This window comes from Mesorhizobium subarcticum, assembly GCF_055456085.1.
Genome location: NZ_JBVBEG010000002.1, coordinates 115343 through 172389, shown reverse-complemented (window position 1 = coordinate 172389; position 57047 = coordinate 115343). Strand labels below are relative to the sequence as shown.

General features: G+C 60.3%; 50 protein-coding genes and 9 pseudogenes (1 of these 59 cut by a window edge). 21 read left to right on the top strand and 38 right to left on the bottom strand.

The window, feature by feature from the left end; genetic code table 11:
* Window positions 1-958, top strand: partial view of a hypothetical protein gene (locus ACZYHG_RS32695; RefSeq protein WP_464615198.1) — the 3' portion only. Its footprint begins 1040 nt before the window's first position; the window shows 958 of its 1998 coding nt (coding positions 1041-1998); its start codon lies beyond the left edge, outside the window; its stop codon occupies window positions 956-958.
* 262 nt (window positions 959-1220) lie between these two features.
* A complete protein-coding gene (locus ACZYHG_RS32690) occupies window positions 1221-4754 on the top strand; it encodes an indolepyruvate ferredoxin oxidoreductase family protein (RefSeq protein WP_464615197.1) in 3534 nt (1177 codons plus the stop codon).
* 92 nt (window positions 4755-4846) lie between these two features.
* Here ACZYHG_RS32690 and ACZYHG_RS32685 read toward each other — a convergent pair.
* The 5 genes and pseudogenes from ACZYHG_RS32685 to istA form a co-directional block, all read right to left on the bottom strand.
* A pseudogene (locus ACZYHG_RS32685) lies at window positions 4847-5202 on the bottom strand (IS66 family transposase); the annotation flags it as partial.
* Window positions 5203-5359: 157 nt separating this feature from the next.
* Entirely contained in the window at window positions 5360-5704 is a 345-nt protein-coding gene (locus tag ACZYHG_RS32680; RefSeq protein WP_258580592.1) for a hypothetical protein, read from the bottom strand.
* Window positions 5701-5847 (bottom strand): annotated as a pseudogene (locus tag ACZYHG_RS32675) (IS5/IS1182 family transposase); the annotation flags it as partial. The gene ACZYHG_RS32680 and the pseudogene ACZYHG_RS32675, both read right to left, overlap by 4 nt.
* A 149-nt stretch (window positions 5848-5996) precedes the next feature.
* Window positions 5997-6752, bottom strand: coding sequence for an IS21-like element helper ATPase IstB (gene istB, locus ACZYHG_RS32670; protein WP_464610223.1), 756 nt, complete (start codon window positions 6750-6752; stop codon window positions 5997-5999).
* A 12-nt stretch (window positions 6753-6764) separates the two neighbouring features.
* Window positions 6765-8276: an IS21 family transposase gene (gene istA, locus ACZYHG_RS32665; protein WP_464610222.1), complete on the bottom strand. Its 1512-nt coding sequence runs from the start codon at window positions 8274-8276 to the stop codon at window positions 6765-6767.
* Between istA and ACZYHG_RS32660 the strand changes: the two genes are divergently transcribed.
* The gene (locus tag ACZYHG_RS32660) at window positions 8275-8436 is read left to right on the top strand and encodes a hypothetical protein (protein WP_464613859.1); all 162 of its coding nucleotides are present in this window, start codon (window positions 8275-8277) and stop codon (window positions 8434-8436) included. The genes istA and ACZYHG_RS32660 overlap by 2 nt on opposite strands.
* 36 nt (window positions 8437-8472) lie before the next feature.
* Here ACZYHG_RS32660 and ACZYHG_RS32655 read toward each other — a convergent pair.
* Together ACZYHG_RS32655 and ACZYHG_RS32650 are read right to left on the bottom strand one after the other, a co-directional pair.
* A pseudogene (locus ACZYHG_RS32655) lies at window positions 8473-9435 on the bottom strand (IS5 family transposase); the annotation flags it as partial.
* Window positions 9436-9540: 105 nt separating this feature from the next.
* The gene (locus tag ACZYHG_RS32650) at window positions 9541-9819 is read right to left on the bottom strand and encodes a LexA family protein (RefSeq protein ID WP_258581105.1); all 279 of its coding nucleotides are present in this window, start codon (window positions 9817-9819) and stop codon (window positions 9541-9543) included.
* 43 nt (window positions 9820-9862) lie between these two features.
* On the opposite strand from ACZYHG_RS32650, the gene ACZYHG_RS32645 reads away from it, so the two are divergent.
* The gene (locus ACZYHG_RS32645) at window positions 9863-10987 is read left to right on the top strand and encodes an IS630 family transposase (RefSeq protein ID WP_258580779.1); all 1125 of its coding nucleotides are present in this window, start codon (window positions 9863-9865) and stop codon (window positions 10985-10987) included.
* Window positions 10988-11286: 299 nt separating this feature from the next.
* On the opposite strand, the gene ACZYHG_RS32640 is transcribed toward ACZYHG_RS32645, so the two are convergent.
* From ACZYHG_RS32640 to ACZYHG_RS32590, 11 genes are all read right to left on the bottom strand, one after another.
* Window positions 11287-12324: an EscU/YscU/HrcU family type III secretion system export apparatus switch protein gene (locus ACZYHG_RS32640; RefSeq protein WP_464615196.1), complete on the bottom strand. Its 1038-nt coding sequence runs from the start codon at window positions 12322-12324 to the stop codon at window positions 11287-11289.
* Window positions 12321-13139: a type III secretion system export apparatus subunit SctT gene (gene sctT / locus ACZYHG_RS32635; RefSeq protein ID WP_464615195.1), complete on the bottom strand. Its 819-nt coding sequence runs from the start codon at window positions 13137-13139 to the stop codon at window positions 12321-12323. The genes ACZYHG_RS32640 and sctT overlap by 4 nt, the downstream gene beginning before the upstream one ends.
* 8 nt (window positions 13140-13147) lie before the next feature.
* On the bottom strand, window positions 13148-13396 hold the full coding sequence (locus ACZYHG_RS32630) for an EscS/YscS/HrcS family type III secretion system export apparatus protein (protein WP_183465589.1): 249 nt from the start codon (window positions 13394-13396) through the stop codon (window positions 13148-13150).
* 29 nt (window positions 13397-13425) lie between these two features.
* Complete coding sequence (sctR, locus tag ACZYHG_RS32625; RefSeq protein ID WP_464615194.1) at window positions 13426-14091, bottom strand: type III secretion system export apparatus subunit SctR; 666 nt, start codon at window positions 14089-14091, stop codon at window positions 13426-13428.
* Window positions 14084-14917 carry a type III secretion system cytoplasmic ring protein SctQ gene (gene sctQ, locus ACZYHG_RS32620; RefSeq protein WP_464615193.1) on the bottom strand — a complete coding sequence of 278 codons (834 nt, stop codon included), beginning with the start codon at window positions 14915-14917 and terminating at the stop codon, window positions 14084-14086. Before sctQ ends, sctR begins: the two co-directional genes overlap by 8 nt.
* Window positions 14918-15186: 269 nt before the next feature.
* Window positions 15187-15723: a hypothetical protein gene (locus tag ACZYHG_RS32615; RefSeq protein WP_258599962.1), complete on the bottom strand. Its 537-nt coding sequence runs from the start codon at window positions 15721-15723 to the stop codon at window positions 15187-15189.
* Window positions 15699-17057, bottom strand: coding sequence for a type III secretion system ATPase SctN (sctN, locus tag ACZYHG_RS32610; protein WP_464615192.1), 1359 nt, complete (start codon window positions 17055-17057; stop codon window positions 15699-15701). The genes ACZYHG_RS32615 and sctN overlap by 25 nt, the downstream gene beginning before the upstream one ends.
* On the bottom strand, window positions 17054-17677 hold the full coding sequence (sctL, locus tag ACZYHG_RS32605) for a type III secretion system stator protein SctL (RefSeq protein WP_464615191.1): 624 nt from the start codon (window positions 17675-17677) through the stop codon (window positions 17054-17056). Before sctL ends, sctN begins: the two co-directional genes overlap by 4 nt.
* A complete protein-coding gene (locus tag ACZYHG_RS32600; RefSeq protein ID WP_464615190.1) occupies window positions 17674-18306 on the bottom strand; it encodes a nodulation protein NolU in 633 nt (210 codons plus the stop codon). The genes sctL and ACZYHG_RS32600 overlap by 4 nt, the downstream gene beginning before the upstream one ends.
* A 12-nt stretch (window positions 18307-18318) precedes the next feature.
* Window positions 18319-19185 (bottom strand): type III secretion system inner membrane ring lipoprotein SctJ, encoded by an 867-nt coding sequence (gene sctJ / locus ACZYHG_RS32595; protein ID WP_258581024.1) that lies wholly within the window; start codon window positions 19183-19185, stop codon window positions 18319-18321.
* A 9-nt stretch (window positions 19186-19194) separates the two neighbouring features.
* Window positions 19195-19689, bottom strand: coding sequence for a nodulation protein NolB (locus ACZYHG_RS32590; protein ID WP_258581023.1), 495 nt, complete (start codon window positions 19687-19689; stop codon window positions 19195-19197).
* Between the two features lie 185 nt (window positions 19690-19874).
* Between ACZYHG_RS32590 and ACZYHG_RS32585 the strand changes: the two genes are divergently transcribed.
* From ACZYHG_RS32585 to ACZYHG_RS32575, 3 genes are all read left to right on the top strand, one after another.
* Entirely contained in the window at window positions 19875-20579 is a 705-nt protein-coding gene (locus tag ACZYHG_RS32585) for a secretin N-terminal domain-containing protein (protein WP_464615189.1), read from the top strand.
* Between the two features lie 292 nt (window positions 20580-20871).
* Complete coding sequence (locus tag ACZYHG_RS32580) at window positions 20872-22710, top strand: HrpF/NolX family T3SS translocon protein (RefSeq protein WP_464615188.1); 1839 nt, start codon at window positions 20872-20874, stop codon at window positions 22708-22710.
* Between the two features lie 149 nt (window positions 22711-22859).
* The gene (locus tag ACZYHG_RS32575; protein WP_258581020.1) at window positions 22860-23219 is read left to right on the top strand and encodes a hypothetical protein; all 360 of its coding nucleotides are present in this window, start codon (window positions 22860-22862) and stop codon (window positions 23217-23219) included.
* A 346-nt stretch (window positions 23220-23565) separates the two neighbouring features.
* On the opposite strand, the gene ACZYHG_RS32570 is transcribed toward ACZYHG_RS32575, so the two are convergent.
* Genes ACZYHG_RS32570 through ACZYHG_RS32560 form a run of 3 tightly spaced genes read right to left on the bottom strand, consistent with a single transcriptional unit; the run spans window position 23566 to window position 26320 of the window.
* A complete protein-coding gene (locus ACZYHG_RS32570) occupies window positions 23566-24129 on the bottom strand; it encodes a CpaD family pilus assembly lipoprotein (RefSeq protein WP_464615187.1) in 564 nt (187 codons plus the stop codon).
* Between the two features lie 10 nt (window positions 24130-24139).
* The gene (locus tag ACZYHG_RS32565; protein ID WP_416361697.1) at window positions 24140-25603 is read right to left on the bottom strand and encodes a type II and III secretion system protein family protein; all 1464 of its coding nucleotides are present in this window, start codon (window positions 25601-25603) and stop codon (window positions 24140-24142) included.
* Between the two features lie 27 nt (window positions 25604-25630).
* Complete coding sequence (locus tag ACZYHG_RS32560) at window positions 25631-26320, bottom strand: response regulator (protein WP_183455245.1); 690 nt, start codon at window positions 26318-26320, stop codon at window positions 25631-25633.
* A gap of 635 nt (window positions 26321-26955) precedes the next feature.
* On the opposite strand from ACZYHG_RS32560, the pseudogene ACZYHG_RS32555 reads away from it, so the two are divergent.
* A pseudogene (locus ACZYHG_RS32555) lies at window positions 26956-27192 on the top strand (coproporphyrinogen III oxidase); the annotation flags it as partial.
* A 72-nt stretch (window positions 27193-27264) separates the two neighbouring features.
* On the opposite strand, the gene ACZYHG_RS32550 reads toward ACZYHG_RS32555, so the two are convergent.
* Both ACZYHG_RS32550 and ACZYHG_RS32545 read right to left on the bottom strand, forming a co-directional pair.
* The gene (locus ACZYHG_RS32550) at window positions 27265-28893 is read right to left on the bottom strand and encodes an IS1634 family transposase (RefSeq protein ID WP_464615186.1); all 1629 of its coding nucleotides are present in this window, start codon (window positions 28891-28893) and stop codon (window positions 27265-27267) included.
* 746 nt (window positions 28894-29639) lie between these two features.
* A complete protein-coding gene (locus tag ACZYHG_RS32545) occupies window positions 29640-30794 on the bottom strand; it encodes a porin (RefSeq protein ID WP_464615185.1) in 1155 nt (384 codons plus the stop codon).
* Between the two features lie 1223 nt (window positions 30795-32017).
* Here ACZYHG_RS32545 and ACZYHG_RS32540 point away from each other — a divergent pair.
* Both ACZYHG_RS32540 and hemN read left to right on the top strand, forming a co-directional pair.
* Window positions 32018-32964, top strand: a protein-coding gene (locus ACZYHG_RS32540) for an IS630 family transposase (protein ID WP_464615184.1) whose coding sequence is annotated in 2 segments (ribosomal slippage) — window positions 32018-32366 and window positions 32366-32964 — 948 coding nt in all. Because the reading frame shifts where the segments join, the coding sequence is not laid out codon by codon here.
* 183 nt (window positions 32965-33147) lie between these two features.
* Window positions 33148-34476 (top strand): oxygen-independent coproporphyrinogen III oxidase, encoded by a 1329-nt coding sequence (gene hemN, locus ACZYHG_RS32535; protein ID WP_464615183.1) that lies wholly within the window; start codon window positions 33148-33150, stop codon window positions 34474-34476.
* Between the two features lie 600 nt (window positions 34477-35076).
* On the opposite strand, the pseudogene ACZYHG_RS32530 reads toward hemN, so the two are convergent.
* Window positions 35077-35330, bottom strand: a pseudogene (locus ACZYHG_RS32530) (MFS transporter); the annotation flags it as partial.
* On the opposite strand from ACZYHG_RS32530, the gene ACZYHG_RS32525 reads away from it, so the two are divergent.
* Entirely contained in the window at window positions 35221-35517 is a 297-nt protein-coding gene (locus tag ACZYHG_RS32525; RefSeq protein ID WP_464615344.1) for a hypothetical protein, read from the top strand. The pseudogene ACZYHG_RS32530 and the gene ACZYHG_RS32525 overlap by 110 nt on opposite strands.
* A gap of 109 nt (window positions 35518-35626) precedes the next feature.
* Here ACZYHG_RS32525 and ACZYHG_RS32520 read toward each other — a convergent pair whose 3' ends face one another.
* The 9 genes from ACZYHG_RS32520 to ACZYHG_RS32480 all read right to left on the bottom strand — a co-directional run bounded on the left by ACZYHG_RS32520 (window position 35627) and on the right by ACZYHG_RS32480 (window position 45272).
* Complete coding sequence (locus tag ACZYHG_RS32520) at window positions 35627-36610, bottom strand: beta-ketoacyl-ACP synthase III (protein WP_464615182.1); 984 nt, start codon at window positions 36608-36610, stop codon at window positions 35627-35629.
* The gene (locus tag ACZYHG_RS32515; protein ID WP_464615181.1) at window positions 36607-37872 is read right to left on the bottom strand and encodes an adenosylmethionine--8-amino-7-oxononanoate transaminase; all 1266 of its coding nucleotides are present in this window, start codon (window positions 37870-37872) and stop codon (window positions 36607-36609) included. The genes ACZYHG_RS32520 and ACZYHG_RS32515 overlap by 4 nt, the downstream gene beginning before the upstream one ends.
* Window positions 37872-38507 carry a dethiobiotin synthase gene (bioD, locus tag ACZYHG_RS32510; protein ID WP_464615180.1) on the bottom strand — a complete coding sequence of 212 codons (636 nt, stop codon included), beginning with the start codon at window positions 38505-38507 and terminating at the stop codon, window positions 37872-37874. Before bioD ends, ACZYHG_RS32515 begins: the two co-directional genes overlap by 1 nt.
* A gap of 10 nt (window positions 38508-38517) precedes the next feature.
* On the bottom strand, window positions 38518-39657 hold the full coding sequence (locus tag ACZYHG_RS32505) for an 8-amino-7-oxononanoate synthase (protein WP_464615179.1): 1140 nt from the start codon (window positions 39655-39657) through the stop codon (window positions 38518-38520).
* The gene (bioB, locus tag ACZYHG_RS32500) at window positions 39654-40664 is read right to left on the bottom strand and encodes a biotin synthase BioB (protein ID WP_464615178.1); all 1011 of its coding nucleotides are present in this window, start codon (window positions 40662-40664) and stop codon (window positions 39654-39656) included. The genes ACZYHG_RS32505 and bioB overlap by 4 nt, the downstream gene beginning before the upstream one ends.
* Window positions 40665-40853: 189 nt before the next feature.
* Window positions 40854-41735, bottom strand: a complete 882-nt coding sequence (gene nadC, locus ACZYHG_RS32495; RefSeq protein ID WP_183465605.1) for a carboxylating nicotinate-nucleotide diphosphorylase — start codon at window positions 41733-41735, stop codon at window positions 40854-40856.
* A gap of 1 nt (window position 41736) precedes the next feature.
* On the bottom strand, window positions 41737-43278 hold the full coding sequence (locus tag ACZYHG_RS32490) for an L-aspartate oxidase (protein ID WP_464615177.1): 1542 nt from the start codon (window positions 43276-43278) through the stop codon (window positions 41737-41739).
* Entirely contained in the window at window positions 43275-44249 is a 975-nt protein-coding gene (nadA, locus tag ACZYHG_RS32485) for a quinolinate synthase NadA (protein WP_183455238.1), read from the bottom strand. Before nadA ends, ACZYHG_RS32490 begins: the two co-directional genes overlap by 4 nt.
* Window positions 44250-44312: 63 nt before the next feature.
* Window positions 44313-45272, bottom strand: coding sequence for an NUDIX hydrolase (locus ACZYHG_RS32480; RefSeq protein WP_464615176.1), 960 nt, complete (start codon window positions 45270-45272; stop codon window positions 44313-44315).
* A 187-nt stretch (window positions 45273-45459) separates the two neighbouring features.
* Between ACZYHG_RS32480 and ACZYHG_RS32475 the strand changes: the two are divergent.
* The 5 genes and pseudogenes from ACZYHG_RS32475 to ACZYHG_RS32455 form a co-directional block, all read left to right on the top strand.
* Window positions 45460-45909: pseudogene (locus ACZYHG_RS32475) on the top strand (pantoate--beta-alanine ligase); the annotation flags it as partial.
* 181 nt (window positions 45910-46090) lie between these two features.
* Window positions 46091-46411: an autoinducer binding domain-containing protein gene (locus ACZYHG_RS32470; RefSeq protein ID WP_464615175.1), complete on the top strand. Its 321-nt coding sequence runs from the start codon at window positions 46091-46093 to the stop codon at window positions 46409-46411.
* A gap of 163 nt (window positions 46412-46574) precedes the next feature.
* Entirely contained in the window at window positions 46575-46724 is a 150-nt protein-coding gene (locus tag ACZYHG_RS32465) for a LuxR C-terminal-related transcriptional regulator (protein WP_464615174.1), read from the top strand.
* 484 nt (window positions 46725-47208) lie between these two features.
* Window positions 47209-49080 carry an acyltransferase family protein gene (locus ACZYHG_RS32460; protein ID WP_464615173.1) on the top strand — a complete coding sequence of 624 codons (1872 nt, stop codon included), beginning with the start codon at window positions 47209-47211 and terminating at the stop codon, window positions 49078-49080.
* Window positions 49081-49240: 160 nt separating this feature from the next.
* Window positions 49241-49594: a transposase gene (locus ACZYHG_RS32455; RefSeq protein WP_464615172.1), complete on the top strand. Its 354-nt coding sequence runs from the start codon at window positions 49241-49243 to the stop codon at window positions 49592-49594.
* A 14-nt stretch (window positions 49595-49608) separates the two neighbouring features.
* Here the strand turns inward: ACZYHG_RS32455 and ACZYHG_RS32450 are convergent.
* Window positions 49609-49854, bottom strand: a pseudogene (locus ACZYHG_RS32450) (helix-turn-helix domain-containing protein); the annotation flags it as partial.
* Between the two features lie 324 nt (window positions 49855-50178).
* Here ACZYHG_RS32450 and ACZYHG_RS32445 point away from each other — a divergent pair.
* From ACZYHG_RS32445 to fabG, 5 genes and pseudogenes are all read left to right on the top strand, one after another.
* Window positions 50179-50769, top strand: a complete 591-nt coding sequence (locus tag ACZYHG_RS32445; RefSeq protein ID WP_258580999.1) for a NodA family N-acyltransferase — start codon at window positions 50179-50181, stop codon at window positions 50767-50769.
* Between the two features lie 42 nt (window positions 50770-50811).
* Window positions 50812-50931 (top strand): annotated as a pseudogene (locus ACZYHG_RS32440) (polysaccharide deacetylase family protein); the annotation flags it as partial.
* A 110-nt stretch (window positions 50932-51041) separates the two neighbouring features.
* On the top strand, window positions 51042-51323 hold the full coding sequence (locus ACZYHG_RS32435) for an acyl carrier protein (RefSeq protein WP_183455234.1): 282 nt from the start codon (window positions 51042-51044) through the stop codon (window positions 51321-51323).
* A complete protein-coding gene (locus tag ACZYHG_RS32430) occupies window positions 51324-52532 on the top strand; it encodes a beta-ketoacyl-[acyl-carrier-protein] synthase family protein (RefSeq protein WP_464615171.1) in 1209 nt (402 codons plus the stop codon).
* A gap of 277 nt (window positions 52533-52809) precedes the next feature.
* Window positions 52810-53547: a 3-oxoacyl-[acyl-carrier-protein] reductase gene (gene fabG, locus ACZYHG_RS32425; protein WP_464615170.1), complete on the top strand. Its 738-nt coding sequence runs from the start codon at window positions 52810-52812 to the stop codon at window positions 53545-53547.
* Between the two features lie 407 nt (window positions 53548-53954).
* Here the strand turns inward: fabG and tnpC are convergent, their stop codons facing one another.
* From tnpC to ACZYHG_RS32405, 4 genes and pseudogenes are all read right to left on the bottom strand, one after another.
* Window positions 53955-55526, bottom strand: a complete 1572-nt coding sequence (tnpC, locus tag ACZYHG_RS32420; RefSeq protein ID WP_464615169.1) for an IS66 family transposase — start codon at window positions 55524-55526, stop codon at window positions 53955-53957.
* Window positions 55527-55580: 54 nt separating this feature from the next.
* Window positions 55581-55934, bottom strand: a complete 354-nt coding sequence (gene tnpB / locus ACZYHG_RS32415) for an IS66 family insertion sequence element accessory protein TnpB (RefSeq protein ID WP_464613070.1) — start codon at window positions 55932-55934, stop codon at window positions 55581-55583.
* Window positions 55915-56367, bottom strand: coding sequence for an IS66-like element accessory protein TnpA (tnpA, locus tag ACZYHG_RS32410; protein ID WP_464614636.1), 453 nt, complete (start codon window positions 56365-56367; stop codon window positions 55915-55917). The genes tnpB and tnpA overlap by 20 nt, the downstream gene beginning before the upstream one ends.
* A gap of 236 nt (window positions 56368-56603) precedes the next feature.
* Window positions 56604-56837: pseudogene (locus ACZYHG_RS32405) on the bottom strand (IS630 family transposase); the annotation flags it as partial.
* Window positions 56838-57047 lie beyond the last annotated feature (210 nt).

Sequence of the window (57047 nt, the reverse complement as noted above, 5' to 3'; positions counted from 1 at the left end):
CTCTTCGGCCGCCGGCCAGCCGGAGCCGCAAGTCGCTGCAAACGACGGCGACCCGGCGCCAGCAGCCAAGGTTGTCGTGCTTTCCGATCTAGGTACGAAAAAGCTCGTGAGTGCGGAGGAGGCGCCGGATGCGAGTGCGTCGGCGGCGGCACGCTTGGCGATCTGGCAGGCCCCGGCTTCGGAGCAGATGCTGGCACGGTTGGCCGAACTCCTGAAGTTCGATCTGGCTGGTCAGCAAAAGGCTGTCTCGCAAGCGCGCAAGATGAAACCCGAGAACGCCGAACACGTCGTGGACACCGTGGTCGAGCGTCTGCAGACCCAGGCCGCCGAGATGCAGGCCTGTCTGGCCGCGTTTAAGCAGCATGATAGTCTCCTCCGACTCTCGCCTTCGCAAGTACCCAAAGTGCACGAAGACACAGAACAGCTCAAGAGAATGTTGGGCCAGGCGCAGGGACTGGCAAAGGCTTTGAAAGAGCAAAAGGCCACGATTACGATCGAATGCATGAAGACCTACGCATTTCCGTCGCAGAAGTACCTTGAACACTTGCGGCAGGCCAAGGAGTTGACGCCTGCGGATCCACCGCAGCCGTTGAGGGGGGAGCCAGGGACGCTGTTCGAAATCCGGCTGCAGCCCAAGGCGCTGCGCAATGGTGCAATGCCGAAACCGATGTGGGTGCACATCCATACGAAGGAGTCGGTAGATGCGGGGCAGTTGGCGACGCTGAATGACGCCGACTTCGTCGCTTGCCACGTCAAATCCAATGAACAGCGCGGCCACAATCGCCAGTGGCAGGACGCCCGGGCTGCGATCGGTCACGAGAACGTCGTAATCCACCGCGGCAAGCTCACCCCTGCGTTCTGCAAGTCCCTGTTGACCGGAGGGCTCAGCGGCCACCCACGCCATCCGCTTGCCGCGGTGGAGCACCGGTCGACACCGGCCGCTCGACACGCGATATAGTCGGGGGCTCGCAGTAAAGTGCCGCTTGTGGTGACACCATGAGTCATACCTCCGAAATCTGGAGGCCAGAGGGTTGTTGGTCCAGATGCTGGCAGTTGAGCCTCTCTGGTCTTGAGCCAAACAGCGTATGCCGCGAACTGCACGGGTTGCCGGCCCCGGACCTCAACTATCGCAAAAAGGGCGAGCGGCGCTGGTGTGCGGAACACTCCGGCCAAAACTTGTCTGAAGCGGACGCCCGATTTGAGCTGTCGCGTCGAAGGAATTGCAGATGACGCTTCATGACGTTGCGCTCGACGACAAATTCGACCTTTCCAAGGAGCGCATCTTCCTGTCGGGCGCGCAGGCGGTCGTGCGTATGCTCCTCATGCAGCGCGAGCGCGATCGCCGCGCGGGGCTTAACACCGCCGGCTTCGTTTCGGGCTATCGCGGCTCGCCGCTCGGCGGTCTCGACCTCCAGCTCTGGAAAGCCAAACGGCAGCTTGCCGACGCCAGCATCGTTTTCCAGCCCGGGCTGAACGAGGAACTGGCCGCTACGGCCTGCTGGGGTACGCAGCAGACGGAACTGCTCGGCGAAGGCAAATATGACGGCGTTTTTTCGATCTGGTACGGCAAGGGTCCGGGCGTCGACCGCTCCGGCGACGTTTTTCGCCACGCCAATCTCGCCGGATCGTCCAGGTATGGCGGTGTGCTCGCCCTGATGGGCGACGACCACATGGCGGAATCATCCAGCAACGCGCACGCCACCGAGTTCGTGTTCGTCGATACCATGATCCCAATCCTCAATCCGGCGGGCGTGCAGGAACTGATCGAATACGGCCTTTACGGCTACGCCATGTCGCGCTTCGCCGGTACCTGGGCGGCGATCAAATGCGTCAAGGACAATATCGAATCGACGGCTTCGGTGGATGCGTCGCTTGACCGGCTGAACATCATCATCCCCGAGTTCGACATGCCGCCCAGCGGTTTGAATATCCGCCACGAGCTAGACCAGCTCGGCCAGGAAGCGCGTCTGCACGAACACAAGCGTGCCGCAGCGGCGGCCTTCATCAAGGCCAATGATCTCAATCGAATCGTCTATTCGGGCGGCCGAAATCCGAAGATCGGCATCATCACCATCGGCAAGAGCTATCTTGACGTACGCCAGGCGCTGGAGGATATCGGCGTCGACGAAGCCCGCGCCAACCAGCTCGGCGTGCGGCTGTTCAAGATAGGCTGCCCGTGGCCGCTCGACTTCGAGCACATTGCGGATTTCGTGCGTGGCCTGGAGAAGGTGATCGTCGTCGAGGAGAAGCGCTCGCTGATCGAAGTCCAGCTGCGCGAGAGCCTCTACAACACGGCCATGCAGCCCATGGTGATTGGCAAGAAGGACGAGCGCGGCGGCTGGCTTTTCCCGGCCAAGGGTTCCCTCGACCCTAATGATATCGCGATCGCGCTCGGCGAGCGCATCGTCGAGACGATCGGACCGTCGGAGGAGATTTCTGCACGGGTCGCTCGGCTAAAGCAGTTCCAGGCGATGCTTGCCGACAAGAAGGACATTGGCGTGCGCACGCCATTCTTCTGCTCCGGCTGCCCGCACAATTCCTCGACCAAAGTGCCGGAAGGCTCGATCGCTACCGCCGGCATCGGCTGCCACTTCATGGCGCTGTGGATGGACCGCTCCACGGTCGGCTTCACCGCGATGGGCGGGGAGGGCGCGCAATGGGTCGGCCAGGCGCCGTTCTCGAAGCGCGACCACATCTTCCAGAACCTCGGCGACGGCACCTACAACCATTCCGGCACGCTGGCGATCCGCTTCGCGCTGTCAACCGAGGCCAACATCACCTACAAGATTCTCTACAACGACGCCGTCGCTATGACTGGTGGCCAGCCGCTCGAAGGCAATCTGACCGTCGACATGATCGCGAGCCAGGTGCACGCCGAGGGCGTCGAGCGCATCGCCATCGTCACCGACGAACCCCGCAAGTATGCCGCTGCCGGGATAGGGTTTCCCGCCGGCTCCACCATCCACCATCGCGATGATCTCGACCTGGTGCAGCGGCAGTTGCGCGAGGTGAAGGGCGTGTCCGTGCTGCTTTATGACCAGACCTGCGCGGCCGAAAAGCGCCGCCGCCGCAAGCGCGGAACCTTTCCGGACCCCGACAAGCGCGTCATCATCAATGAGCTCGTCTGCGAAGGCTGCGGCGATTGCGGCGTCCAATCCAACTGCGCCTCGATCCAACCCGTCGAAACTGAGTTCGGCCGCAAGCGCCGCATTGACCAGTCGAGCTGCAATAAGGATTTCTCCTGCGTCAACGGCTTTTGCCCATCCTTCGTCACCGTGCATGGCGCGAAGATTCGCAAGGCCGAAGGCATGGCAGGAAAGTCCGATCCGCTCGAAGGCGTGCTGGAGCCACAGCTTTTTGCGCTCAATGGCGACGGCTGGTCGTCGATCATCGACGGCGTCGGCGGCACCGGCGTCGTCACAGTCGGCGCCATCCTCGGCATGGCGGCGCATCTGGAGGGCAAGGGCTGCGGCATGATCGACATGGCGGGCCTGGCGCAGAAGGGCGGGGCGGTCTTTTCACATGTCCGCATCGCAAAAACCCCTGAGGATATCCACGCCATCCGCGTCTCGGCGGGCAAGGCCGACCTCGTTCTCGGCTGCGACCTGGTCGTGTCGGGCACCAAGAAGGTGCTGGCGGCGGTGCGCGAGGGCCATACGATTTTCGTAGCCAACACCGCCGAGATCATGCCGGGCGACTTCGCGCGCTCGGCCGATTTTTCGCTGCCCGTGGAGCGGCTGAAGGAGGCCATTCGCGAGGCTGCCGGCGAAAACAATGCGCATTTCTTCGACGCCACGCGCACTGCGTCGGAGCTGTTCGGCAATTCGCTCGGGGCCAACATGTTCATGCTGGGCTTCGCCTACCAGCATGGCGGGCTGCCGCTGCCGGCGGACGCGATCGAACGCGCCATCGAACTCAATGGCGAGTCGGTCGCCATGAATATCGCAGCTTTCCGCTGGGGACGGCGCGCGGCGCATCAGCCGGATTTCGTCAAAGGAATGCTCGGCCGGCCTGGCCAGGCGGCGGAGCCCGGTATCACACAGACGCTTGACGAGATCGTCGCGCGTCGAGTGGAGTTCCTGACCGCCTATCAGAACGCCGCCTATGCGAAGCGTTACGCCGATCGTGTCGCGGCCGTCCGCAAGGCCGAGCAGGCAGTCTTGCCGGGCTCCGCCCCGGTCGCTGAGGCCGTGGCGAAAAACCTCTTCAAACTGATGGCTATCAAGGACGAGTATGAAGTCGCCCGCCTCTACACGGACGGATCGTTCCAGCGCCAACTGGCGGCGCAATTCCAGGAATACGACCGGCTGGAATTCCACCTCGCGCCCCCGATCATGGGCCGGCGCGGCGCGGACGGAAAGCCAAAGAAATCAAGTTTCGGGCCGGGGATGATGAAGGCATTCAGCCTGCTTGCGTCGCTGAAGGGCCTGCGCGGATCAGCGCTCGATCTGTTCGGCTATTCCGCCGAGCGGCGGACGGAGCGCGGCCTGCTCGCAAGCTACGAGGCCGATGTCGACCGCATCGCCCGCATCCTGACGCCAGCGAAGTTAGAGGCGGCTGCTGCCTTGGCGTCAGTCCCGGCTCTCATTCGCGGCTACGGCCACGTCAAGCAGGCCAGCGTGGAAAAGGCTGCGGGAGAGCGGGCCCGGCTTCTGGCGCGCCTTGAAAGCGCAGAGGCGAAACCGGAGCCGGAACGGCGGAACAAGCCGCTTTCTGTGGCAAGTATATCCCTGTACAATCCGACCTTAACGTAAAGATTGCCCTGGTACGCGCATGGTCCTCTTTTAGGCGATTGTGGCAAAGCTTGGCTCCCGACGAGCTCGAACAAGTTTGCGGCGCGCATTCGCCCTGCTTCGAGTACCGGCGGCGCGTAGCGTTCGCCATAGCCGCCATAGGCGTCGGCCTGCAGGATCGCGGACCAGGTGCCAAGATAGGCCCGTGGATGTTCGGCACGCCGGTAGCGCGAATAATGAAACAGCCCGGCGGGCGGATCGACACCGCCGAACGCTGACTTAGACCCGCAGCCTGCCATTATCGGCCTTGCCCTGGCGAGGACCGGCACGTTTGTATCGCCACCGTGCCAGCGGTCGGCGAGGAGGACATGAGGCTCGATCGACGATGGATGGGCACGAGCGCGAATGTGGCCGCGCCAACCTGGTCGGCGAGCGTCGGCAGGCTCAGCGGCACTCCTTCACGCGCAAAACACCCGGTCCTGGCGGTCTAATGGCTAAGGTCTCTCAAGTCGCCGCGATCGAGGTCGATCCGGTGATTGCCCTTCCTGCAGCCGTCTGCCCGGTGGCACTACGCGTGCAGGGATATCGGACGAGCCACCAATTCGACCATACGAGGCGGTCGCCTACTAGCAGGCTGTTGAAGAAGGATCACGTTTGGCCTTGAGGATAGCCTCGTCGCCGTTCTGATAGGCGAAGGTGATGTCGATCGAGCCGTCGTCGAGCAATTCTGCGGAGCCGTCGCCGGTAACTTCGTCCATCTCATCGAAGCCGGCCCATGTGAAGAAGACCATTGACGGCCCGTACCCGAGATCGAGGCCGGCTAGCAGGGCGCCAAAGGCGATCTCACCGTGGTTGTCGGCCCCAATGGTGACCGTGGCGGGTCCGCCGAGGTCGAGATAGCCGCGATCCCACAGGTCAGCTTCGATGATCCGCCAGCGGCCGATCAGTTGACAGCCCGCGGGCGCGGTCATGTCGGCACCGCCAGCAGCTTCGGCAACCGCACGAGATTGTAGGCGGCGGCGTTGAAGGTGAAGGCCCATCCGACGCGGTCGCGGCCACGCAACTTCGTCTTCGCCTGTCCGGCGACCGTCTTGATCCACCCGAACGCCTCTTCTGCGTATTCCGATGAAGCCGGCCACCGATTCCGATTTGAAGCCGGCCAGTCATTCCGATTTCATTCCGGCCGGCGTTCCGATTTGAAGGCGGCCATTTCTCGGACTGATCCTGGGTCTGGTTGATGTTTGGATCGGGTTTTGTTTGAGGTCAAGCGTCGGTGTTTTCGGGTGCGATTGGCGGGCGCTGTTTTCGCATGCTTTCACCGGTGAGATCGATGCGATAGGCGTTGTGAACGAGGCGATCCAGTATGGCGTCGGCGAGTGTTGGGTTTGCAATAATCTCCCACCAGCGATCCACGGGCGCCTGACTGGTGACAATTGTCGACCGACGCTCGTAGCGATCTTCGATGATCTCGAGGAGGTCACGTCTCTGGTCATCGTTGAGTTTTTCCGGTCCCCAATCATCCAGAATAAGCAGATCGGTCTTGGCGAGGGATTTGAGGATCCTGCCGTATCGCCCGTCACCTCTGGCAAGGGCGAGCGTGGCGAACAGCCGGGGAACGCGGTGGTATGTGACGGAGAAATCCTCGCGGCAGGCCTTGTGGCCGAGCGCGCAGGCCAGCCAGCTCTTGCCGACGCCGGCTGGCCCGGTGACAAGAAGACCGTGATGCTTTCTGATCCAGTCGCAGCTGGCAAGCGCCATGAACAGATTGCGGTCGAGACCGCGTGCAGCACGAAAGTCGGCATTCTCGATCTGCGCGTCATGACGAAGTTTGGCAGCTCTGGCGCGGGCCTCGAAACGTTTCTGGCGGCGCATGGTCGCCTCGCGTTCGAGCAGCATGGCAAGCCATTCGCCGTGCTCGAGGCCGCGCGCTTCGGACTGTGCGTCGAGTTCCTGGAAAGCGGTTGCCATGCCGTAAAGGCCGAGCTCTCGCAGCATGTCGATGGTGGGATTGATCAGCATGGGTGTGTCTCCTCAATGAAAGTAATCAGGGCCACGCAGATTGGCGTGATCGACGATGGCGGTTGGTTCGGTGGAATGGCGTGCGGCTTTGTGGTTGGCGATGAGCGAAGCAATGCTCTTGCAGTTCAGGCCACCGATCTCGACGGCGCGGGCTGATACGGCTTCAGCCCGATTGCGCTCGATGTCGCGAAACAGGCGCAGGATGCCCAGGCATGTTCGGAAGCCCTGTTCGGGGTGCGGACGGCTGGCGAGAATTGCGATGACCAGACCTTCGGTCTGCGGCCCGATCGACGTGGCCCAACGCCGAAAGCGCTCCGGGGTCCACTCGGCATAGCGCCGGTGGGAACTGGGCATGTGATCCGGATCGGTTCCATGGCGAGGACCTCCATAGCGGCGCTGATGCACCGCGACGCGCTTGCCGCGGTGGAAGATCTCGATGGTGCGCGCCGTTGCTCTCAGATCCACCTGCTGACGAATGAGGCTGTGCGGCACGGAATAAAAGAAGGTCTTGAACTCGACGTGGTAATCCGTCGAGACGCGAGCCAAACGCCATTCGGCAAACTCGTAGTCTTCGCTCGCAAGGCTGGCGAGTGCGGCACGCTCGACACTCTCAAACAGTTGCCGGCGACTGACGCCCAGCCGGCGCATGACGTGGTCGTTGATGCGATCAAGTGCCTGACGAATGGCCGCATTGGCTTCTGCCAGCGAGAAGAAGGTCTGATTGCGCATCCGCCCCAGAATGCACGATTGGGCGAAGCGGACGCCGTTCTCGACTTTGGATTTGTCCTTCGGTCGCCGCGGCCGTGCCGGTAGGACACCGACACCATAGTGGGATGCCATCATGCCGTAGCTGCGGTTGATCTCGGGATCGTAGAAACTGGCGCGGCTGACGCCCGACTTCAGATTGTCGGGAACGATCAGCCGGGGAACGCCTCCGAAGAAACGAAACATCCGGACATGCGAGCCGATCCAGTCCGGGAGCGTTTGCGTCCAAGTCGCCTCCGCATAGGTGAAGCTGGATGCGCCGAGCACCGCCACGAAGATCTCCGCCTCGCGGATCTCACCGGTCTTGCGATCAACAATCGGGATCTTCTTGCCGGAATAATCGACGAAGACCTTGTCGCCGGCCGCATGCTCCTGACGCATCGTCGGCGAAAGCCGCTGCTCGAAACCGCGAAAGAGTTCGCAGAAGCGACTGTAGCCATATCCTTCGGGATGCGACCCACGATACTCCTCCCACAGGATAAGCAGGGTGACGCCGGGCTTCTTGAGCTCGACGGCAAGATCGGCCCAGTTCGGTTCTGTGCGTCTTCTCGTGCCCTGTTTGACGCCGTTGCGAGTGAAGAGTTTGTTCTCGAGCGCATCGTCGGTCAGTTCGCCCGGCAAGGGCCAGGTCAATCCAACCGCCGCTGCGCGCTGCAGATTATCCTGCACCGTACTGCGCGCTATTCCCAACACGACGGCAATCTCGCGGGAGCTGGTCCCGCTTCCGGCAAGCCGCAGCATTTGTCGTAACTGTCTCATGGTCAGCCTTCTCTTTGCCGGCATCAAAATCTCCCCGTTCATCGCGGGGCATTTGATGCCAAAGTTGCTGACCCAGGAGGTAATGTTCAGTGCCGAAAACTGGCTGACTTTTGATTGGAATGGTGGCCGGCTTCAAATCGGAATGGTGGCCGGTCTTTGATCGGAATGGCGGCCGGCTTCACGTCGGAATCCGCACCTCTTCAATGCGCTTGCGAATACGCTGACTGACAGCATAGCCGCCATGCCGCGTCGTGCGCCCGTCGATCGCCGAACTCCGGCCGCTGGTGTTCTGCGCCACATGCGGCGTCACCTTCATCGAACGCAGCTCATTGATGAAGTCTTGCGCGTCATAGGCCTTGTCGGCACCGAGTGTGATCGCCTGTGGCCGCTCCGCTCGCGGTTCGATCATGTGCAGTGCGGCCACCCGCTCAGCATGCCCGTCGGCAAACGTCAGGCAGGCGTCGACCAGAAGGCCATGGCGGTTCTCCATCAGCCCATGCCCCATGAAGCAGAGCTTCGCCTCCTTGCCCCGCCCTTTGCGATAGAGCCGGGCATCCGGATCGGTGGTCGAGGCATGTGTGTCGTTGGATCGCTTGTGGCCATGGAAGTCCGCTTCCGCGTTTCGCCCGCCCCCTTCAGCCGGCGGCTCGCCATGACCACCGCTTGGGCCGTCCTTCGGTTTGACGCTCTTCATCGATGCCCACGCCTCGATCAGTGTGCCGTCGACCGAGAAGTGATCCGTCGACAGAAGCTTCTTCACCTTGGGTTGCGCCAGCACCGCCGCCAGGAACTTTGCAGCGATGTCGCCCTCCAGCAGCCGGTCACGGTTCTTGGAGAACACCGAATGATCCCAGGCCGCATCGTCGACGCCAATCCCGACGAACCAGCGGAACAGAAGGTCGTATTCCAGCCGCTCCATCAACAGCCGCTCCGAGCGGATCGAGTAGAACGCCTGCAGCAGCATCGCACGCAGCAGCTTCTCCGGTGGGATCGACGGCCGCCCAATCGGCGAGTACAGCGCCGCAAACTCCCGCTCCAACGCCGAAAGCGCCTCATTCACAATCGCCCGAATACGGCGCAACGGATGATCGCGCCGCACCCGAGCCTCGAGGTCCACGTAGCTGAACAGTTCGCCCGTCTGTCCGTCACCGCCCCGCACGATTCACTCCCACCTCTTCGTGGTCAGAGTGAATCACGAACCTGAGACTGTCGCGAGCCCTTTTTCAACAGCCTGCTAGTGTACCGTCGCAGTGATTGTGACGGGTTAGTCTACGCCGAGAATGGGCAGGTCCTGTGGCGGGACGAGCAACTGGATGCTGCGAGCGACACCGGGCTGCTTGTCGATCAAGCCGAGTTGGTTGAGGGTCTTGAGCATCTGATGGACTGACGGTGCGGTGACCCTGAAGTAGCGCTGGAAGTCCGCCTCCGCCGGAGCGCGGCGATTGATCTGCGAATAGGCCCAGATGAAGGCGAGGTACTGGCCTTGTTTGGCGGTGAACCGTACTGTCGGCGCCGGCGTCTTTCGGTCAAGCAATTGATTCATTGTAGATTCACCTACGGCTCTTCCACCAAGAAGGGCTTTGGGAATGAACATACGATATCGGGTCGAACTCAGCCAATCCGAACGAGACGAGCTGCGTGCTTTGGTGAGCGGGGGTAAACTGCCGGTGCGGCGGCTCAAGCGGATGCAGATCCTGCTGGCCGCCGACGCCGGGGTCGCCGACGAGGCCATCGCCATCTCGGTGCAGACCAGCGACTCGACCATCTACCGCACCAAGAAGCGCTTTGTGGAGATCAGCCTGGAGGCCGCCCTCAGTGAAGGGCCGCGTCCGGGGGCGGCTCGCAAACTAAGCGGCAAGCAGGAGGTGCAACTGGTGGCGCTGGCCTGCTCTGATCCGCCGCAGGGATGCGCCCGGTGGACTTTGAAGCTTCTGGCCAACGCCCTGGTCGAAGTGATGGAACACCCGAGCGTCTCACGCGACACCGTCCGCCGGCGGTTGAACGACAACGATCTGAAGCCCTGGCAACAGAAGATGTGGTGCATCGCCAATATCGATGGGGAGTACATCGCCCGCATGGAGGATCTCCTCGATCTCTATGCCGAGCCGCATGATCCCAAGCGACCGGTGGTCTGCTTCGATGAAAGTCCGATCCAGCTCATCGGCGAGGTGCGCGTGCCCATCGTGCCGAAACCCGGAAAGCGATACCGCTACGACTCCGAGTACAAGCGTAACGGCACGGCCAACCTCTTTGTCATGGTCGACGCCAACCGGTCGTGGCGCAGGGTCAAGGTCACCGACCGGCGCGCAAACGAGGACTTCGCCGTCTGCATGCGCGACCTGGTCGACGTGGACTATCCCGGCGCCGACAAGGTCCGCGTCGTGATGGATAACCTATCAACCCACACGGCCTCCGCTGTCTATCAGACCTTTCCAGCAGTCGAGGCGCGTCGGATCTTGCGACGCCTGGAGTTCCACTACACACCCAGGCACGCCAGTTGGCTCAACATCGTCGAGATCGAAATCGGCGTTATGCGCCGCCAATGTCTTGATCGCCGCATCGCTAGCCGCGACCTCCTTGAAACAGAGATCCGGACCTGGGAACGCCGCCGCACCGAAAGTGGCGCCCGCATCCGCTGGATGTTCTCCACACAGCAGGCCCGAGCGAAGATGGCAAAATCCTATCCCACGCCATCTCTCAAAGAGTCATAATCACCGCGACGCGACACTAGGCCGGCTTCGGCTACAAGGCGAAAGCCTTCGCGAGGATTGCCGCATCCTTGGGCTCAAGCCCATCCGCATCAAACCTACACGCCAAGACCAACGCAAGGCCGGGCGCTTCATCAAGCGTGGTCTTGGGGAATAGGCCTATGCCGTCCCATGCCCGACTTCCCAGCGCCGTCGAGCCGCCTGCCTGGCTTAATGGCTAGTGGAACAGACCCGCAGCCTAAACCCACAACGCCAATCAGCAGACTCGGCCTCACCGAGGACAGCCTGTTGAGGCGCCACATCTAGGCTAAGCCTGCGGCGAAGAGTGCTCTCGCGACGGGCTCGAAATGTTGCCTGGGAACGGCGTTGCCCAGTTTCGTCGCGCTGATGAGCTGATGCGCTAGGACATGATCATCGACAATAGTGAGATGTAGCGCCTGCGCCTCACAGAACATGTGCGAAGCGGCCTCGCCCTCGGCGCGGCAAACTAGGACCGGCACCCCGGTCTCACCACGAATGTAGCGAAGACCGACCAGTACCGCCTTTCCTCTGAAGATCAACGTGGCGCGATTCAACCCAAGCGGAGGCTCGCCAGCCGTCTCGTCGCGGATGCGACGCCGTTCACTCTTCAACTCTGGCGTCCCCTGCTGTTCCTTCAACTCGCGCGTCACTTCGGTCTTGGTCATGCGCATTTCGCGCAGAAACAACGAACGCTGCAACAGGAGATCGATCAGCCCGCCCACCAGAAGTGCACCGGCGCCAATCCCCATCAGCAGTTTCGCCTCCGTAAAGACCAAGCCGAGACAGCCCATGCCGCAGACTGGCAGATAGATCACCGTCTTCCACATGCCGAAAAGCAAGATAAGAAAGGTGGTGCTGAGGACCACTACCTTAAACAGTGTCTTCCCAAGCTCGACTGCTGAACGCGCAGACACCATGCGTTTCAACCCTTGAAAAGGGTCAATCTTCTCAAACTTGGGCTTCATAGGCTCGAGAGAGAAGACAAATCCACCATTGGCTATCAATCCCGCCAAAATTACCGCGGCGACGAGAGCTCCAAGCAGCGGGCCAACGGCCCCCAGGGTGAGTTCGATCAGCAGGACCAATGCCTGCCGGACCGCGATATCGAAAGGAAGGTTCTGCAGCTTGTCGACCAATAATAGCGCTTCCTGGCATTTGTCTTCGATCACGCTCCCTCTCAGCCAAAGGTAGCCGAACCCAGCGCAAGTGCCGGCCGCGCGGACGAAATCGGCGCTGCGCGGTATCTGCCCGTTTTTGCGCGCTTCCCTTAGCTTCGTCGGGGTGGCGGCGTGATTCTTTTCTTCACTCGTGTCGCTCATTTCAGCAACTTGCCGAACCACTCAAGCGCGCCATTCGCTTGTGCAATCTCCAGTTTCATGCCCTCGACCAGATAGGCGGTGTAGGTGACCATGATAATCGGAAAGCCGATATTCTTGAGCGTCGGGGACAGTTGGCTCGACTTGAATTGCGGCGCAAAGCGACGGAGTATCATCATTGATACATCCACCAGCAGCAGGAAGATCACTACAGGGCCGGAGACCAATAATGTCGTGCGCATAATGTGGTCGAGGAGCCCTAATAGCTCCATTGCTCCTTGCGGGCTCAATGTGGGGTGAAACCGAAAAACGGGCCAGATCAGGTAGCTGCCATAAAGAGCACTGATGACAGCCTCCATACCTCCTGATGCGACGAAGATCGTAATTGCAGTGATCCCGAGAAAAACGCCCATAGCGGAAGCCTGGCTGTTCGTCGCGGGGTCGGTCGGAGCGGACGGGCTGGTGATGCCACGTTGGTTATCGATAAACTCACCAGCCGCCTGAAGGCCCCATAGGGGGATGCCGAGCAAAGTGCCAAGTAGCACGCCGACAAAAACCTCCTTCAAACCGAGCAGAGTTACATGGATTAGAACCGTTTCAGGATCCAGCGCGTGCAGCCCGTCGCTCACCTGTGCCAAGCACGGCAGTCCGAAGGCAATAGCCAGGCAGCTGCGGATCAGCCCACCGACCTGAGATCGTGTAAATACAGGAAGTACCAGCATAATGCCTATCGCGCGGGCTGCGCCAAGACTGGCCGCAACGACGAGCTCGAGAGCCGCATGGATCAGGATTTGAATCTCGCCCGATGACGCATACATGGCGGAGGCTAGTAGCTTGGTGTCATTGCGGGAAACTCAGTAAAGATCTGGTCGGCAAGCTCTATGAGCGGGGCGCTCAGCACGGGGGCAAACAGGCCAATTACCGCGACAACGACCAGAAGCTTCACCGTCAGCGGCAAGCTTTCATCCTGAATCTGCGTTGCCGCCTGTATGATGCCAATGCCCAGGCCAACAACCACCGATGCAATGAGCGGCGGCAGAATCCAGATCATGAAAACCATCAAAGATTGGCTCATAAGTGTGACAATAGTCGATTCAGTAATAGTTAACCTCCCGGTATCGTGTAACTCAACACAAGTCCGTGCATCAATCTCGACCAGCCATCAATAGCGACAAACAAAAATAGTTTGAAAGGTACAGATATAACCGTCGGGGATACCATTGACATGCCCATCGCCATCAAGATTGTCGTTACGATAAGATCGATGACGATAAAGGGCAGATAAAGGAGAAAGCCGATTTCGAATGCACGCTTGAGTTCTGAAATTAGAAAAGATGGTACGAGAATGGCAAAATCATCAGGTGTGGCTTTGGCGCGCATTTCCTCTGGCCAGACTTTTTCAGTCGAGGAAAGGAAAAATCGCCGCTGCTCTTCGTTCGTGAACTTCTTGAGATGATCGCGCAAGGGTTCACTTCCTTCTTGAGCGGCGCTTATCCAGTCATCGATCGTCTGATAACGCAGTTTCGGATCTGTGAGGCGATCATAGGTCTGTTCAATAACAGGCGCGCTAACGAACATGGTGAGGATCAATGCCGCAGCGTATAGTACCACGTTCGGTGGTATCGTCTGGGTCCCGAGCGCATTGCGGACGAGGAATAGAACAACCGATACCTTTACGAACGCCGTGGTCGTGGCGACTGCTAAAACCAGCAGCCCGAGTCCGGCGGTAACCGCAAGAAGCGTCAGGACGGCCGGCTGAATCTCAGTCATTGCATGCCAATCTGCCGCAGAGTCTGATGCCCAGCTCATCTCCGATGCGCACAATGTCGCCACGCCCGATACGCCGACCATTAGCAACTATGTCGACTGGACCATCGATCGGCCGACCAAGTTCGAAAACATGCCCTTCGCCGGCACTCCTCAATTCTCCTAGAGGGATAGGCCAGCGGCCGCATTCAAAGACAAGCATGATCTCGATTTCGTCGAGATCGGCTTCCGACGGCCCTAGTTGAGATTCGGGTTGTTTCATATGCGCATTCTCCAACGGGCACGATCGCGGGCGGAAAGGCGCCCGCAGGATTAGGTGGTCGCCCTCATGATCTGCCTCGGTCCATAACTGACCCACTGATAGGGTGATCTGGCCACGGCCGAACGGCGCTATGTCTGGTATCAGAGCATCACCGGCACATGCTCTTCGAAGAAGCGCCGCCGGAACGCGAAGCGTGCCGATCTCTCCTGCAACTATGACCGAAAGCTCTGTGGAAAGCCCGCGCGGCTGTCGCGGCAACTGCCCAATCAGTACGCCCAAAGCGCGGAACGCAGACGGCACCAAGCCATCAAGAGGCGAGAACAGGGACAGACGACCCTTGCCACTGACGGGACCGAAGACGATATCCAGCTCGAGATAAGGTGCCGGTGTCATGGCTTCACGCACGCAAAGGAGGTGCACGCTCCGCTGTGTCCTGTGCTCCAGGCGAGCTATCAGCGGCTCGAGTGCAAGTTCGAGAATGAGCGAAGCAGTTGGCTCGGAAGGGAAAGCAAGGCCACTCTGCACTGTCGAGACGAGCGCCTCTACAAGCGGTCGGGACAGCGACAAGACGACCGTTTCACCTCCCACCCGCCAAATGCAGTCAAGCATCGGAATGGCAGTAGGTTCCTGCTGCCACACAACTCCGCCCATCCGCAGCGATAGCGACTTGTCGCCGATCCGGCTCTGAAACGGCGTGCGGGAAGTCGCTATTTCATTGAGCCACGAGGCGACCTCGTGGGACAGTGTTAGCGCTGGTTCGAGTATAGCGGGTCTAACCACAGTGGTTACCAAAGCGGCTCTAAACTGCACGAGCGCGTCATTCACAGAACCTGCGGTTATCGGATCTGGTTGCGGGACATCTGGGCGAGAGAAACCCTCCCATACCGAAGCAACATTTCATCGTCGGCCTCTATCTCGCCTGCGGCATCCGACTGAATATCGACGGCGCGCCTGACGTCATCGTCGATTTGTTGCCATTTGTGCGTTGCCGCCGAACATCTGACCCATAGCTCCCTCTTCTCAGATGCCGCTATCTCGGCCTTTTCTTGAGCAAGGCGTGCATCATCAAGCATCTGGCGTTTGAAAGCGATCTCAGCCGCAAGCCGGTCAATACAAAGGTCGTGACGGTCGAGTGCTGCGCTGGACAAGCTGTCGAGCGTCATCAGCTCTTGGTAGAGCGCTGCTTCGGCCGAAGCGCAATGTTGCTGTGCGATTGCAAGCCCCTGCGAGGCATTGTGTACGGCTAAGGTGGCCATATGGCGCTCGGTTTCCTTCCTGGACAGCTCCCTACGGGCACCACGCTCTTGCATTTCCTTCAGGAGCCGTAACCTTGAGGCCTGAACACGATTCACGCGGTCAGACGCGACATCCATGCGACCGTCTCCTCGAAATGCGACGCCTCGCCTTCGGTCTGGCACAAAAATTCCCTCAGCTCGCCAATCGACGCGACAGCCCGGTCAGTTAGGGGGTCGCCGCCTTGCTTGTATTCGCCGACATTGATCAAAAACTCGTTCTCGGCATAGCGCGACAGGAGATTGCGGAAGAAGGATGCTGCCTTGCGATGTGTCCCAGAAACGACCGCATCCATCACGCGGCTGCGACTCTGCAGCACATCGATAGCGGGGAAATGCGATCGCGCCGCGATAGCGCGTGAGAGGACGACATGGCCATCGAGAATGCCGCGCGATTCCTCGGCGATTGGATCACCTGTGCCATCACCTTCGACAAGCACAGTGTAGAAGGCCGTGATCGAGCCGCGCTCACCCATGCCGGCCCGCTCCAGCAGGCCTGGCAGCATGCCAAACACGGAAGGAGGAAAGCCCCGTCGGGTCGGCGGCTCACCAGCAGCGAGGCCTATTTCTCGCATGGCGCGGCAGAAGCGCGTCAGCGAGTCCATCATGAGAGCGACGCGTAGTCCCTGTTCGCGAAAATATTCGGCGAGCGCAGTCGCCATAGGAGCACATTGCGCCCGCTCCACTGCTGAGCGGTCGGACGTTTCAACGACAACGACCGTACGGCGCAGGCCGGCCTCCCCAAGATGCCGCTCGATGAATTCACGAACTTCACGTCCGCGTTCGCCTATGAGGGCGACTATGACAACGTCAGCGGCGGCACCTTTTACGATCTGCGACAATAACGTCGACTTGCCACAACCAGGCTCGCCATAGATCCCAATTCGCTGGCCCTCGCCGCATGTCAGGAGACCATCCAGGGCACGGACTCCGAGCGGGAATGGCCGCTCAACAATGCGCCTTGTCATCGGATTGGGTGCCCTGCCGCGCAGCGGACGAGTTTCGGCCGTTTTAACTTCGCCTTTGCCGTCAAGTGGACGGCAACGGCTGTCAATCACGCGGCCGAGCAAATCGGGGCCGACTGGCACTTCACGCATTCGTCCGGTGGCCACGACTTCTGTTCGGCTGGACAGGCCGACCAAGTCGCCGATCGGCGTAAGCAACACCCCATCATCCAACAGGCCGATCACCTCGGCTTCCAGCGACAGTCCGGTTCGCGGATCCTGTAGGAGACAAAGTTCCCCAATACGAGTGTCCGGCAAGACAGCATGGACCAGTGTACCGATAGCCCGCGTGATCCGTCCGCGCACCACACGCGTGTCGATTTGCTTTGCTGCAGACCTCAAAGACGAGATCGCCGGATCGGGAGCCCGGATGCCAGCGAAATTACTATGCTCTGGTACCGGTGTGGTCACGGTTCGCCTTCCTCAGACAGCAACCCGAAGCCGAGACGCAGCGCGCGCATCTGTGCGTCAAGTCCCAGATCGACATTGCCATACTCGCTCCACAGCACGCACTGTTGAAGCGACAACGTCGGATCCGGATCGATCCGAACCCTCGGCCGACCCTCCCTTCCGTCGCATCCAGCAAACTCGCGCGCGAGCATATCGACTTGCATGGGGCATACATGAAGGCAAACTTCCGCGCCGCTGTATTTGCGCTCAATGGCGTGACGAACAGCCCTCACCAACAGCTCACCCGGGTCGAAAGCGCCCAGAATATCGCTTAGGACCTCCATCACGAGCTGTGGCAGTTCCTGCTCCAGAACCGCCTTTCGTTGCGCCACTTCGGAGACTGTCCCCGCAATCAGCCGTGCCAATTCCTCCGCGCCTGCATTCAAACCCTCGATTTGGCCGCGCGCCCGCTCACGCTGATAAGCGGCGCGTGCCCAACTGCGAACCCGCTGCTGATGCCGTTCTGCCGCAGCGCGCGCCTCTGCGGCGCACTGCCAGATTTCGAGCTCGCTTGCCGGTATCAGTGGCCCAACTGGGCGCATTTGCGGTGCGACGGGCGCCGCGGAAACATTGGCTGTCATAGCGCCGGGATCTCCGTCTCAAAATGGGCTAGCACGAGCGAAAACAACTGGCCTGAGGCATTGCCGTGCTCGGGCGCTGGATTCTCGGCGGCTGTCCCGAGGGGCAACCGTAGAAGCACGCGGTTACGCTCAAGCACTGGACTCTGATCGAGCCAAGCACCAAGGCAGGCATGTCCATCGTGTTCAATTTGGAGCGCGAGTTTTTTCGGATCAGCGATCAAACTGCCTGTGATCGCATACGCCAGATGTCGGATGCCAAAAGCGTGCGCATCAGCGCCGATATGTTCAACTAGCACCGTGAGGTGACGTTGTGAAACAAGCTTCAGCAGCGAACGAGCATGCCAAACACTGCCCGCAAAGAGGGCAGCCCGACGCGGGTCATGCCCCTGCAGAAGATCCTGCCCCCAGCCGCATCCGTTCGAATCCGTGTCATTGTCAAGCAGCAATTCTGCCAATTTTGGCTGCAGCCTGGCACAGGTCTGCAACTGCACCACTGTCGCAGCCGATAACGTCGGATCCAGACAGGCGGCGATACGAGTCGGATGGGCCGAAGCAGCAAGCTTGCTCCAGTACACGGAACGTAATTGCGACGAATGATCGCGATTGCTAGTCTGCATCGAAATGGGCATTGAGAATATCCCCTATGCCGCACGGCCAATGATTTTTTTTCGAATGGCCTCGACAGCGGAAACACCCGAGCGGCCCCCGATCTTGGATAATTCGCCCGATGATTGTCTGCGCCGATGCCGAAGAACACTTGCTAAGAGATAGCACGCCACAGCGAATACAGCTGCGGCAACACCCATCACGATCGCCAGAAGTGGCGCGGGAAAGGATTTAGACGCTTGGGCCAACGCAGTCGCCGGTACGGAGGGTTGCTCATGTACGGACCGTTCCACTGGCACCAAAACCACTTCGACCTTGTCGTAGGACAAGCCTTCGATGCTGTCGGCGACGAGCATCTTTATTTTCGGCAGCAGAACGGAAAGATTTGCTTTGGCGTCGTGCCGGATAAAGACCGAGGCCGAGGATGGCGTGCCGCCCGCTCGTAACAGGTCGTTATTCGGCAGAACGACATGAACACGTACTGAGAAGACGCCATCAATATCGCTGATCGTGCGCGACAACTCTTCGCTCAGAGCATAAACGTAACGGGCGCGCTCCTCGGTCGGCGAGGCAATCAGTCCTGATCCTTCGAATATCTCGCCGATGTTCTTGAAAGACTGGCGCGGCAGCCCCTTGGCATTCAAGAGGTTGATTGAGAAGGCAAGCCGCTTTTCGTCAACCTGGATCGTGCTGGTCCCGTCCTTAGCGGCAACCCGGACCGCGTCAACTCCGTTGTCTATCAGAAGCGCCAGCATCTCATTCGCCTCGCGCTCCTGCAATTGCGTGTAGAGATCGACCTTGCAACCACTCAAGGCGAAGAGAAGTGGCAGCACGACAAAATGAAGCGATCGCCGACCAGACGGGCGACTACGCATGATTTCGCCATGGGCTAGGCCAATCATTCGCGCTGTTCATCCTTCTTTTATTAGTTTGTTCACCGATGAGGTGATGCCGCTGACACCTTTGGAAACAAGGGCAACCTGGGTGACGCCGTTGTAGAGATCCCGCAGACCAGCAACCATCGCTTCGAAGTCACCCCCTGCTCGCGGAACGTCCGACGTCCCCGTTGCCCCACCTTCGACCGGAAGCCTCTCAGCCGCACCCGGTAGAGCGCCCTTCGGAAGGGCTACCTGATGGTCGGGCGCGGCAGAAGTAACTGCATTGTCCCCGTGCATCGAAGAAATCGCCTGCAGCACGCGGTGTCCCAGTGGACTTGTCTGCGCAGTCGCACGTTGAACATCCAAGGGCGGAGGAACAGGCGCCGCCGCAGCGGCATCGTTTTTCATCGAGGCAGCCGCCTGGGCTAGAGCGTGGTCAAACTGGGCCTGCTCGCCGAATGACGGTGAGCCAACCCTGGAGAGACTGTCAGTAACACTGGCAGGGATCGACGTGACAGGCATCATCATACAAGGACTCGATTGATTCTCTTTAACGTGTGATGAGTCCAGCCGGTTCATCGCCCGCTGTTGAGTCAATCCCTTAGGGAGGCGAGCTGACGACAAGCTGACGGGAGCGTCGGTTGGTCACTTAAAGTCACTTTGACGACTTTGGTGACTTGTGAAAATTCCATCCTTTGGTTTATCAGGGCGAGATGCCAAGAACGTTCATACGATCCACCATCCTGCACAGCGTGAAAAGACTTCTCTGTGTCGGGTTTTTTCTCTCCGCCGGCATCCAAACAACTGTCGGCGCCCCCCTATCGCTTCCCTCGACACCCTATAGGTATACGGTTCTAGATCAGGATCTCACTGCCGCGTTGCAGGAATTCGGCAACAACCTGAACATCAGGGTCAATATCAGCGCCGAGGTGAAGGGGCGGATTCGCGGGCGTATGCCGGATTTGCCACCGCGCGAGTTCCTGGACCGCTTGACCAACCTGTACCATCTCCAATGGTACTATGATGGGCTTGTGCTCTATGTGTCCGCTGCAAAAGAAGCGCAAACTCGGATGCTTGTGCTCACTTCGGTTCGTTTCGATGCCTTCAACGGCGCCCTCGATAGGCTTGGCATCTCCGATGACCGCTATGTAGTGAGACCCACGCCCGGAAATGGCCTCGTCCTTGTTTCCGGTCCACCGCGCTTCATCGCGCTCGTCGAGCAGACGTTCAACGGCCTTGTGGCCGAGGCGCAGGCGCAGCCTCACGTCGCTGAGACGCCGCCAAGGGAATCGGTACTGATATTGTTTCGGGGTTCCTCCACCACGGTCGTCCGTAACGGACAACCGGAAGTCACTTATTCTTCTGACGTGCCGCAACCGGATAGCGTTGCAGGGAAGCCTGAGCTGAGCCAGAGATGACATCTAAGGAGACGCCGCAGCTTCTGGAGAAATCATCACGTCGGCCGCTCCTGATTGTGAATTCTTCTGAAATTCGTCAGTTTCTCGAAAGCTAAGCCGCTCATGATGGGAATCGGAAGCCCCATGTCGCTGGCTTTTGGCTGGAATTGACCTTGGGGCTAACAACGAGCGGAGCAATTAAAGGCACTGCTAGGGGCCATTTTGGCGACCGGCCAACGCTCGGAACGTTCGTGAAACATTGGCTTACATGAGGCCTTTGTTGGGATTTCAACGTCACGTCTGAGGATGCGCAATGTCGGCCAGCAACCTTTCATCATCCATCACCTCGAATCTCCCACAGCCCGTACAGGCATGGTCGGGCCTGAAGCCTTCTGCCGCGGTATTGCAAACTCAGCAAAGCGCATCGTCCTTCGAGGCAATGCTGTCCACCTACTTGCTCGGAGACATGACCAATCCTGGCGCGCTCCGGGGTCCGCTGGCGCCGGATGTCGAATCGACGTTGGAAGATTTGCGGCAGCACCCATTGGACCTGCTGCCGTCGCATATGAAGGCGGCAATCGAATCGATGGATCAGGCCCCGCAGCCTCCTGCGATCGCCTCCGATTTCATATCGCCGGCTCCCGTGCCAAGCTCGAGAATTACGTGGAACGGCGGCTCGCTAACCAAGGCCGAGTTGCAGATCGTGGCAGTGCTGAACCGTCACAAGGACCAATGCCCACTCAGTTGGGAGTCGCTTGGCGATAAAGCCATCGATCCCTCTACGCCGCCGGATCTGAAAGCGGCGATCGAAGGACTGCAGCAGGATCCCGAACTCTTTTACGCGATCGGATCGCAGGGCGATGGTCGCTGTGGAGGCAAGATCACGGCGAACGATTTGTCTGGATTTTCCCACCATCACTCACAAGTTGCCGAATTTCAGGACCAGCAGGCGCAAAGCTACCAGCAGAACTACATTCCATCCGACAGCGCCGGAAATGCTCAGCCTTCGGTCATGACCTTGAGCGATGCATTGCGCGAGCTTTACCGGTACTCCGACGACCTGCCTAAGGATCTAAGCCTGGCTGATTTCAAGCGGATCGTCGACGGCCAAGCGAAAACCGGCAAATGTCCGCCTCAGGTCATTGCGGCTGCTCAACACTTCCTAAATCACCCGGATGCCTGGAAGCAGCTGTGCGGTGGTTCAGATACGGTCCATAAAGACGAGTTCCTCAAAGCCGCTACATCGTCAATGAGCCTCACGCAAACCGAGCTGAACACGCTCAAGATGATTAACAGCAATCAGCGCGCCTTCTTTGGGAGCGGTGACCTGACTCGTGACAAGCTGGCGAGCATGGCAGACGACAAGAGCCTCGATCCAAAGGTACGCCAAACGGCCTCGCAGTTACTCTCCGATCCGCTTTTGTTCGGTTTGCTGAACAATTCAATTACGGGCTATAAGACCCACAATGAGTTCTTCGACTTCGGCGGCGGGCATACGGTCGATTCCGGTAACATCAGCAAAAAAGACTTCGCGCAATTCTACGGCAACATGTCTGTTGCGAACAGCACCGTTCAGAAAACGAAAACCCATGTGCCTGAAGCCGCTGCAGAGCAGGAGGCCGTCGCGGACATGATGATGGGTGCGGCGGACCAGCCCGATATCAAGTCTTCCAAAAGGAACGGCGGGGCCTTCATCCACACAGTCGGCGACGTGCTCAAGGTGTACTCGACAGTGGTTGATTGGACTGCGACGGCGGTTGGTCTACTCAGCTTCATTCCGGCCGTGGGCCAAGTGGCCGATCTCGCATCGATGGCGCTTGCGTGCGAGGCGCAAGCGTTAAATGTTGTCCGTACAGCTATTACCGGAGGCAATATGAAGCAGGCGCTGCTAGAAGCTGGCCTCGGTGTCGCAGCGCAGGCGGTCAGTCTTGTCGCCGGCCCCCAGGTCAAACTCGCGATTCGCAACGGGCTCATCAGGAAGGCAATGGAAGAGGCTGCGACGGCCGGTATCAATCTGCCGCTTTCAACGGCGCAAACCTATGCAGAAGAGTATTTGAACAATCTGCAGGCACGCCTGAATGCGGAACCGATCCCCGCCGCAGGTATTCCTAGCCCGATCAGCACGCCGCAATTATCTCAGAACGTGGCCTGATAAACGGATTGCGCTTCCTCGGCGCGATCCCCCATCCTGCCAATCAGCGGCCGCGTAAACTTTGCTGCCGCGGCGCTATCGATCTGACCGGCGCGCCTGGAAGATCGCCAGATCGCCATCTATTCCAAAGTGTCTAGAGCAGGTCCGGCTTGATCCAGCTGACCTGCGCCTTTGAAGTGGTGTCACACCGGGCGGGTGAGAAGGAGAGCTCGACAAAAGAACCCGGCAGAGGGGATTGTGCGCGCCAAAGCAGAGCGATCATCAAGGCCCAATGCGACTTGGGTTTGACAACGCGTTCTCGATTGCGGCAGAAAATTAAGCGTGGCGCCGGCCAGCTCGGGCGCGCCGACGCACGGCGCCATCAAGCTGAGGCGCAGCGCCCGCTGAAGAAAGTGATCCTCCGGCGGCCATGGGGCACCGCCGGCCCCGCAACACTCGCCGCCTGGAGCACGGCGCCGCGCCATCTTGTTCGACACGAACCGGCCAATATTTGGGCGCCTGGCCATTGATCCAAGCGGTGGCACTTCAGGTACGCGAAGCTTAAAACGCCAACAAAGAGTCCGCTCAGTGCGCATGCCATCGTCTTGCCTCAAAAGGTGCCTTGGAGCGGATCCTCTCAACTCCGTTCACACCATCAGCGTGACAGTAACGGCTGTCTCACCAAGGAAAGTCGCGAGCCTGCAACGTCCACTCAAGTGCGCCCTAGTGTGGTAAGGGGGCAGCTGTTTTCCATCTGGATCGTCGCAGGTCAACGACCTCGATGAGGCGATGATCCTGCGCCAAATCCGATGGGTCCGCGCGTAGGTGCTGGAGCAGCTGCCAGGGTGTACCAGGTAGAGACGAGACGACTTGACATCAGCCGTCATTGCCCTTCGCGAAGGTCCTGTATCTGGCTACTGGTACAGCCGCACGATCACCATCGCTTGGTTTGACAGCCTTGTTGTCGAGCAAATCGCGCGGATCGCTGACCATTGCCGCCAGGTTTTGGCGTATCGAACAGCCAAGCGTCTGGTCGAAGGACTTGTCATTGAGTAAAGGGCCGGAATACGAAGGACAAACAGGAGGGCGGGCACGATAGACAATCGCCTCTATTCGCACTGCGCCGCCGTTGGTTTGGTCGAGCAAATGGATGTTGTAGGCGCCGATGCCCATCTGCCTGGCCTCATGGACGGCCTCTGCGCTGAGCCCGAACGCCCCGCTGATAAGGAGGTGAAGGGCATCGCGCCGGCCGTGACTTGCCGTTTCAAGGAAAACGCGCAAACGCCGCCGTTCGGAAGCGCGAAGGCTGTGTAACGTTAGTACGGTGGTCTCCTGCCCGATAAGGATCGGTGCCAATGGCTCGACAATCGGCGCGGTGCTTGTGCAGCCACTTACGCCTACCGTCAGAGTGACCACCAGACTTATGATCCGCAACGTCATTCGTAGACCGCTATTCAATGATAAAGCCGAGGCCGCCCTTAGCGCCTGACGCACCAGTGCGGGGACTAGGGCGCTGGTCTCCTGGCGGACTTGCCAACGAATTCGTCAGAGTGGCCCCCTGGTCCAAAGGCGACCCCATCCGGTCCGTCGGTGCGCTCATCTGGTTGGGGTTCGATCCTGGCCTTACGATGTAAGGCGTCACCAGAATAACCAGTTCCGTCTCTTGCTTTTGAAATGAGGACGAACGAAACAGGGCGCCAAGGATCGGCAACTCGCCCAGCCAAGGAAAAACACTGATATCAGTGTTGACGCTCCGCCTGATGAGTCCACCAATCGCGAAGCTCTGCCCGCTGGCGAGTTCGACGACCGTGTCGGCACGGCGGGTGGAAATTGCCGGCACGGAGATGCCGTTGATTTGAACAGCCCCTTGAGACGATAGTTCGCTGACTTCCGGCTTTACGCGAATATTGATTTGGTCGTTGTTGAGAACGGTTGGCACGAATTCTAGGCTGACGCCGAAGTGACGGAATTCAACCGAGACTTGCCCCTTTTCCTGCAAGACAGGGATGGGAAATTCGCCCCCGGCCAGGAAGCTGGCAGTTTCACCTGACATAGCGGTGAGGTTTGGCTCGGCCAACACGGAAGCGATGTGCTCCTCGGCGAGCGCATCGAGAACCGCGCCGACGTTCACAGCACCATTGTCGAATCCGATTTCTGCTGTACCGCCCCCATTCGCCGCACCAGCGCCAGCACCTTTGCCGCTTAATAGACCCACTTTGAAATTGCCGACTTGACCGAAGGCGGACAGGTTAATGCCGAGTGCCTTCATCGCGCTACGGGAGACCTCCGCTACGCGGACACTGAGGTTAACCTGCAAGGATCCAGCGACCTTGATGTTATTGACGACCTGCGCACCGTCCCCGAGAAATTGCTCAGTAACTCTTTTCGCCGTGTCGACGGTCTCGGCATCGGGCGCTGTACCGCTTAAGATGGCACCGCGCGGCGTATAGCTGACTCGGATCGGATAGTCGCCGACCTGGTCCCTCAACATGGCGCGCAGTTCCCCGATCGGTTGCGTGACGACGATACGAAACTCAGCGAGAGCCTCGCCGTTTTCGTCCAGGGCGAATAGGCTCGTTTGCCCGGATTTCTTGCCAAATACGAAGATGGTTTTACTTGAGGGTGCCTGATAATCGGCGATCGCCGGGTCGGCAACAAAGATAGTCGCGGCTGCCGCGGGCAAATGAACTGTCTTGCCGAGCGAAGAGGAAAGGTTCAGCGTGGCGTTGATGCTGTTGGAAGCGGCACGCGGTGCCGCTTGAACCTGCTTGTTCTGGGCAGTGGCGGGAAGGGGAGAAAACAAAATGAGCGCGCAGAGGACATGGCTCAAGTAGCGCGAAAAAATAGGTCTCTGGCCGACGATGAGCGGCGGCCGCGGATCAGTCCCCGCATGACCAGTTGGAATGATTTTCAAGGCAGTCTTTTCTTTCAATTCGACCAACTATGCGGATGTCGCGCTAGTCGGACATTCGAGAATGTAACCAATGCCGCGCACGGTCTTGATCCGTGGCGTTGCACCTGACCTATTGAGATGTCCGCGTAAGCGATAGATTCCGACTTCAAGCGCGTTGGCAGATACTTCATCGTTGAACGAATAGAGGTGATCTTCCAAGTGCGCACGCGGCACGATGCGGCCTGCACGGTTGAGCAGATGCTCTAGAATACATAGTTCACGGCGTGCGGCCATCAGCGGATGACCAGCAACGGAAACCTGACGGCCGATCGGATCGAAGTGGAGATTGCCAAATACGATGATCGGGTCGGTCATCTGTGTCGACCGGCGCAGAACAGCTCGCATTCTGGCGATGAGTTCGTCCGTAAACACCGGCTTGACCAGAAAGTCGTCCGCGCCACCATTGAAAACCGCAATTCGCTGCTCAAGATGGTCGATGTTGCTCATCACGACGGCAGGAACTGAATGTCCGTCGCTCCTTAGCTGCCTCAGCCAATCCAGACCATCGCCATCCGGCAGAACCAACTCCAGCAGAAGAATTTCATAGCTCGCGCAACAAAATGCACTCGACGCCTGTTCCAGTGTACCAACGACGTCAACGGCGAAACCGCTATCGCCGAGCGCAACTCGCACGGCGCGCGTAAGATCCGCATGATGGTCAACGAGCAGCGTTCGCATTTCATCTCCTATCAAGGTAGGACAGGTGACCGACCGCTATGGGATGGTGCGACAGCAGAAGTCGCGCAACTCGTCGCAGTATTCGTAACCCTCTCTCCGACGGGTAATCGCAGGAGCGTGCAAGCCGCACTCCTGCAATAGGCGGGGATGGAACATGTGAAGACGAGTTGACGGGCCGAAATGCCGCTTGGTCAACCCAAAATGCCACAACTCCGCCTGCAATTTCTCTGCGCATCGTCCACCTACGTGCGGCCCCTGCATTCGTTAGGCCGAGGTCGCCCTCGAAAACCCCATGATTCCGTGGCTACGAAGGGTTAGCTTTCGAGAAGTGACTTGAACAATCGAATGTTCGGATTGTAGGTATACACATAATGGATGCATTCGCATTCCAGCCAGGCGCGGCGAGTCGCACGCTGCCCTGCCGGTGGCATGATGTGTTCGCACCGAAGGGCGGGCCCGATCAAGCTAATCTAGGGTGACACGCTGCGGCCAGAGGCTGATGCTCGTGCCGCGGCTGGGAGCTTGCGCTCGGGTCATCAGAGCGTCGAGAGCGGCGATCACTGACCAGGCTGCCGCTCCATCTGAGCGCGGAGAAGCCGGCTCTGGTGGTTTCAAGGCGACCTCGGTGACCGTTTCTGACCAAATATCGAGAGGCCCGCCTGCCTTGGTACACCATCTATCCGACTGTGCCGGAGTTCTCCGCGGCGGTCAGTGCCAGGGCTCATGGTCAATGCCAGGGCTCATGGTCAATGGCTGAGGGACCTGCCGGCTCAGTGTCGCTCTATCTCCACATTCCGTTCTGCCGATCGGTGTGCTGGTATTGCGGCTTCCCTACCACCATCACCCGCCAAGCCCCACTTAAACACCGCCTGTAAGAATATGTTATTATATCAGCACGTTAGGCGCGCGCCGGCGCGTGTTACCACTACATTTTGGGGATGATCTCAGGCGAGTTGTTCGTCGAGGTTGTGTGGCAGAACGATGCCAGATGCCTTGAAGACGTTGCCCACTTGGCCCGTAACGTGGGTTCTGGTGGTGACGATGCGACCATCCTTTTCGATGGTGGCTTCCTGGAGGCGGTCGAGATCGCGTAGAAGCGGCTGCCATTCGGGCGTCAGGCCTTTGGCCCGGCAGAGGCGGTACAGTTCCTTGCTGAGTACGAGCCCCAGGAACGAGCAGAACACATGCCCGCGGATGGCGGCATCGGATTGGTGGAAGATCGGCCGGGTATTGAAGGTTGCCTTGGCGGCGCGGAACAGGCTCTCGACCTCGAGCAAATCGCGATACCGCAGCACGGCCTGGAGCGGGGTCACCTTCGCGTTGGTCCGCACCACGGTGATGCCGTCGTACCGGGCTTCCTCGGCAAGCTTGCCGACATCGATCTTGAAGTTCTTGCCGCTGGCCTTGAGGTAACGCCGGTAGGCCGAGTTGCCGACCAGTGCCTTGTCGCCCTTCTTGAGCTGTGCCTCGAGGCCGGCGATGATCGCCTGGCGGTCGGCCTTGTCCTTCTCGGCCTCGGCGTCATTGCGGCTGACAATGTAGCGGTCTTTACCGACCTTGACCTCTTTGACCCACAACTGAGTTTCACCGCGCTGGCGCTCGAGAACGAGCGGAACCATCGGTGCCGCGTCATTGAGCACGACGTTGTGGATCACGCTGCTCGAGCGTTCGCGGGCCCCCAGAATGTATTCCATGCCCAGCTTTTCGAGCGCGGCGATGGTATCGGCGCTGATCATGCCGCGATCGGCGACAACGCAGGCGCGTGTGACGCCGAAGCGCGTTCGCAGCCGATCGACCACCGGCAACAGGACGGTCACGTCAGCGGTGTTGCCGGGCACCATCTCGGTGCAGATCGGCCGGCCCTCGGCATCAACGACCAGCGCCAGGATCATTTGCGCCAGATCGGGGCGGAAGTCCTTGGAATGCCCGCGCTTGCCCAGCGTCTCGCCGCCCGCGCCGTAGAAGGACAACGAGGTGGTGTCCATGAACACAAGGCTGAGGTCGGTGAACAGGTCCTGCCGGCGCGCGAAGAGCTTTTCCTCGATCACGTCTTTCACGCAGCGCGCCACCAGCGCGCCTTGCGCCTTTTCGCCGAGTTCCTCGCCCAGCCACGCCATGGCCCGGTAAAAGTGATGGAGCGCCAGACCCTCGGCGCCCTCGATACCATAATCGGCCATCCAGTTCGCGCAGTCGCGGTCCGAGCCCGAGACGAACAGCCGATGCAACGTGCCAATGAACACCGCCCGTTCCACCGCAAAGCCGAACTGGCGCCCTTCCAGCACCTCTTCCAGCACATCGCCGATCCCGAGCCGCTCCCACAGCCGCCCGAACAACAGCGGACCGCCGATGCGGCGAGAGGCAATTCGCCCCGCGTCAATGTCGGACAGGATGAGGCTGCGCTCGCCATGGCGCGCAATCGAGGCCGCCAATCTGTCAAGTTCGCCGCTGGCAACCAGCGCATCCTTGCGGCCCAGCGCCTTTATCGTGCGCTGGCGAACGGTTTTGCCGTCGCGGACACTTTCCACGAGGTAAAGATAGCGGTGGCCGCGCGCGACTCTCTCAACGACAAACATGCCAGCGTTGTTAGCGAATAAATGCCATAAAATCCATACAACATGCGGCTAGCAGATCAAATGTTGTTACCACACATTTTCGCTCCGAAAACTCGAGGCGAGTGAATTCAATAGCTTAACGGACAGCGTTCGCCATCCGTTCACCTCCAACTGTTCAAGTCGGGCCAAGATGCGGCGGTGGTGCGTGACGAGATCCGTTTGGCCTCGGAGCAAACACCGCAGCCGCTGCCCGTGAGCGACGTCCATTTCGGCGGCGGAACGCCGGCGCCGCCTGGCGCTATGGCTGCCGCGGCGACTAAGATCCGTAGCACTGGCATCGTTCACTGGCACGAACAGGAACTCGGCTGTGTCGTTACCGTCTGATTATGCTCGACCCGCTGGAAGCGGCTTCTCTGGCCAACCGATTGTCTCCTACGGCGCGCTGTGCTGCGCAGCGGCGTCCCGAACGGGACGGGCCTCCACGCCGACCGCGTCTTCCGGTTGAGCAGCAAGGGCAAATTCTCGCCTGAGTATCGCGCGCAGCAGGAACTTCTAAATGAACCAGTACAGCACCGGTCGTCAAGATCGTGCTGCAAAGCAACCAGAGCAACACGGGGTTTTAGAATTCCTGGGACTGAGCTGTCGCACTATCGGCTGAGATCCCGCAATTTCGAGTTCCTCATGCCCCTGCTAACACTCGCTTTCGCTCACACGGACGCGGCAATAGGTCCACTCAATAGGACACCGAGATGCAACTTTTCAGTCCGTTAGAATGAGTATTGGAAACGGACGATGCCGCCGACGCTGTTCTTTTTGTCGGCGTTAGTCCAATTCACGTTGGAAGGGTCGACCATGCCGACGCCGAAATTGCCGTAGTGATAATGGTCGACTTCGACCGTCGCTGTAAAACCTGGTACGACCGTATAGGCGACGTTGGCAGCCAGACCATAGTTCTTGAACTGATCGCCCGATAGTCGAAGGTTCAACGACGTCTTCTCGTTTAGCAAATAGGCGCCGCCGACCCAGAAGGCCCAGTTGCCCCCCCACTGCTTGTAGAAACCACGACCGTGGGCGTCGATGAGGTTAGTGGAGTCATCGTTGAGCTTGCCGTTGGAACCGTAGCCGACCATTCCGAATAGTGAAAGTTCGCTGGTGACATTCACGTCAAGGCGGACCTTGCTGGCCACCGACCCGTAATTGCTATCATAAGCGACAACGCCAGTGATCGCGCCCCAGCCTTGCGTATACCTCATGCCGCCGACGACGTGCGGAACATAGCTGTCGATAGTACCGACTGCGCTCGAGCCTTCCTCGAGTGAAACTAAAGTCGAAAGGCCATTGCCGGCGTCGAAGTAGTACTGAATTACGTTGGTGTCAGCGTCGCCGTAAGGAGCAAGCTTGCCATTGAGAACGTTGCCGGCGTGGCCAATAAAGGTGTCGAAGGCCGACCAGTCCTTACCAACTCGCAGGCCACCAAGCTGAACCCAGGCGAAAGTCAACATGACGTCACTGTTGAAGGCATAGTTCTGAGGACTATCCGGACCCGGATAAATGTTGCGGTTGCCGAAGTTGAAATGGGTTTCGGAATAGGTCTTAAAGGTGCCGAGTTCGGTCTCCTGGCCCGTCCAGGTTTTTAATGCCAAGCGCGTGGTGTTCCACCATGTTCCCCGATCCTCGCCAGTTCTCACAGCTGAAATTCTTGCGCCGTCATTCGAGCCGAGGTCGCCGGCGCCGATGTCATAACGAACATAGCCGCCAATGCGCAGGCAGGTCTCGGTGCCGGGAATGTAGAAGTAGCCAGCGCCGTAGACGTCGCAGATCTTGACGTGTTCAGCGGGTCCCAGCTCGGCGTCGGCGCCGCGCGCACCGGAAATTGCGGTCAGGGCCGCAGCGGAGCCGACAAGAAGGCTATTGATATTCATTCTTGATCTCCATTCAAAGATTAAAAGGGGGCGGGCGACCAATAATGAGCCCTTCACCAGTCCCAGATCGAAGGAGAATGGCATAGCGCTGCTTCTCCGCCATTATCCGTCACACTGATCTGGGTCGGCGCCCTGCGCTCGACGCTACTCGTCAGCCAAAATTGTCAGTTGGCCCGTGGAATCGCATTTCTGAGCCATGGCCATAGTCATCTCCGCTATTATCGGCAGACCGTCACAACCGCTTTCAGAGTCGATTGTGCAAGTCACGTGCCACGCTGAAGACGTGAGCTGCGCGCTGACCCTCAAATTGGCCAGTCTCATTCGCGTCGCGTTTCTTGTTTTTGGGCGTCAGGCTGAGCACGAAGGGCAAATGTTTGGAATCTGGTTTGTTTGTTCGATATGCGACAGTTTCGTTCAATGGTGACAGCATTTGTTCGGCTTGGAACCTCGGGAGACATCATTGGGCGGAACCGCTCGATGATCAGACGAGACCCCAACGGACCCTGACACAATCCACGAGCAAGGGCGGGCACGCGATTGTCGAAGGACGGCCGGGCCGGTTGGGGCGCAGGACCGCGCCTAGTCAGTATGAAGCCGGCCATGATCGCGTGGAAACCAGTCCGGACAAGGTGGTTTCGCAGGTCTGGGAAGACCGACGCGAACCGTTGTAAACCGCCTCTGGATCGCTGGCCGGGATGGCCCGTTCGGTTTTTGCAGCAGCATGCGAATTCTCGGTGCGATTGTTCAGACCGTGTGAGAACGATGTTCGACTTGCGGCACCACCTGGCGCTTTGCCGATGCATCGATCATCGTGCGCCTTGGGCGCGGTCCTTTTATCGGCAATCAGGTAAGCAGGTGCGTGGCAGTTTCGGCATTGCGGCGGCCTCGATAATCCCGTCGCATTCCCGTCCTGATCAACGCGTGACCACGAGCTCATCGAGATGTCAGATGGTCTTTATAAGCCTCAACCAGCAGCCGGCGAGCAAAGTCTCGTACTTCGTCAGGATTCGGCAATGCCGCGCTCCAGCAACGTTACATTTAGGCGCCCGGCTGAAAATGAGAGCGGAAGTAGAGCCGAACGGTGTGGGCGATGGTCTCGGGGGGAAGCGATAGCGCCGTAGCTAACCGGCTAGAGCATTTTCCGTGAACGCCGAGTCAGATTTGGGATTCACGCGGTGGCGGAAGTCTGTTTCATTTTCCCTGTGATTCGCAGGGAGATGACGATGACACGCAGCTTGAGTGCGGACCTTCGCGGTCGGGTGATTTTGGCGATATCGGAGGGTGTTTCGACGCGAGAGGCAGCACGCCGGTTCCGGATCGGGATTGCTACGGCGGGGAACTGGTATCGCCGCTATCGCGAGACAGGCGAGATGGCGGCCCGCAAGCAGGGCCAACCGTCGTGCTCGAAGCTTGATCCTCACGAAGCCTTCATCCTCGGCCTGATCGAGGAGACGCCCGACATCACTCTGGCGGAGATTGCCGAGAGGCTGGCGGCCGGGCATGGCGTGGGCGTGGTTCCTTCGACGATCTGGATGTTTCTCGACAGGCGCTGCGTCACGTTTAAAAAAAGACGGCGCATGCCAGCGAACAACAGCGCCCCGACGTCAAGGCGCGCCGTCGCGCCTGGTTCGACGGCCAGCTCGATCTCGACCCCGAGAAGCTGATCTTCATTGATGAGACTGCCGCCTCCACCAAGATGGCGCGGCTGCGCGGGCGGGCCAAACGTGGCGAACGCTGCCGTGCGCCGGTTCCTCATGGTCATTGGAAGACCACGACCTTCACCGCTGGACTGCGGCTGAACGGCCTGACCGCACCGATGCTGCTCGACGGGCCGATGAACGGCGCCGCCTTCCTGGCCTATGCCGAACAGGTGCTCGCACCTGAACTTTCTCCCGGCGACATCGTCGTCATGGACAACCTGCCGGCTCACAAGATCACCGGCGTTCGCGAGGCCATCCAAAGGACCGGCGCACGGCTTCTGTTGCTGCCGCCCTATTCGCCCGATTTCAATCCGATCGAGATGGCGTTCTCGAAGCTCAAGGCCCTACTCAGAAAAGCAGCTGCCCGCTCCATCGATCAACTCTGGTCCGTCATCGCCAACTGCCTCGACGCCTTCAAACCGGCCGAATGCCGAAACTACTTCGAGGCAGCCGGATATGACCCGGTGTAAGTCGAATCTGCTCTAGGTGTTCATACCATCCCAACGGAGACTCATCGGCGGTGGCATCGCCCCGTGAGCATTGACACTGGCAAAAGGCAAATTGCGGCGAAAAGCGGAACGGACTGACATAGCGCAAAGACACAGGGAAGCGCAGCGGTAAGGATAACTGTTATCAGCATGGGACGGTAACTGTTGCAGACTTCGTTTCTGGCCAAATATCGCGAGGCCCGCCTGCCTTGGTATACCATCTATCCGACTGTGCCGGAGTTCTCCGCGGCGGTCGGTGCAGAGGCTTATGCGGAATGGCTCAGGGACCTACCGGCTGACAACTCAGTGTCACTCTATCTCCACGTTCCATTCTGCCGATCGGTGTGCTGGTATTGCGGCTTCCCTACTACCATCACCCGCCAAGATGCTCCGATCCTCAATTATCTGGCGGTGGTGCGTGACGAGATCCGTTTGGTCTCGGAGCAAACGCCGCAGCCGCTGCCCGTGAGCGACGTCCATTTCGGCGGCGGAACGCCGACCCTCATCGGGCCAGCGGAGTTCTTGGCCATCATGGAGTGTCTCCGCCGCCGCTTCGCGTTCAGGAAGACGACCGCCGTTGCAGTCGAGATCGATCCGCGCACGTTCACGGCCGAGATGGCCGAAGCCTTAGCAGCAGCCGGCGTGAACCGCGCCAGCCTCGGCGTGCAGAGCTTCGATCCCATTGTTCAAAAAGCGATCAACCGGGTCCAAAGTGAGGCGCAGACGGCGGCTGCCGTCGAAATGCTGCGCCGGCATGGAGTAAGCCGCATCAACTTCGACCTGATCTTCGGTCTCCCGCATCAGACGGTGCGGTCCTGCGTCGAGACCGCGACGGCGGCGGTCGCCATGCGCCCCAACCGGCTTGCGGTGTTCGGCTACGCGCACATTCCATCCGCTATAAAGAATCAGTGCCTGATCGAGGAGACAGCGCTGCCGGACAGTGCTGGCCGTGCCGAACAGGCTGCGGCCGTGGCCGAGACGCTGGTTGCCGCCGGCTACCGAGAGATCGGGCTCGACCATTTCGCCTTGCCCGACGACGAACTCGCGCTGGCGCAGAAACCCGGGCGCCTGCGGCGCAACTCACTGGGTTACTCGGCCGATACCTGCAAAACCCTGATCGGTTTCGGCGCGTCGGCTATCGGGCGCGTCGGCGAGGGTTACGTCCAGAACGAGGTCACACGGGATTGCTACAGCCGTCATATCGCAGCTGGCCGTCTGGCGACGTCACAGGGCTATCGTCTCACCGACGAAGACCGCGTGCGAGCCGCAATCATCGAACGGCTGATGTGCGATTTGGAGGCCGATGTGCCGGCAATCTGTGCCGCCCACGAATTTGATCCGATCCGTTTTCCCGATCCCGCCGAACGCTTGGCGATGCTGGTCAAGGACGGGATCGTCGACATCGAAGATGGTATCATCCGCGTGCGGCAGGAACATCGCTTTGTGATTCGCGCTGTTGCTGCCGCCTTCGATGCCTTTCTCGCAAATCGCTGAGCGAAGGCCAAGCGGGAGGCCGAGCGGGGAAAAGGCCCGCAGGTTCGCACTCCAGAGGCAATTGGTCTTCAGCGACACGCACCGAGGTGCGGCTGACAAACCGTCGAGCTCACCCGCATCGCGGCGCGGCCACGACAACAGCGTTGGCGCCCATCTCGGCCACAGAAGGAGGGCGTCTCTAAGCGCAATATGGTGGGAGTCTGTGGATTGACATTCCACACTGCATCTACGGGACTTTTGGCCATAGGTCAGTCTCAGCAAAGCTGAGAGGGCCATGATAACCCTCACCTGGCCAATCGACATTCACGATTCAAATCTGCGTTGAGATTCGATCTGGAGCGAGGGATGGCCCGGCGATATGAACTGAGCAGCAGCAATGCCAGCGCCTCGAAAGCCTGCACACTTCAGGCGCGGTAAGGCCGGTATGGGAACGGATATTCGCTGACCTGATCGGGATCCTCAGAATTACTACGTGATGCTCGACAGCACGTTGGTTCGTGCCAACCAGCAGGCGGCGACCGGGAAGAAGGGCCATAACCAGCCTTCGATTACCAAGATCCGAATGTCGGTAGACGGCCAGGGGCGCCAGATCACTCACCGCAGCCAAAGCGAAAGCGGCCAGCGGTCCAAAGAATGCCAGGATTACGCCGCCACAAGCCGGACCAACGCTGCGCACAATATTGTATCCGACAGACATAAGCGGTGATGGCAACCATTTCAGCGTCCGATTTGATGGTTGCGCTCGTGCAGGCCGCATCCACATTGCCAGTATTCTTCCTCTCAGCCCTTGCCCAACTGATGGCAACCGTTTGCACGAGCCACCCGAGGCTGGATATTTGTGTGGCCGTCCAGATCGGGCGAAACACCTGGTTTCGAAATGGAGCGAGCGTCGTTGAAAACGGGCATATGGGGATTTTTTTCGCACTGCATGACGTTGCCGGGTTCAGCCACCTCCACGCCGGCAGCCAGCGCCAGGCAGACCTCGCCCAGTCAGGTAGCCTTGCCGCTCGTCCTGCTCGAAAAAGGTCGTCGGCACGGTGATTGGCTCTCGCGTCAGGGAACCAGAGCCATGGAGCTTGCAGGCGACTATTTTCGCATTGGGCCATCCTAGCTTCATTCATGAAAGCCCTGTGCGTGGCCGAGCGTTCCGCTAAGTTCCAACGATGAGGGCCCCGCCGCTGAGACCCGCACCCGCTGCCGCCAGAAGGATCTTCTCGCCCTGCCGGAACGGCTCCGCTTGGTTGGCCAGCGACAGCGACAGTGGGATCGTCGCGGCGGAAGAGTTGCCGTAGTCGACGATCGTCTTGACGATCCCTTCGTCCGCGATGCCGAGGTTTCTCCCGACGGCATCGAAAATGCGCGCGTTGGCCTGGTGAGGCACGAACCGGTCGATGTCCTGCGGCTGCATTCGGGCAGCAGTGAGCGCGTCCTGCGAGCAGGCAGTCATCATCTCCACGGCCTTGGCGAACACTTCGCGGCCATCAGTGATCGTCATGCGGGTCTGCGCGAGGTCGAGGTCGCGATGGAACGGCGTGTTGCTTCCTCCAGCGGGAATCTGGATCAGCCCGTAGCGTGAGCCGTCGGAATCCACCGAAGCGCCGAGAATGCCCCGATCGGCGTCCTCGCACTTACCAATCACCACGGCGCCGGCGGCATCGGCAAACAGCACGGCGCTGGCGCGCTCGGCCGGATTGATGCGGCGGCTAAGGATGTTGGCGGCGATGACCAGGCTCGCCTTACCGTGCAGCCGGGTGAACCCGTCGGCGAACATCAGCGCATAGATGAAGCCGGCGCAGGCACCGGTCAGGTCGATCGCGCCGGCCCGGCCGAGCCCCAGCCGGTGTGCTACCAGCGGCGCGCTGGGCGGAAGAAGGTGGTCGGGGGTCGAGGTCGCAAGCAACAGCAGGCCGATGTCGCTGCGGTCAATGCAGGCGTTCGCCAGCGCCATGTCGCCGGCATGCATGGCAAGGCCAGACAGCGTGTCTTCGTCCGTTGCCCAGAAGCGCGAACGAATTCCGGTGCGCCGCTCGATCCAGCCGGGTTCGAGCCCGAGACGGCTTTCGATTTCCGGGTTCTCGACCTTGCGCGACGGCGCATGATGGCCAAACCCGAGAATGCGCGACGACCTGCTCATGGCCTCGAGCCGAAGCGGTCGCCGGCCTCCTCGATGGCGTCATAGAGCCCGTCCAGTTCCTCGCCGGTGATGCAATAGGGTGGCAGAAGATAGAGGACATTGCCAAGCGGGCGCACGAGCAGGCCGCGCTCGAGGAAAAAAGCGCGCAGTTTCGATCCGATCTCGGCCAGATAGCCGGCCGAGCCGGTGCGCAGATCGAGGGCCGCGATCGTGCCGGTCGTCCTGCTGTCGGTGAAGTTGGCATTGTCACGAAAGCGCCGAAGCCCGGCGGCCTGCATCGCACTCAACGCCGCGACCCGCTCGGCCACGGGCTCGTCGCGCCAGATCTCGACATTGGCGAGTGCTGCCGCGCAGGCAATCGGATTGGCGGTGTAGGAACTCGAGTGGAAAAATGTCTTCTTCCGGTCCACCGAATAATGAGCCTGAAAGATCGCATCCGTGGCAAGCGTTGCGGCCAGCGGGATCACGCCACCAGTCAGGCCCTTCGATGTGCACAAGATGTCAGGAGAGATGGACGCCTGCTCGCAGGCGAACATGGTTCCGGTGCGTCCCCAGCCTGTCATCACCTCGTCGGCGATCAGCAGCGTGCCGGAGGCCTCGGCGATCTTCTTCAATTCAGCCAGAACCCAGGCCGGATACATCAGCATGCCGCCGGCGCCAAGCACGAGTGGTTCGACGATCAGCGCGGCGGCGCGCCGGTCGCGGCTGACGGCCTCGAAACGATCCAGCGTTTCCTGTTCGTGCCCGGCGGCCGGGAAGGGGATGGTGTCGACCTCGAACAGCAAAGGCTCGTAGGCGGCGTTGAACACGCCGCGGGCGCCAACGCTCATCGTGCCGATGGTGTCGCCATGATAGCTGTGCTCCATGACGACGATGCGCGAGCGCGGTGCGCCGATGTTGCCGAAATACCCAAGCGCCATCTTCAGTGCCACTTCGACTGAGGTCGAGCCGCTGTCGGAATAGAACACCCAGTCGAGACCGGAGGGGGCGAGGCCGACAAGTGCCTTGGCCAGGCGCTCTGCCGGCTCGTGCGTGAAGCCGGCAAAGATGATCTGGTCGAGGCTCGACGCGGTCGTCTCGACAGCCTTCATGATGTGGGGGTGGCGGTGGCCATGGGTGACGACCCACCAGGAGGAGATGGCATCCAGGATACGCGTGCCGTCGGCCTTGTGGAGATAGGCGCCCTCCGTCAGGACGATTTCAGGGATCACGGGCTCAAGCGCGTGCTGCGTGAACGGATGCCACACACTGGACTGCGACATCATTCGCCTCCCGCAATCGAGGCGAGGTCAAAGCCGGCAACCATCGCATCCCTCAGCGTTTCACCCGTCAGCGGATCGAGCAGGGGCAGTCTCCCGAGTTGTCGCACGCCGCTGAATTCCACGATTGTTTTTTGCGTATCGGCCATTTCATCGCCGATGAAGGCGATGCCGGCCAGCGGGATGGAGCGGGCGCGCAGGGCCTCGATCGACAGCAGCGTGTGGTTGATGGTGCCGAGCGTGGTGCGGGCGCACAGAATGACCGGCAGCCGCCATTCAGCGAAGATGTCGATGAACCTTGTCTTTCGATTGAGCGGCACCATCAGGCCGCCCGCGCCCTCGATCACGAGCGGCGCCGGCAGGACGGGAAAAGTAAGATCGGCAGCCTTGATCGCGACGCCGTCGATCTCGGCCGAACGATGCGGCGACAGCGGGCTCTTCAAGCGGTAGGCTTCCGGCAGCACGCGCTCCGAGGGCAAGCCGGCAAGCCGCGCAACCACCTCGCTGTCGGTCTCGCCGTCGAGGCCCGATTGCACCGGCTTCCAGTAGAAACCGTCGAGCAAACCGGCGAGCCCAGCCGCAAACACGGTCTTGCCAATTCCGGTGTCTGTTCCGGTGATGACGATGCGTTGGGTCATGCCGCTCCGGTCATGTTTGGGCCAACACCTCAACGAGCGCCTCGACCATGGCCGAGATGGCAGCTTCGTCGACGTTGAGCGTCAGCGAAATGCGCAGGCGCGATGTGCCCTCTGGCACGGTCGGCGGGCGGATGCCGCGGATGTCGAAGCCGCCGGCCCGCAGTGCCGCCGCCACCACCATGGTGCGCCCGACATCGCCGATGGCAAAGGGCTGTATCTGCGAGCCGCTCGGCTTCACGCCGCAGCGCTCGGCCAATTGACGGCCGGCGAAGGCAACGCGATCCTGCAGCTGAACGCGGCGCATGGGCTCGTCGGACAGCATGGCGAGCGCTTCGCGCACTGCCACCGCCAACAGCGGCGATGGCGCGGTGGCGTAGATGAATGGCCGGCAACGGTTGACGAGATAGTCGCATAGCAGTCCCGGCCCGGTGACGAGCGCGCCGGACGCGCCGAGCGCCTTGCCGCATGTGTGGAGCGCGACGATGTTGTCGCGGCCCTCAAACTCGGCAGCTAGGCCGCGGCCGTTCGGTCCCCAGACACCGGTGGCATGCGCTTCGTCGACGACAATGAATGCCTCATGCCGATCGGCAAGCGCGACGAGGCTCTCCATCGGCGCGCGGTCGCCATCCATGCTGTAGAGGCTTTCGACCGCGATCCAGACACATCCCATGCCGCCTTCTGCGCGCCAGCGCTTGATCGCATCCTCGACAGCATCGACGTCATCATGCGCGGCGAGTTTGAACTCGGCGCGTCCTGCCCGCGCGCCCTCATGCATGCTGGCATGGGCGAGTTCGTCGAGGACCAGCAGGTCGCCCTTCTGCGGCAGCGCGGTCAGGAGAGCGAAGTTGGCGATGTAACCGCTGCCGAAGAACAGCGCGCGTTCGGTGCCGAAGAACGCCGCGGCGTCTGCCTCCAGTTGCTCATGCTCCGGCGCGTTGCCGCGCAACAGCCGCGACCCGGTTGCGCCAACCGGCGTACCCCGCTCAATGGCAGCCGCAACCGCCTCGCCAAGTCTCCTGGAGGCGGCCAGCCCGAGATAGTCGTTCGACGAGAAGTCGAGCCCGGCGCGTGGCGCAAGTGTGCGCAACCGGTCCCTGCGCGCCAGTCCCTGCAAGGTTGCCTCGTAGCGGGCAAGCGGTGCTCCGTTCATTGCGCCTCGACTACCATCGGCTCGATGCCAAGGCGCCGGAAGAGCAAAAGATCCTTGTCCTCGCCGGGATTTTCTGCCGTCAGCAGCGTGTCCCCAACGAATATGGAATTGGCGCCGGCGAAAAAGCACAGCGCCTGCATTTCGTCGCTCATCGCCGTCCTGCCGGCGGACAGCCTTATAAAGGACTTGGGCATCATGACGCGAGCGAGCGCAATTGTACGCACGAAGTCGATCGGGTCGAGGGGGCCGGCCTCGGCAAGCGGCGTGCCCTTGATGGGGATCAGAAGGTTGATCGGCACACTTTCGGGCGGCTCAGGCAGGTTGGCCAGCGTGACCAACATGTCGATGCGGTCGGCCTTTTCCTCGCCCATCCCGAAAATGCCACCGCAGCAGAACTTCATGCCAGCCTCGCGCACGTGGCCAAGCGTTTGCAGCCGGTCGGCAAAGGTGTGGGTCGAGACAACCTCTGGGTAGTAGCGCTCGGAGGTGTCGATGTTGTGGTTATAGTAGTCGAGGCCGGCCGCCTTCAAGCGTTGCGCCTGGCCAAGGTCGAGCATGCCGAGCGTCATGCAGGTCTCCATGCCGAGTGCCTTTATGCGCTCGACCATGGCGATGAGGGCGTTCATGTCACGCTCCTTCGGGTGGCGCCAGGCCGCGCCCATGCAATAGCGGGTGGCGCCGGCGTCACGCGCCTTGGTCGCCTCAGTGATAACCCGCTCGACCTCCATCAGCTTCGTGGCCATCAAGCCGGTCTCGTGATGTGCAGACTGGCTGCAATAACCGCAATCCTCCGGGCATCCGCCGGTCTTGATGCTGAGCAGCCGCGACAGCTGCACCCGGTTGCGATCGAAGTTCTGGCGGTGAACCGTCTGAGCCAGGAAGAGCAGGTCATTGAACGGCATGCCGTGGATCGCCTCCGCCTCCTTGCTGCTCCATCGGGGTAGCGCTACGTCGATCGTGTCCACAACCTGGTTCACATCGGTTTCCGCGTTCATTTCAATCGTCATCTTCAAAAGCCTTTGTTGCTGGTCGGCGAGCGCGTGCAGGGGTCAATCGACCGGCGGGGCTCGCAGCGCTAAGACCGTCGTCAGCGCAATGCGCCTCGAATCTCACGTCGTTGAACGGTAACAGGCTCGCTTCGAGCACCTTTTCGCTGCGTGCAGATCCGAGGGGTACTGCTCTTCATTTCGTCTCCATCAGTTCAAGCGGGTGCCGATGTTTCCCAGGGCTGGCATGTCCAGGCCGATATCGAGGATCGGCGCGCTGTGGGTCAGCCAGCCCATGGAAATGAGATCGACACCGGTGGCTGCGATTGCGGGAGCCGTTTTCGGTGTCACCCGACCTGAGGCCTCGGTGATTGTGCGGCCGCCGACCGTTGCCACGGCGCGGGCAAGGTCCTCGACTGACATATTGTCCAGCAGCACCGCGTCGACGCCAACTGTAAGCGCGATATCCAGCTGTTCCAGCGTGTCGACCTCAACCTCGATCTTCACCATGTGGCCTGCGGCGGCGCGCGCCCGCTCTATAGCTGTGCGGATGTCACCGGCGATCGCTATGTGGTTGTCCTTGATAAGCACGCCGTCGTCGAGCCCGAAGCGGTGATTGGCGCCGCCGCCGACGCGCACGGCGTATTTCTCCAGCGCGCGCAGGCCGGGAGTCGTCTTTCGAGTGCATACGATCCTCGCCTTGTGGCCACGCACGGACTCCACCATCGCCGCTGTAGCTGTGGCAATGCCGCTCAGGCGACACAGGAAATTGAGCGCTGTGCGCTCGGCTGCGAGCAGGCCGCGCGCCGGTCCACACAGCTTCGCGATGGTTTCTCCCGCCCCGACATCACTGCCGTCAGGACGCCAAATGTGCATGTCGATCGCGGGCTCCACCAGCAGGAAGGCGTACGCGACCAGATCGAGCCCGGCAACGATGCCCGCCTGTCGCGATTTGAGCACCAAGGTGGCAATGCAATCGTGGGGGATCACTGCATCGCTGGTCAGGTCGCCGCATCTGCCAAGGTCTTCGAGAAGGGCACCGCGCACGATCGGTTCGATCAGCGTCGAGGGGAGGGGTGAGAATGAAACCATATCACGTGCTCCGTATCGGCGCCCGGCAACTGAGTGCGGCGGCGGCCTGCATTGCGCTGTTCAGCGTCAGCCGTGACGTACACGCGTCTGCATCACGCCGGGGGAAATCGGATCGACAGTGCGCGCCGCGACTCTCTTCTCGCCGTAGGGCTGCAACGGCCAGCATCAGTGAGACCAAAGCCGGGCCGGACTTGGGGCCGTCGTGACCTGCCATCGGCAGCAGGGTCGCCACCGCTTCGCGCATCGTCTGGCCATCGCGGATGATGCCGAGTGCGGCGGAGACGGCCGCCCTGATGCCTGAAGCGTCTGGCCGTGGGGGCACCAACGTGGAACATACACGCCGTCGCCCGGTATACGATGCGCCGGCAACGCTTTCAGCAACCCAGCTCGCGGTGACCGCCGCTTCGGTGAGCGAGTTGCTTGCGAGACGATTGGCGCCGTGCAGGCCAGTACAAGCAACCTCGCCGCACGCCCACAATCCCTCGACGGAGCTGCGGCCGGCGGCGTCTACGGCGACGCCGCCCATGTGATAATGTGCCGCTGGGCGCACCGGAATCGGGTCGGTCGCAGGATCTACGCCTGCCTCGCGGCACAAACCGGCAATGCCTGGGAAGCGCTTTTCAAAACTAGGGCCGAGACATCGCCGCGCGTCCAGGAACACGCGGCCCCCGGCAGCAAGCTGATGCCAAACGGCGCGCGCCACCACGTCGCGAGGCGCAAGCTCGCCGCCAGGCGTTTCAGCGAGGAAGCGCTCTCCTCGCTCGTCAATGAGCATCGCGCCTTCGCCGCGCACTGCTTCGCTCACCAGCGGCATCGGCCGACGCGGGGTGTCGAGGGCGGTCGGATGGAACTGCACGAATTCCAGGTCGGCGAGCTCTGCCCCGGCCCAGGCAGCGAGTGCCAGCCCGTGTCCCCATGAGCCAGGCGGGTTTGTCGTGTCGCAAAACAGGCCGCCGATGCCGCCGGTTGCCAGCACCGCGCGGCGCGTGGGCAAAGCGACCGCACCCGCGTACCCGACCGCGATCACGGCGATGACCGACCCGTCTTCCACGATCAGCCGGCGGACCTCCACGTTTTCGAGAATAGTGATCGAGGCTGTCCGGCGCGCTGCGGCGATGAGTGCGCGGACCAGCTCCCGACCCGTGGCGTCGCCGCCGGCATGCACGATCCGCCGTTGCGAATGTGCTGCCTCAAGCCCGAGCCGCAAAGCGCCTTCAGGGTAGCGGTCGAAGGCGACGCCGAAGCGGTCAAGGGTCTTGATGGCATTGGTTGCAGCCCGGACCACTCGCCGCACCGTCGCCTCGTCGCAGAGGCCGTCGCCGGCTGCAATTGTGTCGCAAAGATGAAGTTCGGGGTCGTCGTCGCCGCCGAGACTTGCCGCAAGACCACCCTGAGCGAGCTCGCTGCAGACTCCGGTTCCAAGCGGCGCATTGGACAGAAGCACGACCGGTTCCGGCGCTAGATGAAGCGCCGTCATCAGGCCGGCAATGCCGGCGCCGATGACGACCGGCGCTCCGGCGATGTCGAGGACATCAAGGTTCATATTGAAAGCATGCGCTCGACCGCGCGGCGGGCGGGGTCGGCTATCCCGGGATCGATCCGGATCTCGTACCGGTTCTCCTCGAGCGCGGCGCGAATGTTGGCGAGCGTGATGCGCTTCATGTGTGGGCAAAGATTGCAGGGGCGAACGAACTCGACGTCGGGATGCGCGACCGCGACGTTGTCGCTCATCGAACATTCCGTCATCAACACGACCCGTGCCGGTTTCTCCCGCTCGACATAATCCGACATGGCGGCCGTCGACCCCGAGAAATCCGCCTCTCTGACAACGTCGGGCGGACATTCGGGATGGGCGAGTACGACCACGCCCGCGTGTGCAGCGCGCAGCTCGCGGATATCGGCCGGGGTGAAGCGCTCATGCACCTCGCAATGACCCTTCCAGGCGATGATCTCGACCTTCGTCTGGGCGGCGATGTTCTTCGCAAGAAATTCATCGGGCAGCATGATCACACGCGGCACGCCGAGCGATTCCACTACCGCCTTGGCGTTGCCCGAGGTGCAGCAGATGTCGGATTGGGCCTTCACGGCGGCGGACGTATTGACATAGGTGACAACCGGGACCTCCGGATAGCGCTGCCGCATCAGCTGCACATCTTGTGCCGTGATCGAATCCGCCAGTGAGCAACCGGCGCCCATGTCCGGGATGAGCACGGTCGTGTTCGGATTTAGCAGCTTTGCGGTCTCGGCCATGAAATGCACGCCGGCAACCACGATGATGTCGGCATCCACCGCCATTGCTTTACGGGCCAGTGCGAGGCTGTCGCCGACGACGTCTGCGACGCAATGGAAGATCTCAGGCGTCTGATAATTGTGCGCCAGGATGATGGCGTTTCGCTCCCGCTTCAGCGCGAGGATGGCATCAATGTCGTTTGCAAAGGCCGACCATTCGACTGGCGGGACCACGCGCCGGACGCGCTCGTACAAGGACGCGGCAGTAGGTAACGCCCCAGTCATCAGCGCCTCCGATTATATTCGATCTGATAATAAGGGGATATGTCTACCTTGATTATAAGGTTGTCAAGCCCGCGTCAGCGGCAATTTCGTGCCCGCGACCGCCCTTTCATCCAGGACCCCACGGCGGAAACGATAGAGCTTTGCTGGTCGCCCCCCCGTATCAACGGAAGTCTCGCCAGTTTCCTCGACCAGCTCCTGCTGCTCAACAAGCCTGCGGAAGTTCGGCTTGTTGATGAGCCTGCCAGCTAAGGCTTCCACCGTTCGCTGCAGCTGCAGCAGTGTGAAAGTCGGCTGCATAAGCTCGAAGACGACCGGCCGGTATTTGATTTTGGAGCGCAGCCGCGCAATGCCGGTCGCCATGATGCGGCGATGATCGGCGACCATGGACTCGCTGGGCACCAGGGGAAGCGGGGTCGTGTCCGTTCCGCTTCCGGCCTCCTGAACCAAGCTTGCTTCGTAAAGCAACTCATAGCGTTGAAGCGCGAGTTCCTCGTTCCAATGGCGATCATCGAAGCCGAACGCTATCGCCGACCGCTGACGGCGTTCGCGTCGCGTGGCTGCGTCGCTTGCGCCATCCGCCCACTCGATCAAGCGCGGTCGCACAAAATCCAGCATCACCGGCGGCGTGCCGGAGCGGTGATCCTCCCATGGAAAATATTCGTACCAACTTCGCCAGCCGCACTCGGTCGAGCTCTGTTCCTTGCGGGTCAGTGCGAGATAGCTGATGGAGATGGCGCGCTCGCGCTCGGCGCCGATGCGGTCCCGATCCGCGAACGTGTAGAGTTGCTCGGTGTACCCAAGCGGATGGCCGGTCTGCTGCTCGACCCACCCCCTCAGGCCGGATTGCAGCGATCGGTGCTCGAGCGCAAACGGTCCGGAGGGAAGGGTGTTCATCCGGCCGATTGTTAGGACACAGGGTTCACCGTCATTGACGGCGACGACAACGGCGATCAAATCGACTTTGACTTGGCCGGCCTTGATGGCGGCTCTGTCTTTCCTGGTTCCTGTTTTCTTGTGGTCCATGTCCGCGAAGTGGTTGGCCCAGAGCTCGGGCGCCTTAATCGATTTAGTGTAAGCGTGGAGGTCTGCGCGTCAACACCGCAAGCCCGCTTTTTTTAGCTCTTCGCATTTGCACAAAAATATGCCAAACGCGACACCCGCAGCGGGTAACGCCAGGGAAGGAGGCGCGGGTTGAGCGCAGCTGGCTGTCGATGGTGTGGCGACGGTCGTGGCCAAGCTCTTTCCGCAGACCGGCGCTGACTTCGCGTTTTTTGGCGAGAAGGATTTCCAGCAGCTTCAGACTGTCAGACGCATGGTGAGGGACCTTGATATTGCGCAACGTCCGGCTCTCGCCAGCGGAACGCGTCATCGCCGCAAAGCTGGCATCGGTCCTCTTCGATACGGCCGAGCGGCTTGAGCGCGGCTCTCCCGTCAGCCAACGCTTGATGGAGCGCGTGCAACAATTCTGGCCGCCGGCTATCGCGAGGTCGAATACCTGGAACTTCGCGCGGAAACAGATCTGCGAGCTTTGGCAAGCCTTGACCGACCGGCACGGCTGCTTGTCGCGGCTTGGCTGGGCGACACACGGCTCATCGACAATGTGTCAACGTCACCGCCTGGCAATTCGCGGCGTTGTCTTCAAGCAGAGGCAGGAAAGTAATGGGAGCGATGATGGGGACGAGATCCTGCGCGTCGCTTCGATTCGCGATCGTTTAGCCCGAGCCCCGCGCCTGGCATCGAGGAACATCCGCGGAGTTTACGCAAAACCAGATGCATCGGCTATTTGAAAAATTCATCGAGCAACTTCGGCAAGCGTCGATGCTGCGGATCTCCACGAGGCAATGGCCTCGGCCGCCGCCGGCTTGGAATTTCCGCTCTTCGCTTACTTCACTTACCCGCCAGCCTCCAGCGACACGCCGTTAGTGATCTCGAGTTATCCTTCTTCCTGGACCTCCAATTATCTGCAACCGCGCTACCACAGCGGCGATCCGGTGATCCTGCGCGGGCTGCGAGGCTGGGATACTTTCGACTGGGGGCTGGATCGAGATCATCGGTATTTGCCAGCCTCGCAGCAAGAAGTTTTGGAAAACGCAGTTCAGTTTGGCATTCGGTGCGGCTTGACCATGTCCATGCATGATCATCGCGGCCGCTTTGCTGGCTGACCTTCGCTTCCGATGAGGCGCGTCCGCCTGTCTTGCGGTCGCTGGGATGCTACGAAAAAGCATTGCAGTTGGTAGCGATCAACTTCCACATTCATGTCCGGCGCAGGCTCGCCGGCAATTGCGTGGTGGATGGCGCAAAGACGCGGGAGTTCGAAGCTCTGAAATGGGCGGCGCGGCGTGGGATATCAGCCAGATCCTCGGCCTCTCGAAACGCACCGTGACCTTCCATCTGGAAAACGCCAAGGCAAAGCTTGGCGTGCGAACCATCAAGGCTGTAGCAAGGATGGCCGCTTCCGGTCACGCCAGAACCTGATCGTCTCGTTCGCCTCTATCTGAAGCGAGCATCGTCCGCCCCAGTCTCCCTAATTCCGGCAGTGAAGGCGCCCGGGGGGGCATGCATCCATCAATTGGATGGGGCCTCATAAACAAAATCGATTTGCTCAATAGCGCGAGGAGACGTTAGTCCGCCGCCGACTGAGTTTTGGTGCCGATTTTTGGAACGGACTACGCAGCATCGCAATGGATCCTCATGCTTCGAAATCACGTCAGGACACCTGGCACAGGATGTTTCTTGGTTCGGCGGGTCAATAGCAGAGAACGCCTTAACCCGAATGCCTTCCCCGAAAATGTCATTATCCCAGCGAAGGAGGCTGGCGTCGATGACATGGTCATACACGTCCGGAGAGCTTTGCGGGCGACCGGAAGGGGAGTGGCCGCCAAGGGCTGCGGGTACCGACGCCAGCCCAAACTGTGTGCTGCCGACACTCGCCGTGGCCTGTGAACAGAGGACTAATTTAATGACATACAGGCGTGATATCGATGGCCTTCGGGCCCTTGCGGTGTTGCCGGTCGTACTGTTCCATTTCGGAATCTCGGCAATTCCCGGCGGTTTTACCGGTGTGGACATCTTCTTCGTCATATCTGGCTACCTGATCACCGGAAGCCTTCTGGACGACCTTGAACGCGGCGAGTTTTCGATCGTCAGCTTCTACTGGCGCCGTGCCCGACGCATTCTGCCGGCTCTGATCTTTGTCACGCTCCTCACCTGCATCGCGGCATTGTTCATTCTTCTGCCGTCAGATCTGCATGAATTCAGTCTCAGCGTCATAGCGGCATCGACTTTCTGGTCAAACATCTATTTTTGGAAGACGTCAAATTACTTCGCCATCGATGCCGAGCTCCGACCGCTGTTGCACACGTGGTCGCTTTCGGTCGAGGAGCAGTACTATATCTTTGCCCCAATCCTGATGTTCCTGATCTATCGCTATTTTGCGAAGCGCTGGCTGACAGCACTCCTACCGATCATTGTCGGCAGCTTCGTGCTCGCGGTCATGGCGACATGGCTGGCGCCAAGCGCTGGATTCTACCTGCTGCCGACACGAGTCTGGGAACTCATGCTGGGCGCCGTGCTCATGCTGAAACGGCCCCCGCCGTTGAACAATCGATTTCTTATGGAAATGGTGGGGCTAGCCGGATTTGGCCTTCTCGCCATCGGGTTCTTCGCGATTTCGGAGAGCGATCCGTTCCCGGGCTACAACGCGCTGTATCCGTGCATCGGAACGGCCCTCCTTATCTATGTCGGCCAAAATAGCCCCTCGACGATTGCTAGCCGCATACTCGAAGTCCGGCTACTGGTCTTGATCGGCCTCATCTCCTATTCGCTGTATCTTGTTCACTGGCCGATCAATGCGTTCGCGCACTATCTTTCGTTACAAAATCTCGACCCGTCGATAATCATTGCGATGACGGTTGCAAGCTTCGCATTGGCTGCATTCTCCTGGAAGTATATCGAGCAGCCGTTTCGGCAGAAAAGGTCCTTCACCGCCCCGTTGCCGATCTTCGCCTTTTCAGCGGGTGCGATCGCTCTTGTTTGCGTTGGCGGGGCGGCCGGCGCGCTCGGCAACGGCTTTCCGCAACGGTTCCCGGAGTATGCCCAGCAGCGGATTCCTGCCGGGGACTGGCTCGAGGGGACCTGTTTCAACGAGGGCTCGAGCCGGATCGAAAGCTGGAACATCGAGGACTGCACACGCACTCGCGGCTTCGCTACGACCGTTTTGTTGTGGGGCGACTCCTTCGCCGCCCACTATGTTTCAGGGCTGGAGGCCAACAAAAGGAAAATTCAAGCCAACGTCGTGGAATATACTTACGCAGGCTGTCCACCGATTCTCTCTTACTTCTCGTATGCACGCCCGGATTGCATACGGTTCAATCAGAAGGCCCTGGAGATCATCCGGGACGCAGGCATCAAGACGGTTGTCCTCAGCGGGCGGTGGACCGACTACGAGGCGAGAAGTTTCGACGGTCTCCAGCAAACGATCGATACGCTTCGTGGCCGGGGTGTGCGCGTGTTCGTCATCGGCCAGTCTCCGCAATTCATAACCGACGTTCGGAAAATCGCATTCTTCGCAAAGCGCAGAAATTCGGATGATACATACTGGCCAATGGCCATGGATCCCGACATCAACAATCGTGTGCGCTCATTTACCAAAGGCGCCACTTTCATCGATCCGCTGAAATTCCTCTGTAGCGCAGGACGCTGCCCCTACGCCGACGCAGGCGAGTTTCTCTATTTCGACTACGGTCATTTTTCTTCCGTCGGCGCCATTCTGGCAATTTCGAAATACTGGCCGGTTCTAGCCACAGACAATGCCCTTGCTGTGACGAAATAAGCCCGCGGGCGGTTGGCAAAGCACGAGTGCGAGGCGCATTCGCGCGCGTAGCAAAGCTCACACATGTGTTGGGGCAAGTTTGGAGACACTGTCGTCTATTAGTTTAGGCTTCGTGGACAAAGCTTGACGCTAGACTCGGTCGCTGATTCAAGGCTGTCTTTTGGAGGCAGCGTTGGGCGCGCGGATTGGGGTATCGGACGAGGAATGGGCACGGATCGGGCCGCTGCTGCCAGCAGAGTGGGGTCGAGGGTGCCGTCCGGCGCAGGATAATCGGCGCTATTTCGAAGGCAGGATGTGGATGGCCCGAACCGGGGCGCAATGGCGTCATCTGCCTGATGAATATGGCAAGTGGAACAGCGTCTTCCGCCGATACCGGCGATGGGTCGCGACGGGGGTGTTCAAGCAAGAACCATTCCTCGATGGAGGGCTTCAGAATACGCCCGAACCTGACCGAGACGTGCCTCATCGACATGTATCTCTCGAACGTAAGCTGCCGGACAGCTGCTTGTGGTAGACAGCCATAATCGAGCACTGGATGTGCAGAGATCGTCGCGAACCGCGGGGGCAAGTGCTGCCGCACGCGGGGTCACAAAACGTTCGCGGCCGCTCGTCGTAAACAGTTCATCGCCGAAAAAATCGCGCAGCGGGGGCGACGGCCGCACTCATGGCCGGCTGACTGAGGTTGATGGGGCGGGCCGCCGCCGAGAGGCTGCGCTCCACCAGCAGCGCGTCGAGCACAACGAGGAGATTTAGGTCAATCCCTTTGAAACGCATGTCTTTAGCTATCCATAGCGTGGATGCCGTTAATCGAAACAAACGATTTTACCGATTCTGGAGAACGTCGCATAGGGAGAATTCAAGGAAGCACTAAAGGAAAATCGTCGATGTTTGCGTTAGCTCCAAGGAGCATTCTCGGCTCCGAGGAGCATCTTCTGGTGTACGCCTTCCGGCATACGCCGAAACATCAATCAACTCGCATGTCGGTTGCGGCTTGGTTCTTCGGTGATCCGCGCAAGGTCCATCGCGTCAGCTCGACGCGACAAGCTCTCCATGCGTAGGCTCTTATCTCAAAAACAGCAATCAAGATGAGGTATTTCCATGGGCTCTGACGTACGGTGGAAGTTGTGCTGGGAAAATGAATTGCAACTGGCCGACCATGTCGAACTCTCCGATTTCTTTCTAAAGACTTATGGACGGCATGGGGCCTTCCTCGCAAAGCCATTCGAAGGCGGCCGTAGCTGGGCCGGTGCAAGGCCCGAATTCCGCGCAATCGGTTACGACGCGCACGGCATAGCGGCTCATATTGGCATACTGCGCCGCTTCATCAAAGTTGGCGAGGTCGATCTACTGGTGGCCGAAATTGGCTTATACGGGGTCCGTCCGGATCTTGAGGGACTCGGAATCAGCTTTTCACTGAGCGTTGTGTACCCATTGCTGCAGCGGATGGGGGTTCCATTTGTGTTCGGCACGGTTCGGCAGGCAATGCGGAACCACGTTGAGAGGTTCTGCCGCGGCGGTCTGGCGAGCATTGTGTCGGGGGTTGAGGTACGGTCCACCCTCGCAAATATACATCCCGACCTGCCGCCCACCCGCGTCGAGGACTTGATCGTCTTCGTTGCGCCAATTGGACGCTCGATGGACGAGTGGCCGTCCGGCACCCTGATCGACCGAAACGGTCCAGAATTGTAAGCAGGACTACACATGTGAGTGCCGGGTGATGCGCTGACGCCGACCTTTGAGGACTGGCCCAACCCACATTGCATACCGCAGATCCGTCATGTGCTGGCGCCACATCGGGTGCCGGCGACCTTCTTCGTCATCGGAGCCTACGCCGCAGATCGGCCGGAACTCAGCCCGCCCTTATGAGCATGAGCTTTGTCGGTGGCTATTTTCGCAACGCGGCCCGTAGGAGTTGAGCCGCGTCCACGTCAAACCAGCTGAAATCGAAAGGAACAGACAGAATGGCTGATCAACTCGCAACGGAAATCATTACCATAATCAAGAAACGCGTCGAATCTGAAAACTTTGCGGGAGCGTTTCGACCCATAGTCGGCGAAATAACGACGGAGACGGAAGTGACCGCGCTCGGCATCGATTCGCTGGGACTGGCGGACGTGCTCTGGGACCTCGAGCAAGCCTATGGCATTAAGATCGAAATGAACACATCGGAGGCGTGGTCGGATCTCCAGAATGTTGGCGACATCGTGAAAGCCATCCGCGGCTTGCTTGCTGAGGCAGCTTGAATGGACAGGCGGGTCGTCATCACCGGAATAGGCGGGCTGTGCGGGCTGGGCACTGATGCCCCCTCCATCTGGAAAGAGATGCGCGAAGGTCGCTCAGCAATCGGCCCGATTGTCACTTCAGAGCTTCATGGGTTGACCGGCACGATCGGTGCCGAGATCAAGACGCTCCCTGAGCACGACATCGACCGCAAGCAGCTCTTCACCATGGACCGCTTCAGCCTGCTTGCCGTGCTTGCAGCGCGGGAAGCCATGCGACAGGCCGGACTTTCCTGCGATGAACGAAATGCCTATCGCTTCGGTGCGATAGTGGGCGTCGGCGGCAGCGGCTGGGAAGCGATCGAGGCAAGCTACCGCGCTCTCCTTTTGAACGGCGCGCGCCGTGCTGGCGTCATGGACGTACCCAAGGCGATGCCGAGTGCCGCTGCCGGCCAGGTCAGCATGAGCCTCGGCCTGCGCGGGCCGGTCTTCGGCGTCACCTCCGCCTGCGCCTCTGCCAACCATGCGATTGCCTCAGCCGTAGACCAGATCAGGTGCGGCCGGGCCGACGTGATGCTTGCCGGAGGCAGCGACGCGCCATTCGTATTTTGTGTGGTGAAAGCGTGGGAAGCAATGCGCGTGATTGCGCCAGATACCTGCAGGCCCTTCTCCTCCGACAGGAGGGGCTTGGTGCTGGGCGAGGGTGCGGGGATGGCCGTGCTGGAAAGCTATGAACATGCCACTGCTCGCGGCGCAACGATTATTGCCGAGATCGCCGGCATCGGCCTTTCCGCTGATGCCTTCAACCTCGTCGCGCCGGCTGTCGAGGGGCCGGAGGCGGCGATGCGCGCCTGCCTTGCCGATGCCGGGCTGAATGCCCAGGATGTCGACTACATCAATGCGCACGGCACCGGCACCAAGGCCAATGATCGGATGGAGACGGAGGCGATCAAGCGAGTCTTCGGTGGCCACGCCAACTCGATGTCCATCTCTTCCACCAAGTCCATGCACGCGCATTGCCTCGGCGCCGCGAGCGCGCTTGAAATGATCGCCTGCGTGATGGCAATCCAAGAGGGTGTCGTGCCGCCGACCGCCAATTATCGCGAGCCAGACCCCGATTGCGATCTCGATGTCACGCCCAACGTCGCGCGCGAGCGCAAGGTCCGCGTGGCACTGAGCAACGCCTTCGCCATGGCCGGCATGAACGCAGTTCTGGCATTCAGGCAGGTGTAGGACGACATGCCGGCAAGGTCACCTTCTGTATCCCGATGTTTGCGGAATCCCCGATCGGTCCGTAGCGGCCTCCTTGCTCAGGTGGGCTGAAGGGTTGGAGTGCAAGTACTTGCAGTAGCCCAGTGAAGCAGCAGATTGAGGTGATCACGTCGGTCATCCGGCGCCTGGAATTATCGTGGCCGAGACCTCTGCGCTGCGCGAGTTCGCGGCGAGGAAGCTGCCACGAACCGAGACTTCTGGCGCGGCGATGCTGCAGCATTTGAAAAGAGCATAATAAATGTTGGAACTGACTGGCCGCAAGGCGCTCGTCACCGGCGCATCCGGGGGCATCGGCGAGGCGATCGCCAGGATGCTGCATGCGCAGGGCGCCATCGTCGGCCTGCACGGCACGCGTGTCGAAAAGCTCGAGACGCTGGCCGCCGAGCTTGGCGACCGGGTCAAGCTGTTCCCGGCCAACCTTGCCAACCGCGACGAGGTCAAGGCGCTCGGCCAGAAGGCCGAGACCGACCTCGAAGGCGTCGACATCCTGGTCAACAACGCCGGCATCACCAAGGACGGTCTGTTCGTGCGCATGTCGGACGCCGACTGGGACACCGTGCTCGAGGTCAATCTGACCGCTGTCTTCAGGCTGACCCGTGAACTCACCCATCCAATGATGCGCCGCCGCCACGGCCGCATCATCAACATCACCTCGGTGGTCGGCGTCACCGGCAATCCCGGCCAGACCAACTACTGCGCCTCCAAGGCCGGCATGATCGGCTTTTCGAAATCGCTGGCGCAGGAGATCGCCACCCGCAACATCACCGTCAACTGCGTCGCCCCGGGCTTCATCGAATTGGCAATGACCGGCAAGCTCAACGACAAGCAGAAGGAGATGATCATGGCGGCGATCCCGACACGCCGTATGGGCACTGGCGTTGAAGTCGCATCCGCCGTTGCCTATCTCGCCTCCAACGAAGCCGCCTACGTCACCGGCCAGACCATCCATGTGAATGGCGGCATGGCTATGATCTGAGCACGGGCTGACCGGAGCTTACCTGTTCCAAAACGCCCTTGCGTCACGGTCCGCGACCTGCGCAACCAGCTATCTGCCACGAAGATCTGGGATTCATCCAGCATCACAGAAGGGGCAGCAATATGCGTGATTGAGCAGATAGCCCAGCAGAGCAGCGTGATCACCCTTGGCCGTCGGCCGCCCCGATGGCCAAGAGCCACAGGTAGTGGCGGCCGAGATTACGCGGGAGATGGCCACCGTGCGGGTTGGCATCACGCGAGAGGTCGCCACTCTAACGAACTTAAGGGGCGAGTGCTTCCGCACGCGGTATTAGAATACGTTCGCGGCTGTTCATGGGTAAGCGCTCATTTCCATGCGCGTTGACGCGGCCCGTTTGACCGGGGTCGCTGTCGGCCAGTTGCATCGGATCAAGTAGCGGCGGTTTTGGCGAAGTTGAATGGCAAGAGATCGGTGATGTCGGCATTGTCCGCGCGCTGCGGCAATTCCGTGAGGACGTGGCGCAAATAGGCCAAGGGCTCGATGCCGCAAGCTCGGCATGTCAGCATGAGGCTGTAGACGACGGCACTGGCCCTGGCTCCGTCCACAGTGTCGCTGAACAGCCAACTCTTTCTTCCAGTGGCAAAAATCCTGATGTCGCGCTCAAGCAGGTTGTTGTCGATCGGCATCCTGCCGTCTTCGGTGTAGCGCGTCAGGTACTCCCACTGGTTCAGGGTGTTGGACACGGCGTCGCCGATCTTGCTGTCGGGCAGGACCTTCGGGGCTATGTCGTCGAGCCATGCCTTGAGAGCGTTCATGATGGGGACGCTGTGTTGCTGGCGGAAACGGCGGATGCATTGATGTCGCGTTTCGCCCTTGTCCGGCTTTTCGTTGCGCGTCTGGCTTTCAATCCGGTAGAGCTGTTCGAAGAACTTCAGCGCCTGCTCCGGCGGGCCGCCGCCTTTCTTTCTGGTCTTCAGTGCATCGACGAAGCGACGTCTGGCATGGGCCATGCACCCCAGATGGGTCGCTCCTGCCAGCGTGCGCCAGGCGGTATAGCCATCGCTCATCAGGATGCCGCGGTAATCACCGAGGAAGGCCTGCGGATAGATCTGGCCGCGGCCGGGCTGATAGTCGAGCAGCACGATCGGTTCGTCGCTGTCCTCTCCACTCCGATACGCCCACATGAAGGATGTGCTGGTGGCTTCCCTGTCCTTTTCCTTCAGGACCTGGACCGTCGTCTCGTCACCATGGATGAGCGGTTGTGACCGAAGCCGCAGCTTCAGTGCGTCATAGATGCGGGAGAGATGCTTCTCGCTCGATCCGATCACCCAATGCCCCAGAGCGCCGCGGCTGACGGGCACGCCGGCTCGCTCGAATGCCTGGCTCAAGCGGTAGAGCGGCGTGCCATCGACATATTTGTGGACGAGCGCGAAGGCCAGCGTCGAGGCCGTGGCGATGCTGCCCGGCAAGGGCTGCGCGGGCATCGGGGCAATGACAACAGGCGTATTGATGCCGGTCCGGTCGCAATGGCGGCATGCATACTTGAACCGCACATTCTGCAGGACCTTCGCCTTCACCTCGATATGGAGCTGCTCGGTGACGGCCTCACCCATGCGATGCATCTGGTGGCGGCAGCAAGGACAGGCCTTCTGACCGTCGGCAAGGTCATACTCGACGCGCTCGCGCGGCAGGTGTTCCGGCAGAGGCTTGCGGCCACGCTTCTTTCCCTCCGGCTTTTCGGTGGACGGAAAGCCGGTGTCCGGCAGGTCGACGACATTGCCATCTTCGCTGCTGGCGTCGTCTTCATCGGCAATCTGTTCGGCTTCATTGAAGAGGCGATCAACGTGCTTTTCGCTCTTCGGCGCAAAACGATGCAGCCGCGCTAGCGCCAACTCTTCCTCGAGCTTGGCCACGCGTTCTGCGAGCTGGCGGTTCTGCGCCTGCAGCGCAGCAATGCGCGCCATCAACTCCTCAACAGTCGGTTCGCCAGGTCGATTCATCGTAGTTTTGAATCTGAACCGCACCGACGCGTCAACCGCACAATTCGGGAGCCGTCAGCCCGCAACCTGATATTGCCGCACCGGATGGCGCACCATTGCATCGATGTCGATGCCGTCGAGAATCCAATGGAGCTGCTCGGTCGTCAGCGTAACCACCGCCGTCTCCCGGCGTGGCCATCGGAACCTGTCTTCGGTCAGCCGCTTTAGAACCAGCATGAAGCCGGACCGGTCAAAGAACAAGAGTTTCATCCGGTCGCGACGGCGATTGCAAAAGGCAAAGACCGCAGGCGCAAACGGGTCGAGCTCCATCACCTCCTGAACCAGGACCGCAAGGCTGTTGATGCCGGCGCGGAAGTCGATCGGTTCGCGATGCAGGTAGACTGTCAGGTCAGCGCCCAGTCTGAACATGACCCAGTGCTCCGATGATCGCCGTCAATGCATCCACATCACCGCATTCCAGCGTCAACTTCACGCCGTTCGGCAAAGACGCGCTCACCTTGGCTGGGAGTGGCGACGACTTCGACAGCCGCTCTTCACCACGCGTGGCAGGCCTCTCTACCGAATTGCCCTGCATAGGCAGGCTGTACTCCGCGGCGACGCTGACTTGAACTGGAATGAACGCCGACGGCGCAGGTGGCGGCAAAGCAACGGCGTCTTTGGTCGTCTTTATCCACTTCCGAAGAAGGTTGGCATTGATCCCATGTTCAAGCGCAAGTCGCGATACCGACACGCCAGGCTCAAGGCAGGCCGCAACGAGCCGCTCTTTTGACGCCGCGTCGTACCGCCGGCGGCCGTTACGCAAAATTCGCCTCACCAGCAGTTTCTGTTCATCGTCCTCAATCACGTGGTGTCCACCTCCAAAGTGGACACTTCATGCCAAAACACGCTCAATGGAAAAAGGTGCAGAGAAATTCGCGCTTTCTTTCATGGCAATATTTCATCGTGGAAAGAATCGTGCAGCCGCGCGACGACATGGCCGGTTGGCTTAAAGCATTTTGGTGGAAGCATACCCACGAGCGTTTGCGAGGTAGTTTGCGCATTCGGTGGATGTGGTTGTGAGGATGAGCTGGCCCATCTCAACCCCTCGCGCCTGAGAAACTGCCAAACCGCATTACGGGACACTAAGATACCGCGTGCGGCAGCTTCTGCCGATGCAGCGTCAGATTCGAGGTCTGCTCGATCCGCTCGATGATGATGAACGCCCGATGCTCCAGAACGCTGCGGCGATGGCCACCCCAGGCCGAGCGCTACCGTAGCTCGATAGCGCTGGACCACACAATGCGACGCGCCAAAGCGCGCCGCAAGCTGGCGGGCTAGTCACGAAAATTGTTCGAAAGGGCTCGTGTCATCCGATGCTTCGGCTTGCCGCGGCAGTGAGGCCGCGCCCGGCGAGCGCGCGTCGTACACCACGAGGAGATTTACATCGAGCCGTTTGAAAACGCATGTCATCAGCTATCCAAAGCGTGGATGCATCTGATCGAAACAAACGATTTTACCGATTTTGCAGAACGTCGCATAGGG

Excerpts from the sequence above, each read along its gene's own strand:
- ACZYHG_RS32585 (WP_464615189.1), top strand. The coding sequence starts at position 19,875 with ATGCCAAGAACGTTCATACGATCCACCATCCTGCACAGCGTGAAAAGA.
- istA (WP_464610222.1), bottom strand. The coding sequence starts at position 8,276 with ATGAGACAGTTACGACAAATGCTGCGGCTTGCCGGAAGCGGGACCAGC.
- ACZYHG_RS32615 (WP_258599962.1), bottom strand. The coding sequence starts at position 15,723 with ATGGATGTCGCGTCTGACCGCGTGAATCGTGTTCAGGCCTCAAGGTTA.
- ACZYHG_RS32590 (WP_258581023.1), bottom strand. The coding sequence starts at position 19,689 with ATGATGATGCCTGTCACGTCGATCCCTGCCAGTGTTACTGACAGTCTC.
- ACZYHG_RS32660 (WP_464613859.1), top strand. The coding sequence starts at position 8,275 with ATGGTCAGCCTTCTCTTTGCCGGCATCAAAATCTCCCCGTTCATCGCG.
- sctJ (WP_258581024.1), bottom strand. The coding sequence starts at position 19,185 with ATGATTGGCCTAGCCCATGGCGAAATCATGCGTAGTCGCCCGTCTGGT.
- ACZYHG_RS32545 (WP_464615185.1), bottom strand. The coding sequence starts at position 30,794 with ATGAATATCAATAGCCTTCTTGTCGGCTCCGCTGCGGCCCTGACCGCA.
- nadC (WP_183465605.1), bottom strand. The coding sequence starts at position 41,735 with ATGGTTTCATTCTCACCCCTCCCCTCGACGCTGATCGAACCGATCGTG.
- fabG (WP_464615170.1), top strand. The coding sequence starts at position 52,810 with ATGTTGGAACTGACTGGCCGCAAGGCGCTCGTCACCGGCGCATCCGGG.
- ACZYHG_RS32470 (WP_464615175.1), top strand. The coding sequence starts at position 46,091 with ATGGCCTCGGCCGCCGCCGGCTTGGAATTTCCGCTCTTCGCTTACTTC.
- ACZYHG_RS32630 (WP_183465589.1), bottom strand. The coding sequence starts at position 13,396 with ATGAGCCAATCTTTGATGGTTTTCATGATCTGGATTCTGCCGCCGCTC.
- tnpC (WP_464615169.1), bottom strand. The coding sequence starts at position 55,526 with ATGAATCGACCTGGCGAACCGACTGTTGAGGAGTTGATGGCGCGCATT.
- ACZYHG_RS32580 (WP_464615188.1), top strand. The coding sequence starts at position 20,872 with ATGTCGGCCAGCAACCTTTCATCATCCATCACCTCGAATCTCCCACAG.
- ACZYHG_RS32435 (WP_183455234.1), top strand. The coding sequence starts at position 51,042 with ATGGCTGATCAACTCGCAACGGAAATCATTACCATAATCAAGAAACGC.
- sctR (WP_464615194.1), bottom strand. The coding sequence starts at position 14,091 with ATGACTGAGATTCAGCCGGCCGTCCTGACGCTTCTTGCGGTTACCGCC.
- ACZYHG_RS32570 (WP_464615187.1), bottom strand. The coding sequence starts at position 24,129 with ATGACGTTGCGGATCATAAGTCTGGTGGTCACTCTGACGGTAGGCGTA.
- ACZYHG_RS32560 (WP_183455245.1), bottom strand. The coding sequence starts at position 26,320 with ATGCGAACGCTGCTCGTTGACCATCATGCGGATCTTACGCGCGCCGTG.
- bioD (WP_464615180.1), bottom strand. The coding sequence starts at position 38,507 with ATGACCCAACGCATCGTCATCACCGGAACAGACACCGGAATTGGCAAG.
- sctT (WP_464615195.1), bottom strand. The coding sequence starts at position 13,139 with ATGTATGCGTCATCGGGCGAGATTCAAATCCTGATCCATGCGGCTCTC.
- tnpB (WP_464613070.1), bottom strand. The coding sequence starts at position 55,934 with ATGTTCAGACTGGGCGCTGACCTGACAGTCTACCTGCATCGCGAACCG.
- ACZYHG_RS32550 (WP_464615186.1), bottom strand. The coding sequence starts at position 28,893 with ATGTTTGTCGTTGAGAGAGTCGCGCGCGGCCACCGCTATCTTTACCTC.
- ACZYHG_RS32680 (WP_258580592.1), bottom strand. The coding sequence starts at position 5,704 with ATGACCGCGCCCGCGGGCTGTCAACTGATCGGCCGCTGGCGGATCATC.
- nadA (WP_183455238.1), bottom strand. The coding sequence starts at position 44,249 with ATGACTGGGGCGTTACCTACTGCCGCGTCCTTGTACGAGCGCGTCCGG.
- ACZYHG_RS32490 (WP_464615177.1), bottom strand. The coding sequence starts at position 43,278 with ATGAACCTTGATGTCCTCGACATCGCCGGAGCGCCGGTCGTCATCGGC.
- ACZYHG_RS32640 (WP_464615196.1), bottom strand. The coding sequence starts at position 12,324 with ATGAGCGACACGAGTGAAGAAAAGAATCACGCCGCCACCCCGACGAAG.
- ACZYHG_RS32650 (WP_258581105.1), bottom strand. The coding sequence starts at position 9,819 with ATGAATCAATTGCTTGACCGAAAGACGCCGGCGCCGACAGTACGGTTC.
- ACZYHG_RS32445 (WP_258580999.1), top strand. The coding sequence starts at position 50,179 with ATGGGCTCTGACGTACGGTGGAAGTTGTGCTGGGAAAATGAATTGCAA.
- ACZYHG_RS32460 (WP_464615173.1), top strand. The coding sequence starts at position 47,209 with ATGACATACAGGCGTGATATCGATGGCCTTCGGGCCCTTGCGGTGTTG.
- istB (WP_464610223.1), bottom strand. The coding sequence starts at position 6,752 with ATGCTGATCAATCCCACCATCGACATGCTGCGAGAGCTCGGCCTTTAC.
- bioB (WP_464615178.1), bottom strand. The coding sequence starts at position 40,664 with ATGACGATTGAAATGAACGCGGAAACCGATGTGAACCAGGTTGTGGAC.
- ACZYHG_RS32465 (WP_464615174.1), top strand. The coding sequence starts at position 46,575 with ATGGGCGGCGCGGCGTGGGATATCAGCCAGATCCTCGGCCTCTCGAAA.
- ACZYHG_RS32645 (WP_258580779.1), top strand. The coding sequence starts at position 9,863 with ATGAACATACGATATCGGGTCGAACTCAGCCAATCCGAACGAGACGAG.
- ACZYHG_RS32600 (WP_464615190.1), bottom strand. The coding sequence starts at position 18,306 with ATGCCCATTTCGATGCAGACTAGCAATCGCGATCATTCGTCGCAATTA.
- sctL (WP_464615191.1), bottom strand. The coding sequence starts at position 17,677 with ATGACAGCCAATGTTTCCGCGGCGCCCGTCGCACCGCAAATGCGCCCA.
- ACZYHG_RS32480 (WP_464615176.1), bottom strand. The coding sequence starts at position 45,272 with ATGGACCACAAGAAAACAGGAACCAGGAAAGACAGAGCCGCCATCAAG.
- ACZYHG_RS32430 (WP_464615171.1), top strand. The coding sequence starts at position 51,324 with ATGGACAGGCGGGTCGTCATCACCGGAATAGGCGGGCTGTGCGGGCTG.
- ACZYHG_RS32515 (WP_464615181.1), bottom strand. The coding sequence starts at position 37,872 with ATGTCGCAGTCCAGTGTGTGGCATCCGTTCACGCAGCACGCGCTTGAG.
- ACZYHG_RS32520 (WP_464615182.1), bottom strand. The coding sequence starts at position 36,610 with ATGAGCAGGTCGTCGCGCATTCTCGGGTTTGGCCATCATGCGCCGTCG.
- ACZYHG_RS32505 (WP_464615179.1), bottom strand. The coding sequence starts at position 39,657 with ATGAACGGAGCACCGCTTGCCCGCTACGAGGCAACCTTGCAGGGACTG.